A 49244-nucleotide genomic window follows, 5' to 3' on the forward strand; every position below is an offset into this window, starting at 1 on the left:
CTCCACACACGCCAGCCCCGGACCGCACCCCGCGGCCCCCTCCGGCGGGCGCCTGCCCGGCTTGCTGCGGCGGACACTCGCCCTCCGCTCCACCGCGCCGCTCGACGAGCCACCCACCACCCCCGCGAACACCCCGCCTGGACCGGACACCGCCGCTCCCTCCGACGAACGGGTGTCCACCTCCGCACACCGCGCATCCGTACCAGACCCCACCGCCCCCTCCGGCGAGCCGGCCACCGCCGCCGTAAGCCGTTCCGTCGGGCTGGGCCCTGTCGTCCCGGGCGGTGGGCGGCTGTCCGGCGCCGCCCGGCGGGCGCTGGGGATGGGGGTGCCGCCCGCGCTCGTGCTGGGGTGGCACACCGCCTTCGCCCGACAGTTGCGGTCCCTGGCCACCGTGGCCCGGCTGGCGTTGCCCCTGTTGCTGATCGTCGTGGCGATGAGTGCCTGGACCACCATCGACCGCTTCCACAGCAGGCCCGAGCAGATCGGGCTGCCGGCCGCGCTCAGCGTCCACGCGGACGCCGGCCTGAGCGACCGGGACACCCGCGCCCTGCTGGCCCGCGATCCGCAGGTCGCCGCCGCCTACCCGGGCGTCGAGGTGGCCGCCCTGGTCCCCGGCCAGACGGCCACGATCGCGCTGCGCGGCCTCGGCACCGTCCAGGACCCCTACCCCTACGCCCTGGCCGAGGGCCGCCCCGCGCGCGGCAGCGACGAGGCGGTGGCCGGACAGGGCCTCCTCGACCTGCTGGACGCACACGTCGGCGACTGGGTACGGATGACCGTCGGCGACCAGCCGCAGATCCTGCACATCGTGGGCCGCAGCATCGAACCGGAGAACGCCGGCCGGGTCATCTCCACCTCCCTCGACACCCTCCGCGAGAACGACCCGGCCCTGACTCCCACCCTCTACCAGCTCCGACTGCGCCCCGGCGCGGACGCACACACGGTCGCCGACCGCCTGACCAGCGCCGGACACGGACACCTGGACGTGCACGCCGTGACCAACCCGGCCGACGGGCTTTCGCCCCTGCGCGCAGTGGTCGTCGGCCTGATCGTCGTCCTGGCCCTGATCGGGCTCATCGAACTGCTCACCGCGATCGGCGGCACCGTCCGCGAGGGGGAGCGCGACCTGATCGCCCTCAAGGCCATCGGCCTGACCCCACGCCAGATCACCGCGATCACCGTCACGGCCACGGGCTGCACCGCCCTGGCCGCCGTTCTGGCCGGTACGGCCCTGGGCACCCCGCTCGCCCACTGGCTGATCAACGCCCAGGGCAGATCGAGCGGCATCGGCGCGGGCATCGCCCAGAGCCCGTCCCCGGTACTGCTGGTGCTGTTCGGCACGGCAGCGGTACTGGGCGCGGCAGCGCTGGCCGCCCTCCCGGCAGCACGCGCGGCCCGGCACCGCCTCGCGGACACTCTGAGCGCGGTGGCCTGAGAGGACCGCGGGGGAGCGCACGGGAAGCGGACCCCGACTCACCGTCCGCTCCCCGCACCTGTGGCGGTGGCGTTACTTCCGCCCGCGCAGCTCCCGGTACTTGGCGACCAGGGCCTTGCTGGACGCGTCCAGCCCCGCCACCTCGGCACCCTCGGTGAGCGCGGGCTCGACCCGCTTGGCCAGCACCTTGCCGAGCTCGACGCCCCACTGGTCGAAGGAGTCGATGTTCCACACCGCGCCCTGCACGAACACCTTGTGCTCGTACAGCGCCACCAACTGGCCGAGCACGGACGGCGTCAGCTCGCGCGCGAGGATCGTCGTGGTCGGGCGGTTGCCCTTGAACGTCTTGTGCGCCACCAGCTCCTCCGCCACCCCCTCCGCCCGCACCTCGTCCGGCGTCTTGCCGAAGGCCAACGCCTGCGTCTGGGCGAAGAAGTTCGCCATCAGCAGGTCGTGCTGGGCCTTCAGCCCCTCGCTCAGCTCGGCGACCGGCTCCGCGAAACCGATGAAGTCCGCCGGGATCAACTTCGTGCCCTGGTGGATGAGTTGGTAGTACGCGTGCTGGCCGTTGGTACCCGGCGTACCCCACACCACCGGCCCGGTCTGCCAGTCGACCTCCCGCCCGTCCCGGCCGACGTACTTGCCGTTGGACTCCATGTCCAACTGCTGCAGATACGCCGTGAACTTGGACAGGTAGTGGCTGTAGGGCAGCACCGCGTGCGACTGGGCGTCGTGGAAGTTGCCGTACCAGATGCCCAACAGGCCGAGCAGCAAAGGCACGTTGGACTCGGCGGGAGCCGTGCGGAAGTGTTCGTCGACGAGCCGGAACCCGTCGAGCATCTCCCGGAAGCGGTCCGGTCCGATGGCGATCATCAGGGACAGGCCGATCGCCGAGTCGAAGGAGTAGCGGCCGCCGACCCAGTCCCAGAACTCGAACATGTTGGCCGTGTCGATGCCGAAGTCGGCGACCTTCTCGGCGTTGGTCGACAGGGCCACGAAGTGCTGGGCGACGGCCTCCTGACCGGCTTTCAGCTCACCGAGCAGCCACTCGCGCGCCGAGGTCGCGTTCGTGATCGTCTCGATCGTGGTGAAGGTCTTCGACGCGATGACGAACAGCGTCTCCGCCGCGTCCAGGTCACGGGTGGCCTCGTGCAGGTCGGCTCCGTCGACGTTCGACACGAAGCGGACCGTGAGGTCGCGGTCGGTGTAGCTGCGCAGCGCCTCGTACGCCATCGCCGGGCCCAGGTCGGAGCCGCCGATACCGATGTTGACGACGTTCTTGATGCGCTTGCCGGTGTGGCCGGTCCAGGCGCCGGAGCGGACCCGGTCGGCGAAGTCGGCCATCTTGTCGAGAACCGCGTGCACACGGGGCACGACGTTCTCCCCGTCGACCTCGACCACCGCGTCGCGCGAGGCGCGCAGTGCGGTGTGCAGCACGGCGCGGTTCTCGGTCGTGTTGATCTTCTCGCCGCGGAACATGGCGTCCCGCAGGCCGAACACATCGGTGGCGGCGGCCAGCTCGCGCAGCAGCCGCAGGGTCTCGTCGGTGACGAGGTGCTTGGAGTAGTCGACGTACAGGTCGCCGACCTGGAGTGTGTACCCCGAGCCGCGGCCCGGGTCGGCGGCGAACAGCTCCCGCAGGCCCGCCTCGCCGAGCTCCTCACGGTGCTTGGCCAGCGCGGTCCACTCGGGCGTCTGGTTGAGCCTGGTACGGCCGTCTGCGTTCATTTCCGACTTCAGCCTTCTTTCCTGCCTGTCCCTGCTGCGTACCTTGCCCCGCTGCCGTTCCAACCTAGTTGATCAGCGCGTGACGTGACCTGTCGTGGTGTCGTCGTGCGGTGCAACAACAGGTACGTCCCGCTTGCGTGCAGGTATCAGCGCGAGCACCGACAGGACGAAGAAGGCGGCGGTGAGCAGCGCGGGCGTGTTCAGGCCCCAGGCGGTGGCGACGGCGCCGCCGAGCAGGGCGCCGAGCGGCGCTCCGGCGACGGCCAGGGTGCGGAAGGCGGAGCTGACCCGGCCCAGCATGTCGGCGGGGGTGCGCTGCTGCATCAGGGTCGTCGTGTTGACGTTCCACACCATGCCCATGAAGCCGAAGACGGCGAGGGCCGCCACCATCGCGGTCAGACTGCGTACGGAGCCCATCACGACGAGGGCGCCGATCTGCACGAGGCCGGCCAGCAGCACGGCCCGCATGGGTCCGAGCCGCACGGTGATCCGCCGGTTCACCGCTCCCCCGGCCAGGCCGCCGACGGTGTACGCGGTGGACGCCGCCGCGTATCCGGCGGTGCCCGCGTCCAGCCAGCCGGTCACCAGGATCACCAGCGTCGCGATCAGGGCGCCCATGCCGATGTTGCACAGGGCGGTCGCCGCGCACAGTCCGCGCAGGGCCCGGTCGCGCCACAGGGTGCGCAGCCCCTCCGTGATCTCCCGGCGCAGGGTGCTGCCCGCCGGTCTCGCCCCGCGGTCGGGCGCCTCGGTCCGCAGCGTGGCGACCAGCGCGGCCGCCACCAGGAAGGTCGCCGCGTCGGCCACGAAGGGAACGGCTGCTCCCGCGGCGATCAGCAGAGGCACCACGGGCGCCCCGAGCAGACCGCCCGCGATCTTCTGTCCGGTCATGAGCCTGGCGTTGGCACTGCCGAGCGCCTCGCGGTCCACCAACGCGGGCAACAGGGCCGTGGAGGCGTTGTCGAAGAGTGTCTGAAGGGTGGTCAGAACGAAGGCGAGCCCGATGAGCAGCGCTATCGACGCATGCCCGAGCGCGACGGCCACCGCGAAGGCGGCGACGAGCAGCCCTCGTACCGCATCGACCGTCCACATGGCACGCCGCTGGTCCACCCGGTCCGCGACGGCGCCGCCGAGCAGCCCGAAGACGATCCAGGGCAGATAGCCGCAGGCCGTCACGGACGCGATGAGCAGGGGCCGGTCCGTCAGCGAGGCGGCGAGCAGCGGCAGCGCCGCACCCCGCAGCGCATCCCCGAACCGGGACACCACAGCGGCACTCCACAGCCGCCCGAATCCCCCGCGCCACGCGGGCACAAGCACACCCGCAGAGTCGACCGTCGTCACTGCTCCCCCTCACGGTTCACCGATGCACAAACCGTAGAGGGCAGCACTGACAATCGACCGCGGAGCGACCTGCGGCGGCCGGTTCATCGAACAAGTCCGGCCAGGCACCCCTCGGTGCCCGGCCGGATCCCAACTCCTAGATTTCGCCCCGCAGTTTGGCGAGCGCCTCGGCGAGGATCGCCTCGCCGTCCGCGTCGCTGCGCCGCTCCCGCACATACGCGAGGTGCGTCTTGTAGGGCTCGGTGCGCGGCGGGTCCGGCGGGTTGTCCCGGTCCTGACCGGCCGGGAAGCCACAGCGCGGGCAGTCCCAGGTTTCGGGCACCTGCGCGTCGCTGGCGAAGCTGGGCTGCGTCTCGTGCCCGTTGGAGCACCAGAAGGAGATGCGCAGACGCGGCGCGGACTCGCCGCGCTCGGCCTCGCCCATCGGCCCCGCCCCGACCCGGCTTCCTCGGATCGCGTTGCCACTTGCCACGGTCGTAACTCCCTGCGTGATGGTGCCGCAAAGCGAGTCGGCGTTTCGCTTCGCTGCGAGCGCCTCAGTCTACGTAAGGCCCAACGCGCGTCCAGTGATTGGAGTTACAGCCCCCACACCTAGACGCAAGCCCCATGATAGGCCGCGCTCAGCTGCGCGTACCGAACATGGGGCCTTACGTGCGGAATGTACGTGCTGTGTGCGTAGCTGCTCAGCTGTTCGTCTTCATGATGATGCCGAGTACGACAATGCACGCGAACCACAGCAGACCGACCACAATGGTGATGCGGTCGAGGTTGCGCTCGGCGACCGAGGAGCCGCCGACGGAGGACTGCATGCCGCCACCGAACATGTCGGACAGGCCGCCGCCCTTCCCCTTGTGCATCAGCACCAGCAGCATCATCAGCAGGCTGAAGACGATCAGGGCGATCGAGAACCCCAAAACCACGGCTGGACCAACTTCCTCGGATTCGGATAACGACGGGGGCATAGCCATGGCTATGCCCCCGCAAGGGTACGACGTATCGCCGCTACCGCATACTCACTGGTCGCGGAAGCGCACGATCTTGACGAACTCGTCGGCATCGAGCGACGCACCGCCCACGAGCGCACCGTCGATGTCGGCCTGCGCCATGATCTCGGCGACGTTGCCGGCCTTGACGGAGCCGCCGTACTGGATACGGACCCGGTCGGCCAGCTCCTGGGTGTACAGCTCGGCGATCTTGCCGCGGATGGCGGCGCAGACCTCCTGGGCGTCCTCGGCGCCGCAGACCTTGCCGGTGCCGATGGCCCAGACGGGCTCGTAGGCGATCACGACGGACTCGGCCTGCTCGGCCGGGAGGTCCTTGAGACCGCCCTCGACCTGGGCGAGCGTGTGCGTGACGTGGTTGCCCGCCTCGCGGACCTCGAGCTCCTCGCCGACGCAGAGGATCGGGGTCAGGCCGTGCTTGTAGGCGGCCTTGACCTTGGCATTGACCAGCTCGTCGGTCTCGTGGTGGTACTGACGGCGCTCGGAGTGGCCGATGGCCACGTACGTGCACTTCAGCTTGGCCAGCATCGCACCGGAGATCTCGCCGGTGTAGGCGCCGGAGTCGTGCGCCGAGAGGTCCTGGGCGCCGTACTTGATCTTGAGTTTGTCGCCGTCGACCAGGGTCTGCACGGAGCGCAGGTCGGTGAAGGGCGGCAGGACGGCGACCTCGACGGCCTCGTAGTCCTTGTCGGCCAGGGCGAAGGCGAGCTTCTGGACGTGCGCGATGGCCTCGAGGTGGTTGAGGTTCATCTTCCAGTTGCCCGCCATGATCGGCGTGCGCGTGCTCATAAGGGGTCAGTCCTCCAGTGCGGCGAGGCCGGGGAGCGTCTTGCCCTCGAGGTATTCGAGGGAGGCGCCGCCACCGGTCGAGATGTGGCCGAATGCGTTCTCGTCGAAGCCCAGGAGGCGCACGGCCGCGGCGGAGTCGCCGCCGCCGACGACCGTGAAGGCCGGGGAGTCGAGGAGGGCCTGGGCGACCGCCTTGGTGCCCTCGGCGAAATCGGGGTGCTCGAAGACGCCCATCGGGCCGTTCCAGAAGACGGTGGCGGCATCGGTGATCTTCGAGGCGTACAGCTTGCGGGTCTCCGGACCGACGTCCAGGCCCATCTGGTCGGCGGGCACGGAGTCCGCGGCGACGGTGACGGGGTTCGCCGGCGCCTTGGTCTTCAGGTCCGGGAACGCCGGGGCGGCCACCACGTCGACGGGCAGCACCAGCTCGACGCCGGTCTTCTCCGCGCGCTCGATGTACTCCAGGACCGCCGGGATCTGGTCCTCCTGGAGGAGGGACGAGCCGATCTCGTAGCCCTTGGCCTTGAGGAAGGTGTAGGCCATGCCGCCGCCGATGAGCAGCCGGTCGGCCTTGCCGAGCAGCTCGTCGATGACGGCGAGCTTGTCGGAGACCTTGGCGCCGCCGAGCGCGACGACGTACGGGCGCTGCACGTCCTCGGTGAGCTTCTTCAGTACGGCGACCTCGCCCGCGATGAGGTAGCCGGCGGCGTGCGGCAGACGCGCCGGGAGGTCGAAGACCGAGGCGTGCTTGCGGTGCACCGCGCCGAAGCCGTCGCCCACGTACACGTCCGCGAGGGCCGCGAGCCGGTCGGCGAACTCACCGCGCTCGGTGTCGTCCTTGGAGGTCTCGCCCGCGTTGAAGCGCAGGTTCTCGATGACCGCGACCTGGCCGGGCTGGAGGCCGTTCACGGCGTCGTGGGCGGCGGGGCCGACGGTGTCCTGGGCGAACGCGACCGGGGCGCCGAGGAGTTCACCGAGGCGCTCGGCGGCGGGCAGCAGCGAGAAGGCGGGGTCCGGGGCGCCTTTGGGGCGGCCCAGGTGCGAGGCGACGACCACCTTGGCGCCCGCTTCGGCAAGGGCCTTGATGGTCGGCAGTACGGCGCGGATGCGGCCGTCGTCGGTGATGAGGCCGTCGGCGAGCGGCACGTTGAGATCGGCGCGGACGAAGACCCGCTTGCCGTCCACGCCTTCGGCGAGAAGTTCGTCGATCGTCTTCATGTGAGGACTCCTGGTGAGGGCTGCTCTGATCGTACGAGGGCTGCTGCGTACGTGAGTCAGGGCCCGGGCGGCGCGTCCCTGCGCTGCCCGAGCCCTGCGTTCACATCTGGGTGCCTGCTCTGTGGATCAGATCAGAGCTGGTTGCCCACGAAGACCGTGAGGTCGACGAGGCGGTTGGAGTAGCCCCACTCGTTGTCGTACCAGCCGAGGATCTTCACCGACTTGCCCTCCTGGACCATGGTCAGGGAGGAGTCGAAGGTGCAGGAGGCCGGGTCGCTGACGATGTCCGAGGAGACGATCGGGTCCTCGGTGTACGCCAGGTAGCCCTGGAGCTCGCCCTCGGAGGCCTTCTTGAACGCGGCGTTGACCTCGTCCTTGGTGACCTCGCGCTCCAGCTCCACGACCAGGTCGGTGGCCGAGCCGGTGGGGACCGGCACGCGCATCGCGATGCCGTCGAGCTTGCCCTTGAGCTGGGGCAGGACCAGGGCGGTGGCCTTGGCGGCACCGGTCGTGGTCGGGATGATGTTCTCCGCGGCGGCGCGGGCGCGGCGCAGGTCGGAGTGCGGGAAGTCCAGGATGCGCTGGTCGTTCGTGTACGCGTGGACCGTGGTCATCAGGCCCTTGACGATGCCGAAGTTCTCGTCGAGAACCTTGGCCATCGGCGCCACACAGTTGGTGGTGCAGGAGGCGTTGGAGATGACGTGGTGCTTGGCCGCGTCGTACTTGTTCTCGTTGACGCCCATCACGATGGTGATGTCCTCGTCCTTGGCCGGAGCCGAGATGAGGACCTTCTTGGCGCCGCCCGCGATGTGCTTCTCGGCGTCGGCCTTCTTCGTGAAGATGCCGGTCGACTCGACGACGATGTCGACGCCCAGCTCGCCCCACGGGATGTCGGCGGGGTTGCGCTCGGACAGGACCTTGATGGTCTTGCCGTCGACGGTGATCGTGTCGGCGGTGTGCGAGACCTCGGCCTTGAGGCGGCCCAGGATGGTGTCGTACTTCAGCAGGTGGGCGGTGGTCGCGGTGTCACCCAGGTCGTTGACAGCCACGATCTCGATGTCAGCACCCTGCTCCAGCAGTGCGCGGAAGTAGTTGCGACCGATACGACCGAAGCCGTTGATGCCTACGCGGATCGTCACGAACCGATCTCCTCGTTGGTACGCCGGCCATGCGGTGCCGGCGAGCTCTGTTTGGGATGTCCCCGACCACCCCCGACCCTACCTCCCTGAGGGCCCCGTGGTGACATCGAGATGCCGCATACACGGGCAGGCGGTCCGTACCCGCCAGTAGGGGTACGGACCGCCCGGGCCGGAAGGCCGATCACTCGTTTTGACTACGGTGAGCTAGTCATCGTTGACCAGGTAGTTCACCCTTGCAGGGCCGCGAGCGCCTTCTTCACGAGGGCATTGCGGTCCGCGGCGGCGGTGACGTGCTCCAGGCCGAAGCCCAGCAGCACGGTCCGGTCGGTGGTGACGGCGCCGTACGTCCTGAACAGCGCTCCGGTGCGCGCCCAGTCCTTGAGTACGGCCGGGCTGCCCGCGGGCGGTCCGGGCACGCTCCAGGCGCCGAGCGACGTCTCGAAGCCCTCGGTCTGGGTCGCCGTGCCGCCGACGACGAGCGAGGCCTCGTCGGCGAGGACGCCGTGGCCGCCGGTGCCGGGGTCGGTGACGTAGCTGATCGAGACCTCGATCGACTTGCCGGCGTAGGCGCTCAGGTCGAAGTTCACCTGCTGCCAGCTGTTGGAGGCGCCGGTCAGGGCGTTCCAGGAACCGGAGGTGCCGCTCGCGGTGCAGTCGTTGCCGGACAGCGTGAGGTAGTGCTTCAGCCAGGGGTGCTCGCCGATGTAGAAGCCGGCGCCGCACTCCGCGGGGACGGTGGTGCTGGTCGCCCCGCCCGCCTCGGGCAGCGTCGTCCAGTCGTCGGCGCCGACGGTGTGGACCTCGACGATGGCGTTGTCGTAGCCCGGCTCGGTGTCCCACAGCAGCTGGGTGCGCAGGGTGGGCTTGTCGGCCGCGGCGACACCGCTGAGGTCGACGGTGCGGGTGAGGCGCTTGTATGCGTCGTCGGTGTGGACGGCGGCCGCCATGTAGGAACCCGCGTACGGCCCGTACGGGTTGACGGTCCCGGCGAACTGGCCCGCGCCCGCGCTCGCGAACTGCGGGTACTTGTCGACGGGCAGTTCCTCGGAGGTGACGCCGTAGGTGCCCGCCTTGTCGAGCGGGTTGCCGGGCGCCGCGCCGAGGGCCCCGCTGAAGCCGTCGAGCTCGCCCGAGCCGGTGAAGCCGGTGGCCCCGGGGGTCGACGTACGCGAATAGGCGCCCAGGTAGTACTGGCTGAAGTCGTTCGACAGGGTGCCGCCGCCGAGGTCGACGAAGCCGCCGGCCTGCTCGCCCGCCTCGATCAGCTTGCCGCCCTCGTTGAGGTAGGCGCGCAGCTGGAGCTGGGTGGCGTTGCCGGGGACGCTCGCGCCGGTGTAGTGGGCGACCGTCCTGAAGTGCTTCAGCACGCCGAGCGCGTCGGGCGCGCCCTGGGTGGCGACGTCCCAGACGATCGCCTTGCGGCCGTTGGCCTTCAGCGCGTCCACGTACGTCTGCGCCTGCGTGGCGGCAGCGCCCTCCTCGGCGACGACGAGCGTGTCGGCCTTGGCCCGCTGGGCGACGGTGTACGTGAAGTGCTCGCTGGAGACCTTCTTGCCGCTCCTGGTCCTACCGGTGAACCACACCTCGACCTTGTCGCCCGGGTCGCCGTCCCGGACCTTGGCCCGGTACTCGTCGAAGTGGATGTTGTCGTCACCGCCGTAGGTCTCGCCGCCCTTCCAGGCCCTGAGGTCCTGGTCCTGGGTACGGCCGCCGTTGACGCGGTACTTGAGCTCCTTGTCCCGCACGGACTTCCGTACGACGACGGAGACCTCCTGGTCGGCGCCGCGGGAGTACGACGTGGCGAACTTGGCCGGGGTGAAGTCGGCCGCGCTCAGGCCGAGCGACGAGGACGGCGTGTCCGGGTGCGCGGCGGTCTCGGCGACCGACAGCGCGAACGGGATGTTCTTCGTGAACTCCTGCTGGATCAGCTTCTCGTCGTCCGGGAAGTTGAACACGGACTGGCAGTCGGCCGCGTTCCACTGGTCGTTCGGGTCGATGTCCGAGGCGGTCTCGCAGGTCGACATCTCGGGGGTGAACATCGACATGCCGTTGACGTTCCCCGCGTGGCCGTCCGCCTCGCCGTTGGTCGTGTACAGCTCCGAGGAGACCTGCGGGCGGTAGCCGGGGATCGCCGAGTTGTCGGGAGTGCCGGCGAGCGCCTTGTAGATCACGTCGTCCGGGGTGGGCGTGGCCACCTGCCAGCCGACGCCGTAGAGCAACAGCTCAGCGGCGGAGTGGTAGTTGATGCCGTACGAGAACCCGATCCGCTTCTCGAAGTTGTCGAGCGCCTTGGTCTCGGGCTCGGATCCGGGGCTCGCGCCGCGGTAGGTCTGGCTGGTGGGGTTGGGGGACGAACCCTCGTCGTCGTAGCCCCACTTGTAGGCGAAGTTGCGGTTGAGGTCGACGCCGTCGCCGGTGGAGATGACACCGTCGCCGTTGACGTCGCGCAGGTTCTTGCGCCACAGACGGGTGTCGGAGTTCTGGAAGGTGTAGTCGTAGCCGTCGGGGTTGGCCGAGATCACGAACCACAGCTCGGTGGAGTCGACGATCTTCTTGATGCGTTTGTCGGTCTTGTAGTTGTCCAGGTAGTAGTGCATCAGACGCCGGGTCATCTCCGGCGTGATCCACTCGCGCGCGTGCTGGTTGGACATGTAGAGGACGGAGGGCTTCGAACCGTCCTTGGACTTCTTCGCGCCCTTGGTGAGTTTGAGGGCGAGGATGTCCTGGCCGTTGATGGTCTTGCCGATGGAGACGACCTTGGTGAGGCCGGGATTCTCCTGCCCGGTCCGGACGATCTCCTCTTTGAGGCCGCCGCTTCCGCCGTACGGGCGGAACACGCCCTCGGCGGCGGCGTCGACGCGCTTCTCGGCCTTGGCCGAAAGCGTGCGTTCGGTGAGGTCGACGCCCTGTTTCCGAAGCGACTTGGCCTGCTGGTCCGTGAGGTAGACCTCGACGGTGGCCGTCCCCTTCGCGGGCACCGTCTCGCCGAGTTCGTGGCCGTCCTGTCCGGCCGCCAGCAGCAGGGGTACCTGCTTCGCGGTGACGTCGGCGCGGAAGACCTTGACCTCGTCGGTGTCGGTTCCCTGCGAACTACCGTTCTGCGCCTGGGCGATGGGTGCGAGGCTCGCTCCGCCGATAAGGAGCGCGCCGACAGCGAGGATCGATCTCGCTCTATGTCTCATGAACCCCCCTAGCAGTGGTCCGCCACAGCAGCGAACTGTTGCCAGGCTCATGACACTTCATGATCGAGTCAAGGGCGCCTCAAGGACAGACCAACGCCGGTGCCGACGACCAAGTGGGCGTCGGCACCGGCGTGTTGAGCGATCTTCAGATGTTCTTCCTACGAGGGCTCAGCCGACCAGGTTGTCGGCCATCTCCTCGGTGATGCTGGACTCCGTGCCCGGGATGCCGAGGTCGGAGGCGCGCTTGTCGGCCATCGCCAGCAGACGGCGGATACGGCCGGCCACGGCGTCCTTGGTCAGCGGCGGGTCGGCGAGCGCGCCCAGCTCCTCAAGGGAGGCCTGCTTGTGCTCCATGCGCAGGCGCCCGGCGGCCGCGAGATGCTCGGGGACCTCGTCGGCGAGGATCTCCAGCGCGCGCTGGACACGGGCGCCGGCGGCGACGGCCGCCCGCGCGGAGCGGCGCAGGTTGGCGTCGTCGAAGTTGGCGAGACGGTTCGCCGTCGCGCGCACCTCGCGGCGCATCCGGCGCTCCTCCCAGGCGAGCACCGACTCGTGCGCGCCGAGGCGGGTGAGCAGGGCGCCGATCGCGTCGCCGTCGCGGACGACCACGCGGTCCACGCCGCGCACCTCGCGGGCCTTCGCCGCGATCGACAGCCGACGGGCGGCACCGACCAGGGCGAGCGCGGCCTCGGGGCCCGGGCAGGTCACCTCCAGGGAGGAGGACCGGCCGGGCTCGGTGAGCGAGCCGTGCGCCAGGAAGGCACCGCGCCAGGCCGCCTCCGCGTCACAGGTCGCGCCGGAGACCACCTGTGGGGGCAGGCCGCGGATCGGGCGGCCGCGGCCGTCCACCAGGCCGGTCTGCCGGGCCAGCTGGTCACCGCCCGCGACGACTCGCACCACGTAACGCGATCCCCGGCGCAGCCCGCCGGGTGCCATCACGATCAGTTCCGAGCTGTGGCCGAAGATCTCCAGGATGTCCCGCTTCAGGCGGCGTGCCGCCATCGCGGTGTCCAACTCCGCCTCGATCACGATGCGCCCGCTGACCAGATGGAGGCCGCCGGCGAACCGCAGAATGGCGGAGACCTCCGCCTTCCTGCAGCAGGTCCGGGTGACGGGGAGCCGGGAGATCTCGTCCTTCACCGCTGCCGTCATCGCCATGGGCCGATCCTTCCATGCATCCGAAAAATACGGTCGTACGCGGCGGCCAGCAGCTCCGGGTCGTGCCGCGGAGTTCCGTCCCTCCGGGCCACCGGCGCCAGCTCGACCGCCGCACCGAGCCGCTTGGCGGCCTCGGTGAGCACGTCGCGGTCGGGCACGGCGGCCTCGTCGGCCAGCACCACGTCCAGGGCGAGTTTAGGGGCGTGTCGTCCCAAAACCTCCAAATGACGCTGCGGGGAGAAACCTTCGGTTTCCCCGGGCTGCGGGGCGAGGTTCAGCGAGAGTACCCGGCGCGCCTTCGTCTCGGTGAGGGCGTCCAGCAGTTCCGGCACGAGCAGGTGTGGGATGACCGAGGAGAACCAGGAGCCCGGGCCGAGCACCACCCAGTCCGCGTCCAGGACCGCCTCGACGGCCTCCGGGACGGCGGGCGGGTCGTGCGGCACGAGATGCACGGACTGCACTTCACCGGGCGTGAGGGCCACGTTCGCCTGGCCGCGCACGGTGTCGATGTCCTCCGGCCGGTCCGGGTGGTGCCCCTTGACGAGGGCCTGCAGCTCCAGGGGTACGGCGGACATGGGCAGTACGCGCCCGTGCGCGCCGAGGAGCTTGCCGACCAGGTCGAGCGCCTGGACATGGTCGCCGAGCTGCTCCCAGAGGGCGACGATCAGGAGGTTGCCGACCGCGTGTTCGTGCAGGTCCCCCTTGGACTGGAAGCGGTGCTGGATGACGCGGGCCCAGGTCTGGCCCCAGTCGTCGTCGCCGCACAGCGCGGCCAGCGCCTTGCGCAGGTCGCCGGGCGGGAGCACGCCCAGCTCGTCACGGAGGCGGCCGCTGGAGCCGCCGTCGTCGGCCACGGTGACGACGGCGGTGAGGTCGCCGGTGATCCGGCGCAGCGCGGCGAGCGAGGCGGACAGACCCATGCCGCCGCCGAGGGCGACCACCTTGGGCTGGGCGCCCCGGCGGCGCGGCCGGGCGCCGCGGGCCTCGACGGGCTTGCTCGCACGCCCCTCGGGCACCGCCCGGCGCAGCCTGCTCAGCCGCAGAGAACGTTCCGTCATTCGCGTCCCATGTCCCGGTGCACGACCACCGTCTCCACACCCTCGGCCGCGAGGCGCGCGGCGAGCTTCTCCGAGGTGGCCACCGAACGGTGCTTGCCGCCCGTACAGCCGATCGCGATGGTCACGTACCGCTTGCCCTCGCGGCGGTAGCCGGCCGCGATGAGCCGGAGCAGCTCGGCGTAGCGGTCGAGGAACTCCTTGGCGCCGGGCTGGTTGAAGACGTACGCCGACACCTCCTCGTTGAGGCCGGTGAAGGGGCGCAGCTCCGGGACCCAGTGCGGGTTGGGCAAGAAGCGCATGTCCGCGACCAGGTCGGCGTCGACCGGGAGGCCGTACTTGAAGCCGAAGGACATGACGGTGGCCCGCAGCTCGGGCTCCTCCTCGCCGGCGAACTGGGCGTCCATCTTGGCGCGCAGCTCGTGCACGTTGAGGCTGGAGGTGTCGATCACCAGGTCGGCGTCGCCGCGCAGCTCGCGCAGCAGCTCGCGCTCGGCGGCGATGCCGTCGACGATGCGGCCGTCGCCCTGCAGGGGGTGCGGGCGGCGCACCGACTCGAAGCGGCGCACCAGGGCCTCGTCGGAGGATTCCAGGAAGACGATCCGCCGGGTGACGTGCTTGGCCTCCAGGTCGGCGAGGGACTCGCGGAGGTTGTCGAAGAAGCGGCGGCCGCGGACGTCGACGACGACCGCGATCCTGGCCACGTTGCCCTGCGAGCGGGCGCCGAGCTCCACCATGGTGGGGATCAGCGCCGGCGGCAGGTTGTCGACGACGAACCAGCCGAGGTCCTCCAGACACTTGGCTGCCGTCGACCGGCCGGCCCCGGACATCCCGGAGATGATCACCAGCTCGGGGATCGCGGCCTCCGGGACTCCGGCCGGCTCGTTGGTCGTGCCCGTACTCACCTGTGCTCCGTCTCCGGCTTGGCCCTGTTGCGCGTCTTGCCCGTCGTTCTTGTTCACATTCATGTCTCCTGCCCCCGTCGTTCGTCCGGGGCGCCCGTCGTCACGGGCTCCCCACTGGAACCCATGGTGCCGGGTTCCTCCTCCATGATCTCTCCGGTCGCCGTGTTGACGGCCGGTGCGGCCGGGGCCGCCTGGGCGAGTGCCACGGCGATCGTCTCGGCCGTCTTGCGGCCTATGCCGGGGACCTCGCAGATCTGGTCGATGGTGGCGGATCGAAGTTTCTTCAACGAACCGAAGTGTTTAAGAAGTGCCTGCTTGCGCGTGTCGCCCAGGCCGGGCACGTCGTCCAGAGGGCTGGAGCGGAAGCGCTTGGCCCGCTTGGTGCGCTGATAGGTGATCGCGAAGCGGTGGGCCTCGTCGCGGACGCGCTGCAGCAGGTAGAGGCCCTCGCTGGTGCGGGGCAGGACCACCGGGTCGTCGTCCTCCGGCAGCCACACCTCCTCCAGGCGCTTGGCGAGGCCGCACACGGCGACGTCGTCGATGCCGAGCTCGTCGAGAGCCTTCTTGGCCGCCGCGACCTGCGGCTGTCCGCCGTCGACGACGACGAGCTGGGGCGGGTAGGCGAACTTCTTGGGGCGGCCGTCCTCGTCCTTGAGGCCGTTGCCGAGGTCACCGGCGAGGCCGTCCTCGTGACCGTCGTCCACCCACTCGCCGGTCTTCTCCTTCTCGGCGAGATAGCGCCGAAAGCGACGGGTGATCACCTCGTGCATGGAGCGGACGTCGTCCTGGCCCTCGAAGCCCTTGATCTGGAAGCGGCGGTACTCGCTCTTGCGCTGCAGGCCGTCCTCGAAGACGACCATGGAGGCCACGACGTCGTCGCCCTGGAGGTGCGAGATGTCGTAGCACTCGATCCTGAGGGGGGCGCTGTCCAGGTCGAGCGCCTCGGCGATCTCCTCCAGCGCGCGCGAGCGTGTGGTGAGGTCGGAGGCGCGCTTGGTCTTGTGCAGCACGAGCGCCTGCTGGGCGTTGCGCTCCACCGTCTCCATCAGGGCCTTCTTGTCGCCGCGCTGCGGGATGCGCAGGGAGACGTTGGAGCCGCGGCGCTCGGCGAGCCACTCCTGGACGGGCTCGACGGGTTCGGGCAGGGCCGGGACGAGGACCTCCTTGGGGACGGAGTCGCCCTTCTCCTCGCCGTAGAGCTGCTGCAGGGCGTGCTCGACGAGGGCGCCGGTGGTGATCTCCTCGACCTTGTCGGTGACCCAGCCGCGCTGGCCGCGCACGCGTCCGCCGCGTACGTGGAAGATCTGGACGGCCGCCTCCAACTCGTCCTCGGCGACCGCGATCAGGTCGGCGTCGGTCGCGTCGGCGAGCACGACCGCGTTCTTCTCCATGGCCTTCTTCAGGGCCTCGATGTCGTCGCGCAGGCGGGCCGCCCGCTCGTACTCCATCTCCTCGGCCGCCTCCGCCATCTGCTTTTCGAGTCGGCGGATGTACGTCCCCGTGCGGCCGGCCATGAAGTCGCAGAACTCCTCGGCCAGTTCGCCGTGCTCCTCGGCGGAGACGCGGCCGACGCAGGGTGCGGAGCACTTGCCGATGTAGCCGAGCAGGCAGGGGCGGCCGGTGCGGGCGGCGTTCTTGAAGACGCCCGCCGAGCAGGTGCGTACGGGAAAGACGCGCAGCAGCAGATCGACGGTGTCCCGGATCGCCCACGCGTGCCCGTACGGCCCGAAGTAGCGCACGCCCTTGCGTTTCTGACCGCGCATCACCTGCACACGCGGGAACTCCTCGTTCATGGTCACCGCGAGGTACGGATAGCTCTTGTCGTCGCGGTACTTGACGTTGAACCTGGGGTCGAACTCCTTGATCCAGGAGTACTCCAGCTGCAGGGCCTCGACCTCCGTGGACACCACGGTCCACTCCACGGACGCGGCCGTGGTGACCATGGTGCGGGTACGGGGGTGCAGGCCTGCCAGGTCCTGGAAATAGTTCGCCAGGCGCTGGCGCAGGCTCTTCGCCTTTCCGACGTAGATCACCCGGCGGTGCTCGTCACGGAACCTGTACACCCCTGGGGTGTCCGGGATTTCACCCGGCCTGGGGCGGTAGCTGGAGGGATCGGCCATGTCTCACACCCTACTGGCGAGGGCTGACAGTGCGACGGGCCTGTGGACAACGCCTAGCGCGACTCCAGAAAGGTCAGCACGGCCAGCACCCGGCGGTGATCGTCCGTGTCCTCCGTGAGGCTGAGTTTGCCCAGGATGCTGCGGACGTGTTTCTCGACGGTGCCTTCGGTGACCCACAGGCGGCGGCCGATGCCGGCGTTGGAGCGGCCCTCGGCCATGAGGGCGAGGACCTCGCGCTCCCGGGTGCTGAGGTGGGACAGGGGGTCGTCGCGGCGGTGGGCGGAGAACAGTTCCTGCACCAGGGAGGGGTCGACCACCGAGCCGCCCCGGTGGATGCGCTCCAGGGCCTCGATGAACTCGTCGACGACCGTGACCCGGCTCTTGAGCAGATAGCCGATCTTGCGGCCGCTCGCCAGCAGCTCCAGGGCCTCCTCGACCTCGACGAACGCCGACAGGACGAGGATGCCGGTGTCGGGGTACCGCTCGCGGATCGTGCGGGCCGCCTTGAGGCCCTCGGTGGAGTGCTCCGGCGGCATTCTTATGTCGACGATCGCCAGGTCGGGGCGCTCGGCGCCGACCAGTTCCAGCAGCCCCGCGGCCTCACCCGCCTGCCCCACCACGTCGTATCCGACCCGTTCACACAGGCTGGCCAGCCCCTCCCGGAGCAGCACGTCGTCGTCGGCGAGGACGACCCGTCCCCGCTCGGGCTGCTGCGATGCATCGTCCATGGCCCCGGCTCCCCTTGCCCGACCGATCGGTGCGCGCTCCCACAGCCTGCCCGACCCATCGGGTTACGGCTAGCCGGAAGCGGAATTGGGGGCTTGCCGTGACGACATGAAGACGTTCGCGGGCGATTCTCTTACCAGTGCAGATGCAGGTGGACCGGCCGGTTCGGGCGAGAGACCGAAGCCGGCGGGTCCCGGGTCGAAGGGCTGCGGTACATGCGCCGGACGCGGATCGAGAAGCAGCGGCGGTCGGTCCGTGCCCGCCGGTACACCGACGACACGCACGCGTGGAGCGACGCCCTCGACCCCAGGGACGCCGACATTGTGCGTGCCAAGCGCCTGCGACTTGCACAGGAGGGCGGCACGGGCCGCCCCTAGAGCCGGACGGACGCCTCTCCGTCCGACAGGACCGCCCGGAGCGTACGCGACGTCACCTGTTCAGGACTCCCCCGCCTGGACAAACTCCCCTGCGTGCGCCTCGGGCGGTCACAAACCTTTCGGGGGCCCGCCCAGCGGCAGCCGTACGTGCACGGTCGTGCCCTCTCCCGGCGGGCTGTCGACCTCCAGCTTGCCGCCGATCGCCTCGACCCGGTCGTTGAGCCCGATGAGGCCGGAGCCGCGGCCGGGCTCGGCGCCGCCGACACCGTCGTCCCGGATGGTCAGCTCCAGGACGTCGTCGTGGGTGCGGGCCTCCACCTGTACGACGTCGGCACGCGCGTACTTGGCGGCGTTGGTGAGGCATTCGGAGGCGACGTAGTAGACGGCGACCTCCGTCTGCTCCGCGAGCCGGCCCGGAGGCAGCCGCAGATCCAGCTCCACGGGCAGGGACGACCGGCGGGCGAGCGCCCGCAGCGCGGGTCCCAGGCCGCCCTTGGAGAGGATCGCCGGGTGGATGCCGCGCGCGACCTGCAGCAGATCCTCGAAGGTGTCCTCCAGCCCCTTGGCGATGTGCTCCAGCTGCTCGGAAAGGTCCTCGGGCTGCTCCTCCAGCATGGCCTGGGCCAGCCTGAGGTCCAGCTGGAGCGAGACGAGCCGCTGCTGGACTCCGTCGTGCAGATCCCGTTCGATGCGGCGCCGTGTGGCGTCGCCCGCGGCCACCACGCGCGCGCGTGACGCGGTGAGCTGGTCCCGGCTGTCGGCGTTGGCGATGGCGGTGGCGATGAGTTCGGTGAAGTCGGCCAGGCGCGACTCGGTCCCCTCCGGCAGCGACTTCAGCGGGGAGGCCGCGACGATGAAGCCCCACAGCCGGTCGTCGACGACGATGGGCGCGGCCACGGCACGGCCGACGCGGGCCCCGCGCCTTGTCCGGGACACCTCGTCGATGGCCTCGCGCGTGATCCTCTCGGCCTCGCCCGGCATCTCGTGCGCGGTCCCGAGGATCCTGCGACTGCCGTCGGCCTCGTGGCGGAGGACGGCCGCGCTCGTGTTCAGCAGGGCCCCCACTTCCCGCGCCACCTTGGTGAACACGTCGTGGGGCGGGGCACCGCGAGCCACCAGGGTGGCGACGCGGCGCAGCGCGGCCTGTTCGCGCGCGGCACGCCGGCTCTCGGTGACGTCGCGGGCGGCGGCGTAGATGAGCCCCTCCTCGGGGACGGGCCGGGCGCTCCACTGGAGCCAGCGCTCGGTGCCGTCGGCGCGCAGATAGCGGTTCTCGAACTGGGCCAACTCGACGCCCTCGGCCAGCCGGGAGAGGGCCGCGCGCGTGCTGTCCCGGTCCTGCTCGTGGACGAACTCGATGAACGGCCGGGACAGAAGCGTTTCGCCCGCGTACCCGAGGGTCCGTTCGAAGGCCGGGTTGACGCGCTTGAAGTAGCCGTCGAGTCCGCTGATGCACAGCAGGTCGAGGGAGAGGTCGAAGACGCTCTCCAGCTCCCGCTCGGCCTTCCTGCGCCGCCCGTGCGCCGCCGCGAAGGACGCCATGGTGCCGTTCATCCCCCGCAGAAGCTGGGCCCAGGTGCCGCTGAACGAGGCGACGTCGGCCCGGTGTTCGAGCCGGTTGTCGTCGACCGCCGTGTTCATGGCGCGGATCTCGGCGGCGAGCCGCTCGGTGGTCACGTGGAGCTCGCGGAAGGTGTCGGCGACGACACCGAGCTCGTCACGCCCCGCGTACTGGATGTCGTACGAGAAATCGCCGGACGACAGGGCCCGGGCACTGTCGGAGACCTCGCTGAGGGGACGGGTGATCGAGCGGCGCAGGGCGAGGGCGAGGACGGTGACGACGACCAGTACGGCCAGGGAGGCGGCGAGATCGCGCTCCGCGCGCGCGTAGGCGCTGTCCCGGTCGTGGCCGGCCGCGTCGGCGAGGTCGCGTGCGGTCTGGTCCTGGATGCCGCGCAGCGAGTCGATGCGGGCCTTGGAGTCGGCCAGCCAACGGTCGTACGTGGGCCACGCGGCGCCCTCGGTGCCGGGCGATCGCTCCAGCAGGGCACGGACCTGGCGGACGGCCCGGCCGGGGGCCTGGAACTGTGTGGTGTTCAGCTGGGCCCGCAGCGCGCCGGAGGTGTTCTGCCGGAACTCCCTGAGCTGGGCCTCTTCCAGGGCGGCCCAGCGCCCGGCGGCGGTGGGCCACTTGGCCGGGGGCTTGTCGAGCAGTACGGCCAGCTCCACGCGCTCCCGTTCGGCGGCCTCGATGGCCGCCAGTATCGCGATGTGGGCGTCGGCCGCGCGGCCCGAGGCGCGGGTGGGGCGCCCCGATTCGAGACCGGCGACGGTGTCGAGCAGGGTGTCCTCGATGCCCTGGTAGAGCTGTGTCACCGCCGGGATGGCGAGCGAGCCGGTGTCCGTCTCGACGCGCACCTCGCGCAGCCGGCGCCGCACGGAGTCGAGCCGGCCGGCGACGTCGGTGCCGGACCAGGACGTGGCCTGTTCGGCGGCCCGCCGCAGTGCGCGGCCGGTGAGCGCCTCGGCCTTCGACCGCTCGGCCAGGGTCACCGGGCCGGGACGCAGCCGCGACCGTACGGCGGCGATGCGCTCCCGTGCGACGGCGTCGGAGACATCGGTGGTCGCGAACGAGACCCGGGTCGCGGTGTGGAAGTCGCGCAGGGTCCGGGCCTCCCGCCACTCGGCCGCACCGCTGAAGGCGGTGAAGACCAGCAGGCCGGTGACCGGCAGCAGCACGAGGAGCATCAGCTTGCGGCCGACGCTCAGCCGGGCCAGGAGCGGGGCACGTCTCGTGGCCCCGGCGGGTCCGGGTCTTCTCACGAGCGGGCGGCGCATGACCGTTCCTCAGAGTCCGGCCGACGGGTGCACCTCGAGCGCTCCGTCGGCCTTGCGGTGCGTGTGGAGATCGCGCGGCTTCGGCAACCGGGCTTGCACAGTCTCTTCAGGATGCCGGTCGGCTCGGTGGCCGTCCACGTTCCTGCGGGCCGTGGCGGGAGACCGGGTGCGCGGCTCATGGTCCGCTCTGCGGGTACCCGTCGTGCGCGGCGAGGTCCTTGTCGATGGCCTCGACCGCCTGGTCCAGCGTCTTCTTCACCGGGGACTTGGTGATGATCTTCGCGAAGGCGCGTGCGAAGGCACCGGTGATCGCCGGGTATGCGGGCGTCTGCGGCCGGGGCCGTGCCGTACCGTCCCGCAGCTGCTCGATGAACAGCCGCTCGGCACCGCTCCCGCCGTACTGCGGTGAGAGCTTCACCGCGCTGTTCGTCGCCGGGATCGCGCCGTTGGCCTCGGTCATGCGGTTGACCTGCTCCGGCCGCAGCAGGAACTCGATGAACCGCCAGACTGCATCGCCGTCGGCGGAGCCCGCCGGGATGCCCCACTGCCAGGAACCCATCCCGGTCGCGGAACCCTTGCCGAAGTCCGGCAGCGGCACGAGCGCGACATCGTCGGGGTGTGCCTTGCTGAACTCGGGATATCTCCAGTGGCCCATCCAGGAGATGGGGGTGCGGCCCTTGGTGAACGCCGCGTGGTCCTTGTTCGGGTCGACGAACCCTTCCTTGACCCAGTCCTGAAGGGTGGTGAGCGCCCGCACCGACTCCGGGCCGTTGAGGAAGCCGTCCGCCGTGCGGAACGTCTCGGGGTCGATGAGGTCGCCGCCCGCTGACCACACGGCGGGGGCGAAGGCGTAGGTGTCCCACTCGTCGGGGTGGGACGAGTCGAAGTAGTTGAGGTCGAGCGGCGCCCGGTAGCCCTCCTTGCGGAGCTTGCGCAGGATGCCGGTCAGCTCGCTCGCGGTCCAGGCGTCCTCGGCCCCCTTCGGTATGCGCACACCCGCCTTCTCGAGCACGGATGGCCGTACGTACAGGCCGAGGCCGGAGTCGAAGGTGCCGACGCCCCACAGCCGCCCGGCGTACGTGCCCTGCCGGCGGATCGAGGGGAGCAGATCCTTCCGGACCTTCTCGGGCACGCAGGAGTCGATCGGCCGGAGCTTGCCGGACCAGGCGTAGCTGTAGAGGTACGGGCCGTCGAAGTCGAGCAGGTCCGGCAGTTCGCCGCTGGCCGCCGCGGACAGTACGAGCTCGGTGTAGGGGCGCTGTTCCGGCAGGGTGACCAGCTCGACCCGCACCTGCTTCTGGGCCTTGTTGAACTCCGCGACCTGGCTGCGCAGCGTGCTGAGCTCACCGCTCTGTCCCGCGTGGAACCACACCGTGATGCTCTGGGTGCCCTCGATTCTGCCGTCGCACGTGGTGTCGCCGCGCGCCGGTTTCGCCTTGCCGTCTCCGTCGCCGCCGACACATCCGGCCAGCAGGAGAGCGACTCCCAGTGCCCCCGATCCCGCGGCACGACGCACCCGACGGCTCATGGCGCACATGTGCGGCGTCTTCATCGCGCACCCCCATTCGACCGGACGACACGGCCTCCCCAGGGCGGCATCATGCTACCCCTGGTGACGTGCCGCTGCGCTGCGTGAGTACGAACCGCCGCAACGGCCCGACGCGGGACAGGACTTCAGCACGCTCCGGATATCCGCACGCTCCGCTCGTCGACACTTTCCGGCTAGCTGGAAAGCGCAATCCCGCACGGGTTGGCACGCTGTCAGCATGTCCATGCGCTGTCTTCTCGTCGATGACAGCGTCCGGTTCCTGGAGGCCGCGCGCACCCTGCTGGAGCGGGACGGAGTGGTTGTGGTCGGTGTCGCCACGACGGGTGCGGAGGCGCTCGAACGGGCTGCGGAGCTGGCCCCGGACGTCGCCCTGGTGGACCTCGACCTGGACGGCGAGAGCGGACTCGACCTGGCCCGGCTGCTGGCGGAACGGGTACCGGCGGTGATCATCGTCTCGACCCACTCCAAGGAGGACTTCCAGGAGCTCGTCGCGGCCAGCCCCGCGCGCGGTTTCGTGCCCAAGTCCACGCTGTCCGCACGGGCCATTCGCGACGTACTGGGCAACGAGGGGACCACCGCGCCGACTTGAGCCCACCGGCCGCGTCTCGGCCAGGAGTACGCCGCTGTTGGGCATCAGGTGTTGTCGGGACTTGGTCAACACGCTTCAATGCGGGGGAACTCGGGGCCGTGAACGACGGCGTACGGATGTGAAGACGCCCCGACGCCGACGGGGTGGCCCCGACAGACAGCGTGAACCCGGCCCGACCAGCCGTAGCGAGCATTCACAGAAAGGCCCCTGCATGCCGCACGCCACACAGCCCGCGGACCTCGCCGCCGTCGCCACCGCGGAACTGGACTCGGCCCTGCGGGGCGGCCCCTTCCACGTCGCGCTGCGCGCCGCGATCGCCGCCCGCGGGCTGCCGCTGCAGCGCGTGCAGCACCATCTGTCGCGCTACGGGGTCAAGGTCGGCGTCACCAGCCTGAGTTACTGGCAGCAGGGCGCCCGCCGCCCGCAGCGGCCCGAGTCCCTGCGGGCCGTACGGGCGCTGGAGGAGATCCTCCAGCTGCCGGAGGAGTCCCTGATCCGGCTGCTCGCCGAGACCGACGAACGCACCGCCGCGCAACGCCCCGCGGGCCGCTCCTACCGCTCCCTCGTGGCGGCCTCCGACGTCCTGGAACAGCTGCTGGCCGAGCTGGGCTCGCCCCTGGACGGCGGGATGCACACCCTCGGGCACCACGAACGGGTACGGATCGGGCCGCGCCGCGAACTGGCGGGGCGCGAGTCGCACCACATAGTGCGTGCCCACAAGGACGGCGTCGATCGCTTCGTGGCGGTCTACCACGGCGACCCGGGGTGCGCGCCGGAGCGCATGCGGGTGCACGCACTGGAGAACTGCCGCGCGGGACGCGTGCGCGTGCACCACGACACCGGTGTCCTCGTCGCCGAGTTCCTCTTCGACACCCGTCTGCGGGCGGGGGACACCTTCCTCTTCCGCTACGGCGTCGAGGACGGCACGGCCGGGGTGTCCCGCGAGTACGTCCGCGGGTTCGGGCCGGCCGGCGGCCAGTACGCACTCCAGGTCCACTTCGACGAACAGGCCCTGCCGACGCGCTGCCACCGCTTCGCCCAGCACTCACCGGCGGCCCCCCGCAGCGGCCGCCAGGAACTCCCCCTCAGCGGCCGCCACCGCTCCGTCCACCTCGTGGAGCCCCGGGTGCGGACGGGGATCGTGGGGATCGGGTGGGACTGGGAGTGAGGCGGGATTGAGCGGGCGGGTCGAGCAGCGCTCCAAGTGAGGGCTCCCCCGTGGGTGGCCGTCTGCCGCACTGACGTAAACGCTTGCGCAAACGTTTACGTCTGCCGTCGAATGGGATAGCGTCCCGGCCGGAAGGACCCGCGCCGCCGTCGGCGAGAGGGCGCGGCTCGGGAAGGAGAACGCGATGGCCACCATGGCCGACGTCGCTCGGAGCGCCGGGGTGTCCGTGGCGACCGTCTCGCACGTCCTGAACGGCACCCGGCCCGTCCTCCCCCACACCCGCCAGGCGGTCCTGGACGCCATCGACCGGCTCGGCTACACCCCGAACACCCTGGCCCGCTCCCTGGTGACCTCGCGCACCCGCTCCATCGGCCTCGCGGTGTCGGCGATCAGCAACCCGTACTTCACGGAGATCCTCCAGGGCGTCGAGGCCGGCGCTCTGGAACACGGCTACAGCCTGCTCATCGCCGATCCGCACGACGACCCGGAGCACGAGCGCAGGGTCGTCCAACTGCTGCACGAACGCCGAGTCGACGGCATGATCGTCGCCCCTTCCGCGAACCCCCGCGAACTCGTCGCCTACCTCGGCCGTCATGACGTACCGACCGTCTTCCTCGACCGGCTCGTCGACACCTGCGCCGAGGGTGCACCGCGCTACGACCAGGTCTGTGCCGAGAGCGCCGAACCGACCGCCGACCTGGTCACCCATCTCGCCGACCTCGGCCACCGCCGGATCGCCCTGGTCGCCGGTCTGCCCGGCCTCAGCACCACTCGCGAACGCATCGCCGGGTACCGCCGGGGTCTGGCCGCCTCCGGACTCACCTACGACGAACACCTCGTGGTGCACGGCGACTCCGAGTCCGCCGGTGCCGAGCGGGTCACCGCCGCCCTTCTCTCCCTCGCCGATCCGCCCACCGCGCTCGTGACCGCCAACAACGCGATGACCATCGGCGCCCTGCGGGCCCTGCGCGACCGCGGTCTGGCCGTGCCCGACGACATCGCCCTGTGCTGCTTCGACGACTTCGCCTGGGCGGATCTGTTCTCACCCCGGCTCACCGCGGTCGCCCAGCCCAGCAAGGAGATCGGCACCCAGGCGGTCCGGGTCCTCCTGGAGCGCCTCGCCGCCCCGGACCTCCCCACCCGCACCCTGCGGCTCCCCTGCGTCTTCGTCCACCGCACCTCGTGCGGCTGCCCGGAGGGGTCGGCACGGCCCGAACACCCTGAACGGCCCGCGCAGTTCGAGAAAGGAACCATCTCGTGATCGTCGTCGCCGGTGAGGCTCTGATCGATCTGGTACCGCAGGGCACGGGTGCCCTCGCGGGCCTGAAGCCGGCGCTCGGCGGCGGCCCCTACAACACGGCCGTGGCCCTCGGCCGCCTGGGCTCCCCCACGGCCTTCTGCTCCCGGACGTCGTACGACGCCTTCGGCGAAGCCCTGCTCGACGGTCTTCGGGAAGCGGGCGTGGACGTCTCGGCCGTGCAGCGCGGCGCCGAGCCGACCACGCTCGCGGTCGCCACGATCGACGGGAGCGGCTCGGCCGCCTACTCCTTCTACGTCGACGGCACCGCCGACCGGTTGTTCGCGGCTCCGGAGGCCCTGCCCGCCGAGACCCGTGCCGTTTCCTTCGGTACCTGCTCGCTGGTCCTGGAACCCGGCGCGACCGCCTACGAGTCTGTGATGCGGACGGCAGCCGCACAGGGTGTCTTCACCGCGCTCGACCCCAACATCCGGGCGGGGCTGATTCCCGATGCGGACGCCTACCGGGCCCGCTTCAAGAGCTGGCTGCCCTCGGTGTCGCTGCTCAAGCTCTCCGAGGAGGACGCCCACTGGCTGGGCGGCACCCCGCACGAGTGGCTGGCGGCCGGGCCGGCGGCGGTCGTGATCACTCATGGCGGTGACGGGCTCACCGCCTTCACCCGGGACGGAGCCGTGTACCCCGTGCCGGGCGAGAAGGTCGCCGTCGTCGACACGATCGGCGCCGGTGACACGGTGAACGCGGCTCTTCTTCATGGTCTGGCCGCCCAGGACGCCCTGTCCGCCGAGGCGCTCCTGGAACTGGGCGCCGACGGCTGGACGAGGCTGCTGCGACTTGCGGCGCGGGCAGCCGCGATCACATGTTCCCGAGCGGGCGCGGAGCCGCCGTACGCCTCCGAACTCGGGGACTGGTAAGGGGCGTTCGGCTTTCCTTCGCTCTTGCCGCTGATTCCACTGTTCAGGAGTCAAGGTTCGTCGCAGCCGCAGGGATCGGGCGGCTGATCTTGCAACGAGCGGCGCCCCGCGGGGAGTTCCCGCGGGGCGCCGCTCTTTTCCGGATTTGTCGAGGCTCGCTCCTCGCGCGCCTCAGGCCTTTCGGGCCCGCGTCGTCTTCTTCGCGGGTGCCGCCTTCTTCGTGGCCCCGGCCGCCTTCTTGGTGGCCGTGTTGTTGGCGGTCCTGGCCGTCGTCGTCTTCTTCGCCGTCGACTTGGCCGCGACCGTCTTCTTGGCCGCTGTCCTGCGCGGGGCCTGCACCGAGGACGCGTCGCTGATCCGGTCGGCGCCGAGGATCTCCCGCAGGAACTTGCCGGTGTGGCTGGCCGGGATCCCGGCGACCTCCTCGGGCGTGCCCTCGGCGACGACGAGTCCGCCGCCGGCGCCGCCCTCGGGGCCCATGTCGACGACCCAGTCGGCGGTCTTGACGACGTCGAGGTTGTGCTCGATGACGATGACCGTGTTGCCCTTGTCGACCAGGCCGGACAGGACCTTCAGCAGCTTGCTGATGTCCTCGAAGTGCAGACCGGTGGTCGGCTCGTCCAGGACGTAGACCGTACGGCCGGTGGAGCGCTTCTGCAGCTCGCTGGCGAGCTTCACGCGCTGCGCCTCACCACCGGACAGGGTGGTCGCGGACTGGCCGAGGCGGACGTAGCCGAGACCGACGTCGTTCAGCGTCTTGAGGTGACGGTTGATCGCCGGGACGGCCTCGAAGAAGTTCATCGCCTCTTCGATGGGCATGTTCAGGACCTCGGCGATGGACTTGCCCTTGTAGTGGACCTCCAGGGTCTCCCGGTTGTACCGGGCGCCGTGGCAGACCTCGCACGGGACGTACACGTCCGGGAGGAAGTTCATCTCGATCTTGATCGTGCCGTCGCCGGCGCAGTTCTCGCAGCGGCCGCCCTTGACGTTGAAGGAGAAGCGGCCGGGCTGGTAACCGCGGACCTTCGCCTCGGTGGTCTCGGCGAACAACTTGCGGACGTGGTCGAAGACGCCGGTGTACGTCGCCGGGTTGGACCGCGGGGTGCGGCCGATGGGCGACTGGTCGACGTGCACGACCTTGTCGACGAGGTCGTCGCCGTCCACGCGTGTGTGCCGTCCCGGTACGCTCCTCGCGCCGTTGAGCTCGCGGGCCAGGTGCGTGTACAGGATGTCGTTGACCAGCGTCGACTTGCCGGAGCCGGACACGCCGGTGACCGCGGTGAACACGCCGAGCGGGAACGAGACGTCGATGTCCTGGAGGTTGTTCTCGCGGGCGCCGTGCACGGTGAGCCGGCGGGTCGGGTCCTGAGGGCGCCGGATGTCGGGCAGCGGGATCGACTTCTTGCCGGACAGGTACTGGCCGGTCTGCGACTCGGCGTTGCCGAGCAGCTCCTTCAGGGAGCCGCTGTGCACGACCTTGCCGCCGTGCTCGCCCGCGCCGGGACCGATGTCGACGATCCAGTCGGCGACCTTGATGGTGTCCTCGTCGTGCTCGACGACGATGAGCGTGTTGCCCATGTCGCGCAGCCGGACCAGGGTCTCGATCAGCCGGTGGTTGTCGCGCTGGTGCAGGCCGATGGACGGCTCGTCCAGGACGTACAGGACACCGACGAGTCCGGAGCCGATCTGGGTGGCCAGGCGGATGCGCTGGGCCTCACCGCCGGACAGAGTGCCGGCCGCGCGGTTCAGCGAGAGGTAGTCCAGGCCGACGTCGACCAGGAAGCGCAGCCGTTCGTTGACCTCCTTCAGGACCCGCTCGGCGATCTTCTTGTCGCGGGCGTTGAGCTTCAGCTCGCCCAGGAAGTCCGCGCAGTCGCTGATGGACATGCCGGAGACCTCGGCGATCGACTTCCCCATGATCGTGACCGCGAGGACGATCGGCTTCAGGCGCGTTCCCTCACAGGTGGGACAGGGCACCTCGCGCATGTAGCCCTCGAAGCGCTCACGGCTGGCGTCGCTCTCGGCCTCGCTGTGGCGGCGCTTCACGAAGGGGACGGCGCCTTCGAAGGGCGTGGTGTACACGCGCTCGCGGCCGTACCGGTTGCGGTAACGGACCTCGATCTGGGTCTTGTGGCCGTACAGCAGGGCCTTCTTTGCGCGCTGAGGCAGGCCCGCGAAGGGGATGTCCGTACGGAATCCCAGCGCGTCCGCGAGGGCGCCGATCAGGCGGCCGAAGTAGTCCTTGGTGTGCCCGTGCGACCAGGGGTGGATGGCGCCCTCGTCGAGGGACTTGTCCTCGTCCGGGACGATCAGCTCGGGGTCGACCTCCATGCGCGTACCGATGCCGGTGCAGTCCGGGCAGGCGCCGAAGGGCGAGTTGAAGGAGAAGGAGCGGGGCTCGAGCTCCTCGAAGGACAGGTCGTCGTACGCGCAGTACAGGTGCTCCGAGAACATGCGCTCGCGCTCGGGGTCGTCCTCGGGGAGGTCGACGAAGTCGAGCACGACCATGCCGCCGGAAAGGCCGAGTGCGGTCTCCACGGAGTCGGTGAGGCGGCGCTTGGCGGAGTCCTTCACGGTGAGGCGGTCCACGACCACCTCGATGGTGTGCTTCTCCTGCTTCTTCAGCGTGGGCGGGTTGGACAGCTGGATCGTCTCGCCGTCCACACGCGCGCGTGAGTAGCCCTTGGTCTGGAGATCGGCGAAGAGGTCGACGAACTCGCCCTTGCGCTCGCGCACCAGCGGCGACAGCACCTGGAAGCGGCTCCCCTCCGGCAGCTCCAGGACCTTGTCGACGATGGCCTGCGGCGACTGGCGCGCGATGGGGCGGCCGCACTCGGGGCAGTGCGGCTTGCCGATGCGCGCGAAGAGCAGGCGCAGGTAGTCGTAGACCTCGGTGATGGTGCCGACCGTCGAGCGCGGGTTGCGCGAGGTCGACTTCTGGTCGATGGAGACGGCCGGGGACAGACCCTCGATGAAGTCGACGTCCGGCTTGTCCATCTGACCGAGGAACTGGCGGGCGTACGAGGAGAGCGACTCCACGTAGCGCCGCTGCCCCTCGGCGAAGATGGTGTCGAAGGCCAGCGAGGACTTACCCGACCCCGACAGGCCCGTGAAGACGATGAGCGAGTCGCGCGGCAGGTCGAGCGAGACATTCCTGAGGTTGTGCTCGCGCGCGCCACGGACGATGAGACGGTCGGCCACGCCGGTCCGCACCTTTCTTGAGAGAAGTGACAGGGGCGAGGCCCCCGTGCTTTCTCAGACTAGGGGGAGCCACTGACAACGCCGGTCGGATTCCCGGGTTGCATAACAATCCCCGGCCCTCCAGCATGCCCGACGCCACGACCGACCATATAGCACGCGCATTCGATTTACGGCACTGCTTCACCACCTTCACCCAAAGGTGTGGCGGGGCTAGGGTCAGCACCATGATTGATCACGGTCATGACCTGGCGTCTGTACGTGACGCGACCGACCGGCTGCTCACCGCAGCCGCCAAACTGGACAACGCTTCGGTCGCCGAGCCGTCACGGCTCCCCGGCTGGACCCGCGGCCACGTCCTCGCCCACCTCGCCCGCAACGCGGAGGCTCTGGTGAACGTCCTCGAAGGACGCCCCATGTACGTCTCCGGGGAGGCGCGCGACAGCGACATCGAGCGGGATGCCCCGCGCTCCCTCGACGTCCAGCTCGCCGACGTGCGCGACAGCGCCGCCCGCTTCCAGGCGACCGGGACCGCACCGGCGGACTGGTCGCGCACCGTGGAGCTGCGCAACGGGGTCACCGACTCGGCATCGAGGGTGCCGTTCCGACGGTGGGCCGAGGTGGAGCTGCATCATGTGGACCTCGGCATCGGATACGAGCTGGAGGACCTGCCGGCGGAGTTCACGGAGCGGGAGATCGACTTCCTCGCCGCCCGCTTCTCGGGGCACCCCGACGTGCCTCCGACACGCCTGACGGACGGCACGCGCGCGTGGCGGACGGGCCGGGAGGCGACAGAGCCGGAGATCGCCGTCACGGGCTCGGCGCCGGAACTGCTCGGCTGGCTCGCCGGGCGCCGGGACGGGTCCGGGCTGAGCGTGGCCGGCGGCTCGCTGCCTGCGCTTCCCCCGTTGTGACCGCACGGCCTGTAGCGGGGACCGGGGCGCACTCCCCCGCTATAGGCTGACCGCCATGACGTACAGCGGACAGGTGACGGTCGGCGGCCCGGCGGACGTGCACGAGCTCAAGGACCTCATGATCACCAAGATCGCGGTCGGCCCGATGGACAACAACGCCTATCTGCTGCGCTGCCGGGCCACGGACGAGCAGTTGCTGATCGACGCGGCGAACGACGCGGACACCCTGCTCGGCATGATCGGTGACGACGGCATCGCGTCCGTCGTCACCACGCATCAGCACGGCGACCACTGGCAGGCGCTCGCCCAGGTGGTCACGGCCACCGGCGCCCGCACCTACGCGGGCCGGGAGGACGCCACCGGCATTCCCGTGCCGACGGATGTCCTCGTCGACGACGGCGACACCGTCCGGGTGGGGCGCGTGGAGCTGACCGCGCGCCATCTGGTCGGGCACACGCCGGGCTCGATCGCCCTCGTCTACGACGACCCGCACGGGCATCCCCATGTGTTCACGGGGGACTGCCTCTTCCCCGGGGGCGTCGGCAACACCCGTAAGGATCCGAAGGCGTTCGCCAGTCTGATCCACGACGTCGAGACGAAGATCTTCGACGTGCTCCCGGACGAGACCTGGGTCTACCCGGGACACGGCAACGACACGACCCTGGGCGCGGAACGGCCGCAGCTGCCGGAGTGGCACGCGCGCGGGTGGTGAGGGGCGGGCGGGTCGCACGATCTGCCGCCCCTGCAGAAGCGTCACACCCCGTACGTCCCGTCCGGCCCAACTCCCGCACGCAGACGCCGACTTCGCGCACGCACCCCGTGTGAAGCATTCACACGCGCCGGTGCCATGCGCGCGCTCCCGGCGCACGTTGTTGCGCAGTCAACTGGAGGCAGCCCCGCACAGGATGACGGCTCCTGCGCGGTACGGGCCGCCGGTCTTTCGATCCCCGCCCTCGACCGGCGGCCCCGGCGTGAAACGAGGCGTCCGGGGGAAGTGTTCACAGGACTGCAACACTCGTTCCCACTATGCGGACAATTGCGGTCGTGACCTCGACAAACAGGACGCGGGACTGCCAATCTCCCGCCATGCACCTCGCCCCTCGCGCACTGCGCCGCGCCGTCGCCGCGGCAACCATAGCCCTGCTCGCCACCGCGGTCGGCTGCGCTCCGCAGCCCGAGGAGAAGGCGAGCGACAACGCCTCGGGGTCGACCGGTTCCACCTGCGCCAAGGGCAAGTTGGCCACCAAGACCTCCGGCAAGCTCACCGTCGCCACCGACGAGCCCGCGTACGAACCGTGGTTCAAGGACGACAAGCCCGCCAACGGCAAGGGCTTCGAGTCGGCAGTCGCCTACGCCGTGGCGAAGCAGCTCGGCTACGACAAGAGCGCCGTCGTCTGGCAGAGCGTGCCGTTCAACAAGGCCTTCGCGCCCGGTGTGAAGACCTTCGACTTCGACATCAACCAGGTGTCGATCAGCGCCGAGCGCAAGAAGGCCGTGGACTTCTCGTCCGGCTACTACGACGTGCGCCAGGCCGTCATCGCGCTGAAGGACTCGAAGGCCGCGAAGGCGACCGGCATCGCTGACCTGAAGAACCTCAAGCTGGGCGCCCAGGTCGGCACCACCAGCCTCGACTACATCACCGACGTGGTGAAGCCGAAGCAGGAGGCCGCCGTCTACGCCAAGAACGACCAGGCCAAGTCGGCGCTGAAGAACGGCCAGGTGGACGCCATCGTCGTCGACCTGCCGACCGCCTTCTACATCACCGCGGCCGAGGTGACGAACGCCGAGATCGTCGGACAGTTCGAGAACCAGGGCGGTACGCCGGAGCAGTTCGGGCTGGTGCTCGACAAGGGCAGCGCGCTCACCTCCTGCGTGACGGACGCCGTCGACGCCCTGCGCAAGGACGGCACCCTGTCGAAGATCGAGAAGCAGTGGCTCTCCGACGCCGTCGACGCCCCGGTGCTCAAGTGACGGTCACCAAGGAGGAGTCCGGCCAGGACGGCGCGGACGACAAGGGAGACATGACCGGCGGGGGCGACGGCTACGTCCCGTCGCAGCGGCGGATCGAGCGCGAGGCCTTCAAGCGCGCCCGTGCCCGCCGCGCGACGGCGATCGCCGCGCTCTCGACCCTCGTCACGGGCGTCGTCCTCTACCTGATCGTCGTCAACGCGCCGGGCTGGCCGCGCACCAAGGAGACGTTCTTCAACGGGCAGTACGCGCGCGAGGCGCTCCCGAAGGTCCTCGAAGGACTGTGGCTGAACGTACGGCTCCTGCTGATCTGCGGTGTCGCCGTCCTGGTCCTCGGCATGCTGATCGCCATCGCGCGCACCTTGCGCGGCCCGGTGTTCTTCCCCCTCAGGGCGCTGGCCGCCGCGTACACCGACTTCTTCCGCGGACTGCCGCTGATCATCAACTTGATGATCGTGGTCCTCGGCGTCCCGGCGCTGCGCCTGCAGGGCGTCACCGTCGACCCGGTCCTCCTCGGCGGTACGGCCCTCACGCTGACGTACTCGGCGTACGTGGCCGAGGTGTTCCGCGCCGGCATCGAGTCCGTCCACCCCTCGCAGCGCGCCGCGGCCCGCTCGCTCGGCCTCACCAACCGGCAGGCGCTCAGGTACGTGGTGCTGCCTCAGGCCGTACGGCGCCAGGTGCCGCCCCTCCTCAACGACTTGGTGTCGCTGCAGAAGGACACCGGCCTGGTGTCGATCGGCGGTGCGATCGACGCCGTCCGGGCCGCGGACATCATCGTGGGCCGCAGCCTCAACTACACGCCGTACATCGTCGCGGGCCTGGTCTTCGTGGCGCTGACCATCCCGATGACCCGCTTCACTGACTGGGTGACGGCCCGGATGGACCGTCGGCGGGCCCAGGGAGGATCGATATGAGCGACGCGCCCGTGCTGCGTATGGAGTCCGTGCGCAAGACCTTCGGCGGCTCCGTCGTCCTGCGGGACGTCGACCTGAAGGTCGCGCCGCACACGGTGACCGCGCTGATCGGCGCGTCGGGTTCCGGCAAGTCGACGCTGCTGCGGTGCGCGAACCTCCTGGAGGAGATCGACGACGGCGCGATCTGGCTGGACGGCGAGGAGATCACCGATCCGCGCGCCGACCAGGACGCGGTACGGCGCCGTATCGGCGTGGTCTTCCAGGCGTACAACCTGTTCCCGCACATGACCGTCCTGGACAACATCACGCTCGCCCCGCGGCGCGTGCACGGATTGGCCCGTGCGGAGGCCGAGGAGCGTGCCAGGGAGCTCCTGGAGCGGCTCGGACTCGGCGGGAAGGCGGGCGAGTACCCGGACCGGCTGAGCGGCGGTCAGCAGCAGCGTGTGGCGATCGTGCGCGCTCTGGCCGTACGCCCCCGGCTGCTGCTGCTCGACGAGATCACCGCGGCGCTCGATCCGGAACTCGTCGGCGAGGTCCTCACCGTCGTCCGCGACCTCAAGGGCGACGGCATGACGATGGTGCTGGCCACGCATGAGATGGGCTTCGCCCGGGATGTCGCCGACCAGGTTTGTTTTCTGGACGGAGGCGTGGTCCTGGAGCGCGGAACCGCGGAGCAGGTCTTCGGCGACCCGCAGCAGGAGCGCACACAGCGCTTCCTGCGACGGATCGTGGAGGCGGGACGGCTGTAATAGTCGCGCGCCTGGTCATCGGGGCTTACCCACCGCCCCGTCCGCCGTCTCTACGCGTCGGCCCGAGCCGCCCCCGCGAGCGCCGCGACCCGCTCCACGCCGAACACGTACCCCTGCACACCGCACCCCGCGATGACCCCGTCGGCACGCAACGAGACGTACGAGTGGTGCCGGAAGGACTCGCGCTGGTGGATGTTGGAGATGTGGACCTCCAACACGGGCAGTCCGTCACAGGTGTTGAGCGCATCCAGAATCGCGACTGAGGTGTGCGAGTAGGCGCCGGGGTTGATCACGATCCCGCAGTGGTTCAGCCGTGCCTCGTGGATCCAGTCGACCAACTCGCCCTCGTGGTTGGACTGGCGGAAGTCCACCGTGCCCCCGTGCGCGGCCGCCGCCTTGGCGCACAGCGCCTCGACGTCGGCCAGCGTGTCCTTGCCGTAGATCTCCGGCTGACGCTGGCCGAGGAGGTTCAGGTTGGGGCCGTTGAGGATCATGATCGGGGCGTTGGCCAGGGTGCGGGGCACGGTTCCTCCGGTCCGTTCGGGTGGCGCGATCCGTACAGGACCGCTGTTCAGACCCGGTTTATCACGGTGCGCCGAGAGCGCGACGGCCCGTACCCTCCCGGCATGACGACGATCTCGTACCCGCCCAAGCCGTCGCCCGGGGACCGTATGGCCGTGATCTCGCCTGCGTCCGGCCTGCCCGGGCTCTTCCCGCGCCCCCACGAACTGGGACTGGAGCGCCTGCGCAAGGAGTTCGGCCTCGAACCGGTCGAGTACCCGACGACCCGCAAGATGGGCGCGACCGCGCAGGAGCGTGCCGACGACATCCACGCCGCGTTCGCCGACCCGGACATCAAGGCCGTCATGGCGTCGATCGGCGGCGACGACCAGATCACCGTCCTGCCGCTGCTGGACCGGGAGTTGATCCAGGCCAACCCGAAGCCGTTCTTCGGGATGAGCGACAACACGAACCTGCTCATGTATCTGCGCAACACGGGAATCGTCGGCTATCACGGCGCGACCGTGATGACCGCGCTGGGCCGGCCGGTCGCCATGGATGAGCTGACCGTCGAGTCGCTGAGGGCGGCGCTGTTCACCTCCGGCGAGTACGAGCTGAAGCCCGCCGAGCGCTGGGGCGACGTCAACCGCGACTGGGCCGACCCTGCGACGTTCGACGAGGAGCCGGAGACCAGGCCCGGCAGCGGATGGACCTGGGTGAATCCCGGCCGTGTGGTCGAAGGCCGCAGTTGGGGCGGCAATCTGGAGATCGTCGGCTGGCTCCTGATGGCCGACCGCGAGATCGCGCACGACCTCTCGGAGTACGACGGCGGAGTGCTGTTCCTGGAGACCTCGGAGGAACTGCCGAGCGCCGCCGAGGTCTTCCGCACCCTGCGCAACATGGGCGAGCGCGGGCTCCTGCAGCGCTTCTCCGCGCTGCTGATGGCCCGCGCCAAGACCTGGTCGTTCGAGAGCCCCAACAGCCCGGAGGCAGCGGCGCGTTACGCCGCCGAACAGCGCGAGGCCGTGGTGCGGGCCATGCAGATGTATGCCCCCGACACCCCGATCGTCTTCGACGTGGACTTCGGCCACACCGATCCACAACTCGTCATCCCCTACGGCGGCATCGTCCGCGTCGACGGGCCCGCCCGGCGCATCACCGTCACGTACTGACGAGACCCAGCCGCGCCCACGCGCCCCCGTAACCCGCGGTCACCGTGGGTAGTTGACGCGGCATGCACGACGTACGCACCGTAAGGGCACCCTCCATGCTGCGGCTCGCGGCCGCCTCGCTCGCCGGGACGGCCATCGAGTTCTACGACTTCTTCGTCTACGGGACCGCGGCGGCACTGGTCCTGGGGCCGCTGTTCTTCCCGACGTTCTCGCCGGTGGCGGGGACGTTGGCCGCCTTCGCGACGTTCGGCGTGGGGTTCGTGGCGCGACCGCTGGGTTCGGTGCTGTTCGGGCACATCGGGGACCGGCGCGGGCGCCGGCCGGTCCTGGTCGGCTCGTTGCTGCTGACCGGCGCCTCGACGATCGCGGTCGGCTGTGTGCCGACGTACGACTCGATCGGTGTGGTCGCCCCCGTGCTGCTCCTGGTCCTGCGCTTTCTCCAAGGGCTGGGGCTCGGCGGGGAGTGGGGCGGGGCCGTGCTGCTGACCGCGGAGCACGCGCCCGCCGAGCGGCGTGCACTGTGGTCGAGCTTCCCGCAGGTCGGGCCCGCACTGGGGTTCCTGCTCGCCAACGGTGTGGTGCTGGCGCTGTCGGCGACACTCTCCGACGCGCAGTTCACGCAATGGGGTTGGCGGGTGCCGTTCTGGGTGGCGGGGGGACTGGCCGCGGTCGGGTTGTGGCTGCGCTCGTCGCTCGCGGAGAGCCCCAGCTTCCTCGAAATCGACGACCACGCGCGCGTGCCGCTCGCCGAGGTCGCACGCGACCACTGGCGCCTCGTCCTGCTGACGGCGGGCGCCCTCTCCATCGGGTACGCGATCTTCTACGCCGTGACCACCTGGTCCCTCGCGTACGCGACGGAGCGGCTGGGGGTGAGCCGTACCGTCATGCTGACCTGCATCATGGCCGCCGTGGCGGTGAAGGGCTCGCTGACGCCGTTGGCCGCGCTGCTCGGGGACCGTTATGGGCGACGGCCGATGTGCCTGGCCGGGTGCACTGCCGCGGTCGTGTGGATGCTTCCAACAGTGGCGCTCCTCGCGACCGGCCGGCCGCTGCTGATGTTCGTGGGCTTCCTGGGCGCACTGCTCGCGTTCGTCACGATGTTCGGGGTGATCGCCGCCTATCTGCCCGAGTTGTACGAGCCTCGGGTGCGCTGCACGGGCGCGGCGGTCGGCTACAACCTCGGCGGGGTCCTCGGGGGTGCGCTCACGCCGATCGCGGCGACGGCCCTTGCCGAGCACGGAGGCCGGGTGCCGTGGGGGGTGGGCGCCTATCTGACCGGGATCGCGCTGCTGAGCCTCGGGTGCTTCGCGATGCTGCCCGAGACCCGGCCGGTGACGGTGGTCGTCGCGCAGCCGGTCATGGATTGATCGCCAGCTCCAAGTAGGCCGCGAACAGCACCAGATGGACCCCTCCCTGCAGCGGCGTGGCCCGGCCCGGCACCACGGTCAGGGAGGCCACCACCACGGTCAGCGCGAGCAGCACCATGTGCACCGATCCGAGACCGAGGACGAGCGGGCCGGAGAGCCAGATCGAGGCCAGGGCGACCGCGGGGATGGTCAGGCCGATGCTGGCCATGGCGGAGCCGAGGGCGAGGTTCAGGCTGGTCTGCACCCGGTCCCGGCGGGCGGAGCGCAACGCGGCGATGGTCTCCGGGAGCAGCACCAGCAGGGCGATGATCACGCCGACGACGGCGTGGTGCAGCCCGGCGGCCTCCACGCCGGACTCGATCGTGGGGGACACGCCCTTCGCCAGCCCGACCACGCCGACGAGGGCGAGCAGGAGCAGGCCCAGGCTGATCCTGGCGGTGCGGGCGGTCGGCGCATCCGCGTGGTCGTCCGAGGCGATGACCTCGCCCTGGCGGGTGATGGGCAGGAAGTAGTCGCGGTGCCGCACGGTCTGGGTCGCGACGAACAGGCCGTAGAGGATCAGCGAGGAGATCGCGGCGAACGTGAGCTGCACGCCGGAGAACTCCGGGCCCGGCTTGCTCGTCGTGAACGTCGGCAGCACCAGGCTGAGCGTGGCCAGGGTGGCGACCGTCGCGAGGGCGGCGCCGGTGCCCTCGGGGTTGAAGACCGCGAGGCCGTGGCGCAGGGAGGCGACGAGGAGACAGAGGCCGACGATGCCGTTGCAGGTGATCATCACGGCCGCGAAGACGGTGTCCCGGGCCAGGGTGGAGCTCTTGTCCCCGCCGTCTGCCATCAGCGTGACGATCAGGGCGACTTCGATGATCGTGACGGCGACGGCGAGGACGAGGGAGCCGAAGGGCTCGCCGACGCGGTGGGCGACGACCTCGGCATGATGGACGGCGGACAGAACGGCCCCCGCGAGGACCAGTGTCACCAGCGCGACGACCGCCGCGGGCAGGTCTCGTCCCCAGGTGAAGGCCAGCAGGACGATCGCGAGCACCGGCACGAGGTACGTCCACCGGGTGGTGAGCGACCTGAGCCGAGCGATCATGGAGCGATCCTCGCAGAGGGGTTCGGGCCCCGCACTCCGGCTGCGCGGGGCCCGCGGCGCCTTACTTCAACTCGGTCATCGCCTCTACGTCGCAGTCGACGAAGGAGGGCGGCTTCGTACACAGCGCTGCCATCCGCTCGGCGAACTTCGTCGTCTCGGGGTCGTTGCTGTTGGCCATGGCCTCCTCGTACGAGTTGAACTCGATCACCACGAGGTATCGGTTCGGCTGATTCCTGTCCTTGAGGACGAGACGGTGCGTGGGGCCGCCGCTGCGGCCCGCGAGGCGCTGGTCCGTCTCCTCGGCCAGCTGCCGCATCTCCTCGATGCGATCGGTCTCGAAGTCGATGATCTGCACGAACTTCATCGGTGCGTCCACGGATGCCTCCACCCGGCCGTGGCACTCCCGGGGCGGGAGCGCTCAGCACCCAACGAAGCACCGGGAGCGGGGGGCTGCAATTCATCGTGGGGCACTCCCGGTGCTGGTTGTTCCTACGTCGGTCGCGGTCAGGCCTGGATGCTGTCCTTCGGAGCGCCTTCGCTCCTCGCCTGCGCCGCCTCGGCCTCCGCCTGCTTCTTGGACGCCCTCAGGCTGGTGATGGTGGTGACGATCAGGACCGCACAGATCACGCCGAGGGAGACCGGGATGGAGATCTCCGGGACGTGCACCCCGGACTCGTGCAGTGCGTGCAGCACCAGCTTGACGCCGATGAAGCCCAGGATGATCGACAGGCCGTAGCTGAGGTGGACCAGCTTCTTGAGCAGCCCGCCGATGAGGAAGTACAGCTGGCGAAGACCCATCAGGGCGAAGGCGTTCGCGGTGAACACGATGTACGGGTCCTGGGTCAGGCCGAAGATCGCGGGGATGGAGTCGAGTGCGAACAGGACGTCCGTGGTGCCGATCGCCAGCATCACGACCAGCATCGGGGTCATGACCCGCTTGCCGTTCTGCTGGATCCACAGCTTGGTGCCGTGGTAGCGGTCAGCGACACCGAAGCGGCGCTCGGCGGCCTTGAGCAGCTTGTTCTCCTCGAACTCCTCGTCCTCCTCGTCGGCCCGGGCCTCCTGGATGAGCTTCCAGGCGGTCCAGATCAGGAACGCGCCGAAGAGGTAGAAGACCCACGCGAAGCTGGCGAGGATCGCCGCACCTGCGGCGATGAAGACGGCCCGCAGGACGAGGGCTATGAGGACGCCGACGAGCAGCACCCTCTGCTGGTACTGCGAGGGGACCGCGAACTTCGCCATGATCAGGACGAAGACGAAGAGGTTGTCGACGCTCAGCGACTTCTCGGTGATGAAGCCCGCGAAGAACTCGCCGCCGGCCTGGCCGCCTCCGAAGAGGAGCAGCCCGAGTCCGAAGAGCCCGGCGAGGGCGATCCAGACGGCCGTCCAGATCCCGGCTTCCTTGATCGAGACGTCGTGCGGCTTGCGGCCGATGAAGAAGTCGACCGCGATCAGGGCGGCAAGGCCCACGATGGTCAGGACCCACAGGGTCGGGGAAACATCCACTGCGCCTCCGGCAGTCGTAACGGCAATGACCAGCGTCGTCGCGCTGCCGGAGGTCTCTTCCACCCACGGTGGGCCGACGCCCCGGGATCAGATCCGATCCGTATTGACGGGCACGCCGCAGTCGACAGGGAGTACTCCCCTCCGTGGGAACAACAGTACCCCAACCACCAAGGAACGGTAAAGTGATTGGCAAAGAAAAGGTCAAAAGAGCTGCTCAGAGATGCTTTACCAATGCTTGGTACGGGCTGCCGCCACCTGGTTGAGCACCTGCTGGAGAACCTGGCTGCCGGACGGCACGAGCGACGGCTCGTACGTCCAGGCGTGGCCGACCCACGGATCGGCGAGGTGATCGTCGGGCAGCGGGGTCAGCCGCAGCAGTGAACGCCACAGGGGGTCGAGCAACGGCCCGTACCCGGCGGCCTCCTCACGGTCCGCGACCATCATCAGGTGCACGCCGACAGCCGGGCCCTCGTCCGCGAGGTAGCGCAGCTGGGTCACGGCCCGGTCGTCGAAGCCGTGCGGGAAGTCGTTGACGATCAGCAACTGCTCGGCCGTGTCGAGGCCGGGCGGGAGGGAGTCGGCCGCGCCGCCGCGCACCGCCATCTGCACCAGGTCCACGCGCTGGGTGAGCCGGGTCAGGACATCCGTCACGCCCGCCGCGCCCAGCGCGGGCGGGGTCGCGAGGACGCCGGTCTGCACCAGCGGCGCGAGCGCCTGCACCCCGGAGCCTGCCGGGTCGATGACGTGCACGCTGAACTCGCCCACCGGATAGACCGCGAGCAGCCGGGCCGCGATCGCCACGGCCGTCGCCATCGCGAGCTGACCCAGTTCGTGGGCGTCGGCGAACGACTCGTCGACGGATCCGGTGCGTCCGCTGTCGATCCACAGTCCGCGCTCCAGCGGCAGGCGGACCAGCATCGGGATGCGCAGCAGCTCGCTCTCGGGCAGATAGAGGTCGCCCAGGCGCAGGGCCATCGGGATCTCCATCGGTACCCGGTAGCCGTGCCAGACGGGGTTGTCCCAGCGAGCGTACGCGGGCGGCAGCGCCGGCTCGACGACATCGGCCTCGGCGGCAAGCTGGGCGAGGTCCCGGTCGAGGGCCGCCCTGGCCTGGTCGACAAGCTGTGTGTGCTTGGCGCGGGCCGTCTCGCGCGCGGTGTCGCCCTGCCCGCCGATCCTGCTGCGCGGGTCGGAGAGGACCTGGTCGAGCTCCTTCTCCATGCGCGAGTCGGCGAAGTCGACGGCGCTGCGGTACGCGGCCGTGGTACGGGCCAGGTCTTCGAACATGCCCCAGACCTGGTTGTAGAGCCGCTCCTCCATGGACCAGCCGGTCGCATCACCGGCGACAGGCTGCGCGGGCTGCCCGGGCGGGGCGGGGGGCGCGGTCGGCGGGGGCGGGGGCGGAGCGGCGTTCTGCCGCCTCGGGTGGCTGTAGTCGATCGGGCCGTCGGCGGTGGACGCGGACGGCTGGGTGACGGCGGAGGGGTCCGCGGGCGCGGGACCTGCGGGGTATCCGGGCTGCGGCAGGCCGGTCCCCGGGGTTCCGTACGGGGAGCCGGGCTGCGGGGCCGTGGGCCCGGGGCCGCCGTGCGGCGCGGGGCCGCCCTGGTCGGGGCCGGGCGCCGGTGCGGCCGTCTGGCGGGTACGGTCGCCGTCCGCCGTGCGCTGCGGGGGCGCCGGGACCGAGCGGGACAGGCCCTGGGTCACCGCCTCGTTGATGCTGCCCGCGAGATGGTGGGCCTCGGGCAGGCCCTGGTCGGTGAAGAGTTCGGCGAGACCGCCGGCGTATCCCTGGCCGACGGCGCGCACCTTCCAGGCGTCCTGTCGGCGGTAGAGCTCCAGGGCGACGACGGCCGACTCGGCGTCCAGTCCGGTGATCGTGTAGCTGGCGACCTCGGTTCCGTCGAGGCCGGTGACGGCCACGAAGGGGGCGGCCACGGCGCCGAAGCGCACCGGACCCGTCCCCGTGGGCAGGGCGAGCAGCACGTTGACGCGGTGCACGGCCTCGGGCACGGCATCGAGGTCCACCGCGAGACGGTGGTCGGCGGCCGCCTGCTTGGAGACCTCGAGCCCGGGCAGGCTGGGCGCGCCGGGGTGGGCCACCCATTCGATGCCGCGGGCCCTGCCGTGCTCGTCGCCGAGCGTGGCCGAGGCCACGATCGGCGTGCCGGCCGAGACCCTTATCTCCAGACGGGCCTGGGAGAGCGGGTGGTTCTGCCCCCGCACCAGCTCGGCCGTCATCGCCCTCGTCCCCCTGTGTCGCCGATGTGTCGTGTCGTGTGCGGCCAGGGCCCGCTTCCGGACGGGCCCTGGCCCGGTTGTCCTACAGGTGCGGCAGGATCGCCGGCATCAGGTCCTGGAAGGTGCGGCCGTTGGCCGGGGTGCCGAGGGCCGTCATCGTCCAGCCCGGGCCCGAGCGGTGCACCTTGGCCATGATCTGGGCCGTGTACTGTCCGCCGCCCGCCAGCGTGTAGCGGGCGAGTTCCTGGCCGTTGGTCTCGTCGACCAGGCGGCAGAACGCGTTCTGCACCTCCTGGAACGTCTGGCCCGTGAAGGAGTTCACGGTGAAGACGATCTGGTCGATGTGGACCGGGATGCGCGCCAGGTCGACGAGGATCGCCTCGTCGTCGCCGCCCTGTCCGACACCGCCGACGAGGTTGTCACCGGTGTGGCGCACGGAGCCGTCGTCGCTCACCAGGTGGCGGAAGAAGACGACGTCGACCGGCTGCTTGTCCGCGAACAGGACGGCGGAGGCGTCCAGGTCGATCTCCCGGGTGCGCGAGCCGAACAGGCCGCGCCGGGGAGCCGCCTGCCAGCCGAGACCCATGCGCACCGCCGTCAGGCTGCCTCCGTCGTTCTTCTGCAGACTGATGGCCTGACCCTTGGTCATGTTGACGGTCACGCGCTGTTTCCCCTCTCGAACTGTCCCCTGTTGCCGCGGAACCCGCGGTTGACCAGAACCCTACGCAGGGCCACTGACAGTGCCGTACCCCGGCTCGTGCTTTGTGTCGGTCTTGCAACACAGTGCGCAGATGCCGAGGTACGACGGCGGACCGGAGGGGGTCAGGCCAGGCCTGCCTCCCGCATCTGGCGCAGTTCCTTCTTCATCTCGGAGACCTCGTCGCGCAGCCGGGCCGCGATCTCGAACTGGAGGTCCGCGGCGGCGGCGCGCATACGCGCCGTCATCTCCTCGATCTGTTCGGCGAGTTCGGCCGCGGGCCGGTCGGTCGGAACCGTCTCCTTGGCCTTGCCCTTGGCCTTTGCGCCGCCGGCTGCCTTGCCGCCGAGCGCGGGCACGGGTGCCTTGGCGCCCTTGCCGTCCTTCAGCTTGCGGTAGCCCGAGCCGAGCAGCTGCTCCGTGTCGACGTCCTCGCGGGCGATCTGGGCGACGATGTCGTTGATCTTCTTGCGCAGCGGCTGGGGGTCGATGCCGTTCGCGGTGTTGTACGCGACCTGCTTCTCCCGGCGGCGGTTGGTCTCCTCGATGGCCTTCTCCATCGCGGGGGTGATCTTGTCGGCGTACATGTGAACCTGGCCGGACACGTTGCGCGCCGCGCGGCCGATGGTCTGGATCAGGGAGGTGCCGGAGCGCAGGAAGCCCTCCTTGTCGGCGTCGAGGATGGCCACCAGGGACACCTCGGGCAGGTCGAGGCCCTCACGGAGGAGGTTGATGCCGACCAGGACGTCGAACTCGCCGGAGCGCAGTTCGCGCAGCAGCTCGACGCGGCGCAGGGTGTCGACGTCGCTGTGCAGATAGCGGACCTGGATGCCGAGTTCCAGGAAGTAGTCCGTGAGGTCCTCGGCCATCTTCTTGGTGAGTGTGGTGACCAGGACGCGCTCGTCCTTCTCGGTGCGGGTGCGGATCTCGTGCACCAGGTCGTCGATCTGGCCCTCGGTGGGCTTGACCACGACCTCCGGGTCGATGAGGCCGGTGGGGCGGATGATCTGCTCGACGGCGCCGTCCGCGCGCGAGAGCTCGTACTTGCCGGGGGTCGCCGACAGATAGACCGTCTGCCCGATGCGCTCCTGGAACTCCTCCCACTTCAGGGGCCGGTTGTCGAGGGCGGAGGGCAGCCGGAAGCCGTGGTCGACGAGGGTGCGCTTGCGGGAGGCGTCGCCCTCGTACATCGCGCCGATCTGCGGGACGGTGTTGTGGGACTCGTCGATGACCAGCAGGAAGTCGTCCGGGAAGTAGTCCAGCAGGGTGTTGGGCGGGGAGCCGGGCGAGCGGCCGTCGAAGTGCATCGAGTAGTTCTCGACGCCGGAGCAGGAGCCGATCTGGCGGAGCATCTCGAGGTCGTACGTCGTCCGCATCCTGAGGCGCTGGGCCTCCAGGAGCTTGCCCTGCTTCTCCAGCTCGGCCAGGCGCTCGCCGAGCTCCTTCTCGATGTCGTTGACGGCCCGCTCCATGCGCTCGGGACCCGCGACGTAGTGGGAGGCCGGGAAGACATACAGCTGCTCGTCGTCGCTGATGATCTCGCCGGTGATCGGGTGGAGCGTCGAGAGCGCCTCGATCTCGTCGCCGAACATCTCGATCCGGACGGCGAGTTCCTCGTAGACCGGGAAGATCTCGATGGTGTCGCCGCGGACGCGGAAGGTGCCCCGGGTGAAGGCCAGGTCGTTGCGCGTGTACTGGATGTCGACGAAACGGCGCAGCAGCTGGTCGCGGTCGATCTCGTCGCCGACCTTGAGCGGGACCATGCGGTCCACGTACTCCTGCGGTGTACCGAGGCCGTAGATGCAGGAGACCGAGGCGACCACCACGACGTCGCGGCGGGTGAGCAGCGAGTTGGTCGCGGAGTGGCGCAGGCGCTCGACCTCCTCGTTGATCGAGGAGTCCTTCTCGATGTAGGTGTCCGACTGCGGGACGTAGGCCTCGGGCTGGTAGTAGTCGTAGTACGAGACGAAGTACTCGACCGCGTTGTTCGGCAGCAGCTCGCGGAACTCGTTCGCCAGCTGGGCGGCCAGGGTCTTGTTCGGCGCCATCACGAGGGTGGGGCGCTGGAGCTTCTCGATCATCCACGCGGTGGTGGCGGACTTGCCGGTGCCGGTCGCGCCGAGCAGGACGACGTCACGCTCGCCTGCCTCGATGCGTTTGGCCAGCTCGGCGATGGCCGTCGGCTGGTCGCCGCTGGGCTGGTAGGGGCTGACGACCTCGAAGGGCGCCACCGTGCGTTCGATGTTGGAAACGGGCCGCATGCAATCAACCGTACGACCCGCCACTGACAACGCGGCCCGATCAGCGGTTCTGCGGCGTGCGGGAGTTGCGGCGGCCCGGCTGCCGGGAGGGGCGCAGCGGGGGGCGGCGGGCCGGGTGGTGGACGGCGGGGTGGGCCGGGACGCCCGGCTTCTGCTCGACGGGGGTCCAGTCGGGCTTCCCCATGACCATGAGCGGGTCGAACATCACGACCACGGCGGCGATGAGGAGGAAGACGAGCGGGCCGATCAGCATGGGCCACAGCAGCGCGGCGGGCGAGTCGCCGGAGGTGGGGGCGCCCGTGCCGTGGAGGTGGACGCTGAGGGCCGCCATGCCCGTGTAGTGCATGCCGCTGACCGCTAGCCCCATCACGAGGCTCGCGCCCACGCTCCACAGGAAGCCTCGGACCTGTCCGGCCGCCCACAGGGCGGCAGTGGCGGCGACCATCGCGATGACGACGGAGACGCCGACGGTGACCGTGTTGTACTCCAGCTTTCCGTTCAGGCGCATTCCGGCCATGCCCAGGTAGTGCATCGAGGCGATGCCCAGGCCTGTGATCGTGCCGCCGGTGAACAGGGACGTTCCGGTCGCGCCCTTGTAGCCGACGATGAAGATCCCTACGCCCACCATGACGACCGCGATGCCGAGGCTGGCGAACGTCGTCGGTTTGTCGTAATGGATCGGTGCTCCTTTGACCGTGAACCCCATCATCGCGACGAAGTGCATGGTCCATATGCCGGAGCCGATCGCCGCCGAGCCCAGGACGAGCCAGGCGGGGCGCGACGAGTGTGCGACAAGCATCGATCTGGTGGTGCAGCGCAGGCCGAGGGCGCCGCCGAGGGAGGCCATGAGATAGGCCACCAGCGGTGTGACGAGTCCGTAGCTGAATCCGTCGACCGTGCCTTGCATGCGCGGCTGCCCTTCCCGCCCTCTTACGTCCCGGAATTCCTTGAAATGCGCCCCCTCCCAAGACCGCCCGAGCGGTCAGGGTTGAGGCAGAGAGTATGACTCCCACCAGAATGGTCGAACGATTTTCCGGCAAAGAAACACGTCGTTGCCTCAGTTGTGCGGCACCGGTGAGCGGACTTGGGCGACTCCATTCAATGTGTGGCCGTTCTGCACTCCTCCGTCGTTGACGCTCTGCTGTCACAGTTGATCTGTCCGTGATCGCACGACGTGAGGGAGTACGCATGTACGCGCGCGCACTTGCCGCCATCACGACCGCGCTGCTGGGAACCGCCGCCCTCCTGCTGCCCGGCTCCGCCGCCCGGGCGGGCGACGCCGTCGACGAGCGGCCGTTGGTCTTCGGTCACCGGGGCGCCTCCGCCTACGCGCCCGAGAACACCCTCGCCGCCATCGACGAGGCGGCCCGGCTGGGCATCGGCTGGGTCGAGAACGACGTCCAGCGGACCAGGGACGGCGAGCTCGTCGTCATCCACGACGACAGTCTGCAGCGCACGACCGACGTCGAGAAGGTGTTTCCCCGCCGGACGTCCTGGAAGGTGAAGGACTTCACCGCGGCCGAGATCGCGCGCCTGGACGCGGGGAGCTGGTTCGGCCCGCGGTACGTCGGCACGCGCGTGCCGACGCTGGAGCAGTACATGCGCCGGGTCGAGCACAACCACCAGAAGCTGCTCCTGGAGATCAAGAACCCGGAGCTGTACCCGGGCATCGAGCGGCAGACCCTGAAGGTGCTGAGCAACGAGGGCTGGCTCGACCGGCAGCACCTGGCCGGCCGGCTGATCGTGCAGAGCTTCAGCGCGGACAGCCTGCGCATCGTCCATGACCTCAAGCCCGCCGTCAGGACGGGTTTCCTCGGTGCTCCGGCCATGTCGGACCTGCCCGAGTACGCGTCCTTCACCGACGGGATCAACCCCTCGTACAGCTCGGTCTCGACCCGTTACGTCGCCGCCGTCCATGCCTTCACGGGGCCGCACGGCAGGCCGCTGACGGTCTTCACATGGACCGTCGACGACGCGGACACCGCCCGGCAGGCCGCCCGGCACGGCGTCGACGGCATCATCACCAACAAGCCCGACGTGGTCCGGGCCGCGCTGCAGGCGCCCTGAGTCCCGCTCGCCGGGCGTTGTCAGTGGCGGGTCGTACGGTGGGCGCATGGACAGCCATGAGCGGTACGAACAGCAGGTCGTGTGGGCGGTGGTCGACAGCGGGATCGGTCCGCTGCTGCTGGCCGCGACCCGCGAGGGACTGGTCAACGTCGTGTTCCACGCCACGGACGCGGTGCGCGACAAGGCGCTCGTGCGGCTGGCGTCCCGACTGGGCTGCGAGCCCGTCGAGGCACCCGACTCGCCGCTGCTGGCCGAGGCGATACGGCAGGTCGAGGCGTACTTCTCGGGTGAGCGGCGTGACTTCGAGCTGCCGCTGGACTGGTCGCTGATCTCCGGCTTCAACCGGCAGGTGCTGCGCGAGCTGGCCTCCGGCGTCCCGTACGGCGCGGTCGTGGGCTACGGCGACCTGGCCGGGCGGGTGGGCCAGCCGGGTGCGGCCCAGGCGGTGGGGACGGCGATGGGGTCCAATCCGCTGCCGGTCGTGGTGCCCTGCCACCGGGTCGTCGAGAGCGACGGCGGCATCGGCGGGTTCGGGGGCGGGCTGGAGACGAAGCGCAAGCTGCTCGCGCTGGAGGGGGTCCTGCCCGAGCCGCTGTTCTGAGCGACAACCACCCGCGCGAAGGCTGGCCGGAAGGGAGTGTCGGTAGCAGACTCGGCCATGCGCACAGCCACTGGCATCCGAAGGCTCGGAGCCGAAGGGACGGCGATCACGCATGAGCGGAAACAGGGCAGTCGCGTATCTCAAGCCGGGCGCGGTCGAAGTCAGGACCATCGACTACCCGACGCTTGAACTCCAGGACGGGCCGGGGGTCGCAACCGAGAACGTCGGCCGCAAGTGCCGGCACGGTGTGATCCTCAAGGTGCTCGCCACGAACATCTGCGGAAGCGACCAGCACATGGTGCGCGGGCGGACGACCGCGCCGGAAGGGCTGGCGCTGGGACACGAGATCACCGGCGAGGTCGTCGAACGGGGTCCGGACGTCGAGTTCATCGACGTGGGCGACATCGTCTCCGTACCGTTCAACATCGCCTGCGGGCGGTGCCGCAACTGCAAGGAGCGCAAGACCGGCATCTGTCTGAACGTCAACCCGGCCCGGCCGGGGGCGGCGTACGGCTATGTCGACATGGGTGGTTGGGTCGGCGGCCAGGCCGAGTACGCCATGGTCCCGTACGCCGACTTCAACCTGCTGAAGTTCCCTGACCGGGACGAGGCGCGCGAGAAGCTGCTCGACCTGACCATGCTGTCGGACATCTTCCCGACCGGCTTCCACGGCGTCGTGAGTTCGGGCGCCGGTGTCGGTTCGACGGTGTACGTCGCAGGGGCCGGCCCGGTCGGTCTGGCGGCGGCCGCCTCGGCGCAGCTGCTGGGTGCGGCCGTGGTCGTCGTCGGCGACCTCAACGCCGAGCGTCTCGCCCAGGCGCGGAGTTTCGGCTGCGAGACGGTCGACATCTCCCAGGGCAGCGTCGAGGACCAGCTCGCACAGATCCTCGGCGAGCCCGAGGTGGACGCGGCGGTCGATGCCGTCGGCTTCGAGGCCCGGGCGCACGGCAAGGACGCCCCCGAGGCGCCCGCGACGGTCCTCAACTCGCTGATGGGCATCACGCGCGCGGGCGGTGCCCTGGGCATCCCCGGGCTGTACGTCACGGACGACCCCGGCGGGGTCGACGAGGACGCCAAGTCCGGGACGCTGAAGGTGCGGCTCGGCCTCGGCTGGGCCAAGAGCCACCACTTCACGACCGGGCAGTGCCCGGTGATGAAGTACCACCGTGGCCTGATGATGGCGATCCTGCACGGGCGCGTGCACATCGCCAAGGCGGTCAACGCGACCGTCATCGGCCTGGAGGACGCACCGCGCGGCTACGCCGAGTTCGACCAGGGCGCCAGCCGCAAGTACGTGCTCGACCCGCACGGAGCGCTGAGCGGGGTGAGCCCCGTCTGAGCTCCTGAACAGGAGTGAGCGGGGGTGTGAACAATGCAAAGGGGTGGGCCCGCGGGCGCGGGGGGGGCCCCATGTGGCCCCCCCGCGGGTGGGAGTTGGGGGGCGCGGAAGAAGTAGGGGGGGGGGGGGGGGGGTGGTAGGTGAGGGGGGGGGGTGGGAGGGGGGC

The 49244-nt window shown here is 70.1% G+C and carries 40 protein-coding genes; 16 read left to right on the top strand and 24 right to left on the bottom strand.

All coding sequences use genetic code 11. From position 1 onward, the window contains the following. On the top strand, positions 1 to 1438 hold a 1438-nt coding region (locus tag ABZ880_RS49270; RefSeq protein ID WP_361277615.1), incomplete at its 5' end, for an FtsX-like permease family protein. Between the two features lie 72 nt (positions 1439 to 1510). On the opposite strand, the gene pgi is transcribed toward ABZ880_RS49270, so the two are convergent. The 13 genes from pgi to ABZ880_RS49335 all read right to left on the bottom strand — a co-directional run bounded on the left by pgi (position 1511) and on the right by ABZ880_RS49335 (position 17802). After that, positions 1511 to 3166, bottom strand: a complete 1656-nt coding sequence (gene pgi / locus ABZ880_RS49275) for a glucose-6-phosphate isomerase (RefSeq protein WP_361277616.1) — start codon at positions 3164 to 3166, stop codon at positions 1511 to 1513. 72 nt (positions 3167 to 3238) lie between these two features. Next, complete coding sequence (locus ABZ880_RS49280; RefSeq protein ID WP_361277617.1) at positions 3239 to 4507, bottom strand: MFS transporter; 1269 nt, start codon at positions 4505 to 4507, stop codon at positions 3239 to 3241. Between the two features lie 136 nt (positions 4508 to 4643). Further along, positions 4644 to 4979: an RNA polymerase-binding protein RbpA gene (locus tag ABZ880_RS49285; protein WP_003976875.1), complete on the bottom strand. Its 336-nt coding sequence runs from the start codon at positions 4977 to 4979 to the stop codon at positions 4644 to 4646. A 211-nt stretch (positions 4980 to 5190) separates the two neighbouring features. Next, positions 5191 to 5421 carry a preprotein translocase subunit SecG gene (gene secG / locus ABZ880_RS49290; protein WP_356348840.1) on the bottom strand — a complete coding sequence of 77 codons (231 nt, stop codon included), beginning with the start codon at positions 5419 to 5421 and terminating at the stop codon, positions 5191 to 5193. Between the two features lie 99 nt (positions 5422 to 5520). Further along, positions 5521 to 6297, bottom strand: coding sequence for a triose-phosphate isomerase (gene tpiA / locus ABZ880_RS49295; RefSeq protein ID WP_361277618.1), 777 nt, complete (start codon positions 6295 to 6297; stop codon positions 5521 to 5523). Positions 6298 to 6303: 6 nt separating this feature from the next. Continuing rightward, positions 6304 to 7515, bottom strand: a complete 1212-nt coding sequence (locus ABZ880_RS49300; RefSeq protein ID WP_361277619.1) for a phosphoglycerate kinase — start codon at positions 7513 to 7515, stop codon at positions 6304 to 6306. A gap of 131 nt (positions 7516 to 7646) precedes the next feature. Then, a complete protein-coding gene (gene gap, locus ABZ880_RS49305) occupies positions 7647 to 8654 on the bottom strand; it encodes a type I glyceraldehyde-3-phosphate dehydrogenase (RefSeq protein ID WP_361277620.1) in 1008 nt (335 codons plus the stop codon). Between the two features lie 227 nt (positions 8655 to 8881). Next, positions 8882 to 11836 (bottom strand): M14 family zinc carboxypeptidase, encoded by a 2955-nt coding sequence (locus ABZ880_RS49310; RefSeq protein ID WP_361277621.1) that lies wholly within the window; start codon positions 11834 to 11836, stop codon positions 8882 to 8884. A gap of 168 nt (positions 11837 to 12004) precedes the next feature. Further along, complete coding sequence (gene whiA / locus ABZ880_RS49315; protein WP_242774651.1) at positions 12005 to 12994, bottom strand: DNA-binding protein WhiA; 990 nt, start codon at positions 12992 to 12994, stop codon at positions 12005 to 12007. After that, the gene (gene yvcK / locus ABZ880_RS49320; protein WP_361277622.1) at positions 12985 to 14052 is read right to left on the bottom strand and encodes a uridine diphosphate-N-acetylglucosamine-binding protein YvcK; all 1068 of its coding nucleotides are present in this window, start codon (positions 14050 to 14052) and stop codon (positions 12985 to 12987) included. The genes whiA and yvcK overlap by 10 nt, the downstream gene beginning before the upstream one ends. Continuing rightward, positions 14049 to 15017 carry an RNase adapter RapZ gene (rapZ, locus tag ABZ880_RS49325; protein ID WP_361277623.1) on the bottom strand — a complete coding sequence of 323 codons (969 nt, stop codon included), beginning with the start codon at positions 15015 to 15017 and terminating at the stop codon, positions 14049 to 14051. The genes yvcK and rapZ overlap by 4 nt, the downstream gene beginning before the upstream one ends. After that, entirely contained in the window at positions 15014 to 17074 is a 2061-nt protein-coding gene (gene uvrC, locus ABZ880_RS49330; RefSeq protein WP_361277624.1) for an excinuclease ABC subunit UvrC, read from the bottom strand. The genes rapZ and uvrC overlap by 4 nt, the downstream gene beginning before the upstream one ends. A gap of 53 nt (positions 17075 to 17127) precedes the next feature. Further along, positions 17128 to 17802 (bottom strand): response regulator transcription factor, encoded by a 675-nt coding sequence (locus tag ABZ880_RS49335; protein ID WP_361277625.1) that lies wholly within the window; start codon positions 17800 to 17802, stop codon positions 17128 to 17130. Between the two features lie 213 nt (positions 17803 to 18015). On the opposite strand from ABZ880_RS49335, the gene ABZ880_RS49340 reads away from it, so the two are divergent. Next, positions 18016 to 18177: a hypothetical protein gene (locus tag ABZ880_RS49340; protein WP_361277626.1), complete on the top strand. Its 162-nt coding sequence runs from the start codon at positions 18016 to 18018 to the stop codon at positions 18175 to 18177. Positions 18178 to 18285: 108 nt separating this feature from the next. Here the strand turns inward: ABZ880_RS49340 and ABZ880_RS49345 are convergent, their stop codons facing one another. Both ABZ880_RS49345 and ABZ880_RS49350 read right to left on the bottom strand, forming a co-directional pair. Further along, positions 18286 to 21015, bottom strand: coding sequence for a PAS domain S-box protein (locus ABZ880_RS49345; RefSeq protein ID WP_361277627.1), 2730 nt, complete (start codon positions 21013 to 21015; stop codon positions 18286 to 18288). Positions 21016 to 21190: 175 nt separating this feature from the next. Further along, complete coding sequence (locus ABZ880_RS49350) at positions 21191 to 22567, bottom strand: sugar ABC transporter substrate-binding protein (RefSeq protein ID WP_361277628.1); 1377 nt, start codon at positions 22565 to 22567, stop codon at positions 21191 to 21193. Positions 22568 to 22781: 214 nt separating this feature from the next. Here ABZ880_RS49350 and ABZ880_RS49355 point away from each other — a divergent pair, with 214 nt between their 5' ends. The 4 genes from ABZ880_RS49355 to ABZ880_RS49370 all read left to right on the top strand — a co-directional run bounded on the left by ABZ880_RS49355 (position 22782) and on the right by ABZ880_RS49370 (position 26490). Next, the gene (locus tag ABZ880_RS49355) at positions 22782 to 23153 is read left to right on the top strand and encodes a response regulator (RefSeq protein WP_361277629.1); all 372 of its coding nucleotides are present in this window, start codon (positions 22782 to 22784) and stop codon (positions 23151 to 23153) included. 211 nt (positions 23154 to 23364) lie between these two features. Continuing rightward, positions 23365 to 24321, top strand: a complete 957-nt coding sequence (locus ABZ880_RS49360; protein WP_361277630.1) for a hypothetical protein — start codon at positions 23365 to 23367, stop codon at positions 24319 to 24321. Positions 24322 to 24505: 184 nt separating this feature from the next. Then, positions 24506 to 25582, top strand: coding sequence for a LacI family DNA-binding transcriptional regulator (locus ABZ880_RS49365; RefSeq protein WP_361277631.1), 1077 nt, complete (start codon positions 24506 to 24508; stop codon positions 25580 to 25582). After that, positions 25579 to 26490: a carbohydrate kinase gene (locus ABZ880_RS49370; protein WP_361277632.1), complete on the top strand. Its 912-nt coding sequence runs from the start codon at positions 25579 to 25581 to the stop codon at positions 26488 to 26490. The genes ABZ880_RS49365 and ABZ880_RS49370 overlap by 4 nt, the downstream gene beginning before the upstream one ends. Before the next feature lie 171 nt (positions 26491 to 26661). Here ABZ880_RS49370 and uvrA read toward each other — a convergent pair whose 3' ends face one another. Then, positions 26662 to 29691 (bottom strand): excinuclease ABC subunit UvrA, encoded by a 3030-nt coding sequence (uvrA, locus tag ABZ880_RS49375; protein ID WP_361277633.1) that lies wholly within the window; start codon positions 29689 to 29691, stop codon positions 26662 to 26664. A 224-nt stretch (positions 29692 to 29915) separates the two neighbouring features. Between uvrA and ABZ880_RS49380 the strand changes: the two genes are divergently transcribed. The 5 genes from ABZ880_RS49380 (at position 29916) to ABZ880_RS49400 (ending at position 34236) form a co-directional block, all read left to right on the top strand. Next, a complete protein-coding gene (locus ABZ880_RS49380; protein WP_361277634.1) occupies positions 29916 to 30602 on the top strand; it encodes a maleylpyruvate isomerase family mycothiol-dependent enzyme in 687 nt (228 codons plus the stop codon). A 55-nt stretch (positions 30603 to 30657) separates the two neighbouring features. Beyond that, positions 30658 to 31314 carry an MBL fold metallo-hydrolase gene (locus tag ABZ880_RS49385; protein ID WP_361277635.1) on the top strand — a complete coding sequence of 219 codons (657 nt, stop codon included), beginning with the start codon at positions 30658 to 30660 and terminating at the stop codon, positions 31312 to 31314. A gap of 374 nt (positions 31315 to 31688) precedes the next feature. Beyond that, positions 31689 to 32573 carry an ABC transporter substrate-binding protein gene (locus tag ABZ880_RS49390; protein ID WP_361277636.1) on the top strand — a complete coding sequence of 295 codons (885 nt, stop codon included), beginning with the start codon at positions 31689 to 31691 and terminating at the stop codon, positions 32571 to 32573. Further along, positions 32570 to 33487 carry an amino acid ABC transporter permease gene (locus tag ABZ880_RS49395; RefSeq protein WP_361277637.1) on the top strand — a complete coding sequence of 306 codons (918 nt, stop codon included), beginning with the start codon at positions 32570 to 32572 and terminating at the stop codon, positions 33485 to 33487. Before ABZ880_RS49390 ends, ABZ880_RS49395 begins: the two co-directional genes overlap by 4 nt. Continuing rightward, positions 33484 to 34236 (top strand): amino acid ABC transporter ATP-binding protein, encoded by a 753-nt coding sequence (locus tag ABZ880_RS49400; RefSeq protein WP_361277638.1) that lies wholly within the window; start codon positions 33484 to 33486, stop codon positions 34234 to 34236. Before ABZ880_RS49395 ends, ABZ880_RS49400 begins: the two co-directional genes overlap by 4 nt. A gap of 50 nt (positions 34237 to 34286) precedes the next feature. Here the strand turns inward: ABZ880_RS49400 and aroQ are convergent, their stop codons facing one another. Continuing rightward, positions 34287 to 34760 (bottom strand): type II 3-dehydroquinate dehydratase, encoded by a 474-nt coding sequence (gene aroQ / locus ABZ880_RS49405; RefSeq protein ID WP_361277639.1) that lies wholly within the window; start codon positions 34758 to 34760, stop codon positions 34287 to 34289. A gap of 102 nt (positions 34761 to 34862) precedes the next feature. Between aroQ and ABZ880_RS49410 the strand changes: the two genes are divergently transcribed. Beyond that, the gene (locus ABZ880_RS49410) at positions 34863 to 35909 is read left to right on the top strand and encodes a S66 peptidase family protein (protein WP_361277640.1); all 1047 of its coding nucleotides are present in this window, start codon (positions 34863 to 34865) and stop codon (positions 35907 to 35909) included. A gap of 62 nt (positions 35910 to 35971) precedes the next feature. Beyond that, positions 35972 to 37276, top strand: a complete 1305-nt coding sequence (locus ABZ880_RS49415) for an MFS transporter (protein WP_361277641.1) — start codon at positions 35972 to 35974, stop codon at positions 37274 to 37276. Here ABZ880_RS49415 and ABZ880_RS49420 read toward each other — a convergent pair. The 7 genes from ABZ880_RS49420 to ABZ880_RS49450 all read right to left on the bottom strand — a co-directional run bounded on the left by ABZ880_RS49420 (position 37266) and on the right by ABZ880_RS49450 (position 45978). Continuing rightward, positions 37266 to 38366, bottom strand: coding sequence for an ionic transporter y4hA (locus tag ABZ880_RS49420; RefSeq protein ID WP_361277642.1), 1101 nt, complete (start codon positions 38364 to 38366; stop codon positions 37266 to 37268). The two genes, ABZ880_RS49415 and ABZ880_RS49420, sit on opposite strands and share 11 nt — an antisense overlap. Before the next feature lie 61 nt (positions 38367 to 38427). Continuing rightward, a complete protein-coding gene (locus ABZ880_RS49425; RefSeq protein WP_361277652.1) occupies positions 38428 to 38730 on the bottom strand; it encodes a hypothetical protein in 303 nt (100 codons plus the stop codon). 140 nt (positions 38731 to 38870) lie between these two features. After that, the gene (locus tag ABZ880_RS49430) at positions 38871 to 39872 is read right to left on the bottom strand and encodes a TerC/Alx family metal homeostasis membrane protein (RefSeq protein WP_361277643.1); all 1002 of its coding nucleotides are present in this window, start codon (positions 39870 to 39872) and stop codon (positions 38871 to 38873) included. Positions 39873 to 40097: 225 nt separating this feature from the next. Continuing rightward, on the bottom strand, positions 40098 to 42113 hold the full coding sequence (locus ABZ880_RS49435) for a TerD family protein (RefSeq protein ID WP_361277644.1): 2016 nt from the start codon (positions 42111 to 42113) through the stop codon (positions 40098 to 40100). An 82-nt stretch (positions 42114 to 42195) separates the two neighbouring features. Beyond that, positions 42196 to 42774 carry a TerD family protein gene (locus tag ABZ880_RS49440; RefSeq protein WP_361277645.1) on the bottom strand — a complete coding sequence of 193 codons (579 nt, stop codon included), beginning with the start codon at positions 42772 to 42774 and terminating at the stop codon, positions 42196 to 42198. 161 nt (positions 42775 to 42935) lie between these two features. Next, positions 42936 to 45071 (bottom strand): excinuclease ABC subunit UvrB, encoded by a 2136-nt coding sequence (uvrB, locus tag ABZ880_RS49445; protein ID WP_361277646.1) that lies wholly within the window; start codon positions 45069 to 45071, stop codon positions 42936 to 42938. Positions 45072 to 45111: 40 nt separating this feature from the next. Further along, on the bottom strand, positions 45112 to 45978 hold the full coding sequence (locus tag ABZ880_RS49450) for an MHYT domain-containing protein (RefSeq protein WP_361277647.1): 867 nt from the start codon (positions 45976 to 45978) through the stop codon (positions 45112 to 45114). Positions 45979 to 46259: 281 nt separating this feature from the next. On the opposite strand from ABZ880_RS49450, the gene ABZ880_RS49455 reads away from it, so the two are divergent. The 3 genes from ABZ880_RS49455 to fdhA all read left to right on the top strand — a co-directional run bounded on the left by ABZ880_RS49455 (position 46260) and on the right by fdhA (position 49078). Then, positions 46260 to 47138, top strand: coding sequence for a glycerophosphodiester phosphodiesterase family protein (locus ABZ880_RS49455; protein WP_361277648.1), 879 nt, complete (start codon positions 46260 to 46262; stop codon positions 47136 to 47138). Between the two features lie 46 nt (positions 47139 to 47184). Then, positions 47185 to 47739 (top strand): methylated-DNA--[protein]-cysteine S-methyltransferase, encoded by a 555-nt coding sequence (locus ABZ880_RS49460; RefSeq protein WP_361277649.1) that lies wholly within the window; start codon positions 47185 to 47187, stop codon positions 47737 to 47739. A 112-nt stretch (positions 47740 to 47851) separates the two neighbouring features. Next, positions 47852 to 49078 (top strand): formaldehyde dehydrogenase, glutathione-independent, encoded by a 1227-nt coding sequence (gene fdhA / locus ABZ880_RS49465; RefSeq protein ID WP_361277650.1) that lies wholly within the window; start codon positions 47852 to 47854, stop codon positions 49076 to 49078. The last annotated feature ends 166 nt before the right edge of the window (positions 49079 to 49244 follow it).

The sequence above is a fragment of the Streptomyces sp. NPDC047043 genome (assembly GCF_040644055.1).
GTDB lineage: Bacteria > Actinomycetota > Actinomycetes > Streptomycetales > Streptomycetaceae > Streptomyces.

What these genes read in the sequence shown, in the direction of transcription:
- pgi (WP_361277616.1), bottom strand. Translation starts at nt 3,166, where the DNA reads ATGAACGCAGACGGCCGTACCAGGCTCAACCAGACGCCCGAGTGGACC.
- tpiA (WP_361277618.1), bottom strand. Translation starts at nt 6,297, where the DNA reads ATGAGCACGCGCACGCCGATCATGGCGGGCAACTGGAAGATGAACCTC.
- ABZ880_RS49300 (WP_361277619.1), bottom strand. Translation starts at nt 7,515, where the DNA reads ATGAAGACGATCGACGAACTTCTCGCCGAAGGCGTGGACGGCAAGCGG.
- ABZ880_RS49310 (WP_361277621.1), bottom strand. Translation starts at nt 11,836, where the DNA reads ATGAGACATAGAGCGAGATCGATCCTCGCTGTCGGCGCGCTCCTTATC.
- whiA (WP_242774651.1), bottom strand. Translation starts at nt 12,994, where the DNA reads ATGGCGATGACGGCAGCGGTGAAGGACGAGATCTCCCGGCTCCCCGTC.
- yvcK (WP_361277622.1), bottom strand. Translation starts at nt 14,052, where the DNA reads ATGACGGAACGTTCTCTGCGGCTGAGCAGGCTGCGCCGGGCGGTGCCC.
- rapZ (WP_361277623.1), bottom strand. Translation starts at nt 15,017, where the DNA reads ATGAATGTGAACAAGAACGACGGGCAAGACGCGCAACAGGGCCAAGCC.
- uvrC (WP_361277624.1), bottom strand. Translation starts at nt 17,074, where the DNA reads ATGGCCGATCCCTCCAGCTACCGCCCCAGGCCGGGTGAAATCCCGGAC.
- ABZ880_RS49335 (WP_361277625.1), bottom strand. Translation starts at nt 17,802, where the DNA reads ATGGACGATGCATCGCAGCAGCCCGAGCGGGGACGGGTCGTCCTCGCC.
- ABZ880_RS49340 (WP_361277626.1), top strand. Translation starts at nt 18,016, where the DNA reads ATGCGCCGGACGCGGATCGAGAAGCAGCGGCGGTCGGTCCGTGCCCGC.
- ABZ880_RS49345 (WP_361277627.1), bottom strand. Translation starts at nt 21,015, where the DNA reads ATGCGCCGCCCGCTCGTGAGAAGACCCGGACCCGCCGGGGCCACGAGA.
- ABZ880_RS49350 (WP_361277628.1), bottom strand. Translation starts at nt 22,567, where the DNA reads ATGAAGACGCCGCACATGTGCGCCATGAGCCGTCGGGTGCGTCGTGCC.
- ABZ880_RS49355 (WP_361277629.1), top strand. Translation starts at nt 22,782, where the DNA reads ATGTCCATGCGCTGTCTTCTCGTCGATGACAGCGTCCGGTTCCTGGAG.
- ABZ880_RS49360 (WP_361277630.1), top strand. Translation starts at nt 23,365, where the DNA reads ATGCCGCACGCCACACAGCCCGCGGACCTCGCCGCCGTCGCCACCGCG.
- ABZ880_RS49365 (WP_361277631.1), top strand. Translation starts at nt 24,506, where the DNA reads ATGGCCACCATGGCCGACGTCGCTCGGAGCGCCGGGGTGTCCGTGGCG.
- ABZ880_RS49380 (WP_361277634.1), top strand. Translation starts at nt 29,916, where the DNA reads ATGATTGATCACGGTCATGACCTGGCGTCTGTACGTGACGCGACCGAC.
- ABZ880_RS49385 (WP_361277635.1), top strand. Translation starts at nt 30,658, where the DNA reads ATGACGTACAGCGGACAGGTGACGGTCGGCGGCCCGGCGGACGTGCAC.
- ABZ880_RS49390 (WP_361277636.1), top strand. Translation starts at nt 31,689, where the DNA reads ATGCACCTCGCCCCTCGCGCACTGCGCCGCGCCGTCGCCGCGGCAACC.
- ABZ880_RS49400 (WP_361277638.1), top strand. Translation starts at nt 33,484, where the DNA reads ATGAGCGACGCGCCCGTGCTGCGTATGGAGTCCGTGCGCAAGACCTTC.
- ABZ880_RS49410 (WP_361277640.1), top strand. Translation starts at nt 34,863, where the DNA reads ATGACGACGATCTCGTACCCGCCCAAGCCGTCGCCCGGGGACCGTATG.
- ABZ880_RS49415 (WP_361277641.1), top strand. Translation starts at nt 35,972, where the DNA reads ATGCACGACGTACGCACCGTAAGGGCACCCTCCATGCTGCGGCTCGCG.
- ABZ880_RS49420 (WP_361277642.1), bottom strand. Translation starts at nt 38,366, where the DNA reads ATGATCGCTCGGCTCAGGTCGCTCACCACCCGGTGGACGTACCTCGTG.
- ABZ880_RS49425 (WP_361277652.1), bottom strand. Translation starts at nt 38,730, where the DNA reads ATGAAGTTCGTGCAGATCATCGACTTCGAGACCGATCGCATCGAGGAG.
- ABZ880_RS49435 (WP_361277644.1), bottom strand. Translation starts at nt 42,113, where the DNA reads ATGACGGCCGAGCTGGTGCGGGGGCAGAACCACCCGCTCTCCCAGGCC.
- uvrB (WP_361277646.1), bottom strand. Translation starts at nt 45,071, where the DNA reads ATGCGGCCCGTTTCCAACATCGAACGCACGGTGGCGCCCTTCGAGGTC.
- ABZ880_RS49450 (WP_361277647.1), bottom strand. Translation starts at nt 45,978, where the DNA reads ATGCAAGGCACGGTCGACGGATTCAGCTACGGACTCGTCACACCGCTG.
- ABZ880_RS49455 (WP_361277648.1), top strand. Translation starts at nt 46,260, where the DNA reads ATGTACGCGCGCGCACTTGCCGCCATCACGACCGCGCTGCTGGGAACC.
- ABZ880_RS49460 (WP_361277649.1), top strand. Translation starts at nt 47,185, where the DNA reads ATGGACAGCCATGAGCGGTACGAACAGCAGGTCGTGTGGGCGGTGGTC.
- fdhA (WP_361277650.1), top strand. Translation starts at nt 47,852, where the DNA reads ATGAGCGGAAACAGGGCAGTCGCGTATCTCAAGCCGGGCGCGGTCGAA.